General features: G+C 68.8%; 65 protein-coding genes (1 of these 65 only partly in view). 42 read left to right on the forward strand and 23 right to left on the reverse strand.

The genetic code is table 11. The annotated features are described in order from the left end of the window. The first annotated feature begins 105 nt into the window (after positions 1 to 105). From rpsJ to rplQ, 27 genes are all read left to right on the forward strand, one after another. A complete protein-coding gene (rpsJ, locus tag E4O86_RS02670; RefSeq protein ID WP_092497415.1) occupies positions 106 to 414 on the forward strand; it encodes a 30S ribosomal protein S10 in 309 nt (102 codons plus the stop codon). Positions 415 to 442: 28 nt separating this feature from the next. Further along, positions 443 to 1183 (forward strand): 50S ribosomal protein L3, encoded by a 741-nt coding sequence (gene rplC, locus E4O86_RS02675; protein ID WP_161138977.1) that lies wholly within the window; start codon positions 443 to 445, stop codon positions 1181 to 1183. Beyond that, positions 1183 to 1803, forward strand: a complete 621-nt coding sequence (rplD, locus tag E4O86_RS02680; protein WP_161138978.1) for a 50S ribosomal protein L4 — start codon at positions 1183 to 1185, stop codon at positions 1801 to 1803. Before rplC ends, rplD begins: the two co-directional genes overlap by 1 nt. After that, positions 1800 to 2093, forward strand: coding sequence for a 50S ribosomal protein L23 (locus E4O86_RS02685; protein ID WP_161138979.1), 294 nt, complete (start codon positions 1800 to 1802; stop codon positions 2091 to 2093). The genes rplD and E4O86_RS02685 overlap by 4 nt, the downstream gene beginning before the upstream one ends. Before the next feature lie 31 nt (positions 2094 to 2124). Further along, positions 2125 to 2961, forward strand: a complete 837-nt coding sequence (rplB, locus tag E4O86_RS02690; RefSeq protein WP_161138980.1) for a 50S ribosomal protein L2 — start codon at positions 2125 to 2127, stop codon at positions 2959 to 2961. A gap of 24 nt (positions 2962 to 2985) precedes the next feature. Then, a complete protein-coding gene (gene rpsS, locus E4O86_RS02695; protein WP_161138981.1) occupies positions 2986 to 3264 on the forward strand; it encodes a 30S ribosomal protein S19 in 279 nt (92 codons plus the stop codon). Between the two features lie 2 nt (positions 3265 to 3266). Further along, entirely contained in the window at positions 3267 to 3647 is a 381-nt protein-coding gene (gene rplV, locus E4O86_RS02700; RefSeq protein WP_161138982.1) for a 50S ribosomal protein L22, read from the forward strand. Positions 3648 to 3658: 11 nt separating this feature from the next. Further along, on the forward strand, positions 3659 to 4360 hold the full coding sequence (rpsC, locus tag E4O86_RS02705) for a 30S ribosomal protein S3 (RefSeq protein ID WP_161138983.1): 702 nt from the start codon (positions 3659 to 3661) through the stop codon (positions 4358 to 4360). Between the two features lie 29 nt (positions 4361 to 4389). Then, complete coding sequence (rplP, locus tag E4O86_RS02710; protein WP_161138984.1) at positions 4390 to 4803, forward strand: 50S ribosomal protein L16; 414 nt, start codon at positions 4390 to 4392, stop codon at positions 4801 to 4803. Positions 4804 to 4814: 11 nt separating this feature from the next. Next, entirely contained in the window at positions 4815 to 5018 is a 204-nt protein-coding gene (gene rpmC / locus E4O86_RS02715) for a 50S ribosomal protein L29 (RefSeq protein ID WP_161138985.1), read from the forward strand. 9 nt (positions 5019 to 5027) lie between these two features. Further along, the gene (rpsQ, locus tag E4O86_RS02720; RefSeq protein WP_161138986.1) at positions 5028 to 5270 is read left to right on the forward strand and encodes a 30S ribosomal protein S17; all 243 of its coding nucleotides are present in this window, start codon (positions 5028 to 5030) and stop codon (positions 5268 to 5270) included. A 75-nt stretch (positions 5271 to 5345) separates the two neighbouring features. Then, positions 5346 to 5714: a 50S ribosomal protein L14 gene (gene rplN / locus E4O86_RS02725; protein ID WP_161138987.1), complete on the forward strand. Its 369-nt coding sequence runs from the start codon at positions 5346 to 5348 to the stop codon at positions 5712 to 5714. Then, positions 5714 to 6031, forward strand: a complete 318-nt coding sequence (rplX, locus tag E4O86_RS02730) for a 50S ribosomal protein L24 (protein WP_161138988.1) — start codon at positions 5714 to 5716, stop codon at positions 6029 to 6031. The genes rplN and rplX overlap by 1 nt, the downstream gene beginning before the upstream one ends. After that, the gene (gene rplE / locus E4O86_RS02735) at positions 6024 to 6596 is read left to right on the forward strand and encodes a 50S ribosomal protein L5 (protein WP_161138989.1); all 573 of its coding nucleotides are present in this window, start codon (positions 6024 to 6026) and stop codon (positions 6594 to 6596) included. Before rplX ends, rplE begins: the two co-directional genes overlap by 8 nt. Before the next feature lie 26 nt (positions 6597 to 6622). Continuing rightward, positions 6623 to 6928 carry a 30S ribosomal protein S14 gene (gene rpsN / locus E4O86_RS02740; protein ID WP_161138990.1) on the forward strand — a complete coding sequence of 102 codons (306 nt, stop codon included), beginning with the start codon at positions 6623 to 6625 and terminating at the stop codon, positions 6926 to 6928. Positions 6929 to 6940: 12 nt separating this feature from the next. Continuing rightward, on the forward strand, positions 6941 to 7339 hold the full coding sequence (gene rpsH / locus E4O86_RS02745) for a 30S ribosomal protein S8 (protein ID WP_161138991.1): 399 nt from the start codon (positions 6941 to 6943) through the stop codon (positions 7337 to 7339). A 28-nt stretch (positions 7340 to 7367) separates the two neighbouring features. Continuing rightward, a complete protein-coding gene (gene rplF, locus E4O86_RS02750; protein ID WP_161138992.1) occupies positions 7368 to 7901 on the forward strand; it encodes a 50S ribosomal protein L6 in 534 nt (177 codons plus the stop codon). A gap of 10 nt (positions 7902 to 7911) precedes the next feature. Further along, positions 7912 to 8274, forward strand: coding sequence for a 50S ribosomal protein L18 (gene rplR, locus E4O86_RS02755; protein ID WP_161138993.1), 363 nt, complete (start codon positions 7912 to 7914; stop codon positions 8272 to 8274). A 37-nt stretch (positions 8275 to 8311) separates the two neighbouring features. Then, entirely contained in the window at positions 8312 to 8884 is a 573-nt protein-coding gene (gene rpsE, locus E4O86_RS02760) for a 30S ribosomal protein S5 (protein WP_161138994.1), read from the forward strand. A 1-nt stretch (position 8885) separates the two neighbouring features. Further along, positions 8886 to 9080, forward strand: a complete 195-nt coding sequence (rpmD, locus tag E4O86_RS02765) for a 50S ribosomal protein L30 (RefSeq protein ID WP_161138995.1) — start codon at positions 8886 to 8888, stop codon at positions 9078 to 9080. 28 nt (positions 9081 to 9108) lie between these two features. After that, entirely contained in the window at positions 9109 to 9600 is a 492-nt protein-coding gene (gene rplO / locus E4O86_RS02770; protein ID WP_161138996.1) for a 50S ribosomal protein L15, read from the forward strand. 20 nt (positions 9601 to 9620) lie between these two features. Beyond that, positions 9621 to 10955, forward strand: a complete 1335-nt coding sequence (gene secY / locus E4O86_RS02775) for a preprotein translocase subunit SecY (protein ID WP_161138997.1) — start codon at positions 9621 to 9623, stop codon at positions 10953 to 10955. Further along, complete coding sequence (locus E4O86_RS02780; RefSeq protein ID WP_161138998.1) at positions 10952 to 11638, forward strand: adenylate kinase; 687 nt, start codon at positions 10952 to 10954, stop codon at positions 11636 to 11638. The genes secY and E4O86_RS02780 overlap by 4 nt, the downstream gene beginning before the upstream one ends. Before the next feature lie 153 nt (positions 11639 to 11791). Beyond that, entirely contained in the window at positions 11792 to 12160 is a 369-nt protein-coding gene (rpsM, locus tag E4O86_RS02785; protein ID WP_161138999.1) for a 30S ribosomal protein S13, read from the forward strand. A 24-nt stretch (positions 12161 to 12184) separates the two neighbouring features. Next, a complete protein-coding gene (gene rpsK, locus E4O86_RS02790; protein ID WP_161139000.1) occupies positions 12185 to 12574 on the forward strand; it encodes a 30S ribosomal protein S11 in 390 nt (129 codons plus the stop codon). A gap of 36 nt (positions 12575 to 12610) precedes the next feature. Beyond that, the gene (locus tag E4O86_RS02795) at positions 12611 to 13645 is read left to right on the forward strand and encodes a DNA-directed RNA polymerase subunit alpha (protein WP_343039081.1); all 1035 of its coding nucleotides are present in this window, start codon (positions 12611 to 12613) and stop codon (positions 13643 to 13645) included. Between the two features lie 46 nt (positions 13646 to 13691). Then, positions 13692 to 14120, forward strand: a complete 429-nt coding sequence (rplQ, locus tag E4O86_RS02800; protein ID WP_161139002.1) for a 50S ribosomal protein L17 — start codon at positions 13692 to 13694, stop codon at positions 14118 to 14120. A 197-nt stretch (positions 14121 to 14317) separates the two neighbouring features. Here rplQ and ndk read toward each other — a convergent pair whose 3' ends face one another. Together ndk and panC are read right to left on the reverse strand one after the other, a co-directional pair. After that, positions 14318 to 14740 carry a nucleoside-diphosphate kinase gene (gene ndk / locus E4O86_RS02805; RefSeq protein ID WP_161139003.1) on the reverse strand — a complete coding sequence of 141 codons (423 nt, stop codon included), beginning with the start codon at positions 14738 to 14740 and terminating at the stop codon, positions 14318 to 14320. A 95-nt stretch (positions 14741 to 14835) separates the two neighbouring features. Next, entirely contained in the window at positions 14836 to 15693 is an 858-nt protein-coding gene (panC, locus tag E4O86_RS02810) for a pantoate--beta-alanine ligase (RefSeq protein WP_161139004.1), read from the reverse strand. Positions 15694 to 15773: 80 nt separating this feature from the next. Here panC and E4O86_RS23120 point away from each other — a divergent pair, with 80 nt between their 5' ends. Next, positions 15774 to 16490: a VWA domain-containing protein gene (locus E4O86_RS23120; protein ID WP_205520652.1), complete on the forward strand. Its 717-nt coding sequence runs from the start codon at positions 15774 to 15776 to the stop codon at positions 16488 to 16490. Next, positions 16487 to 17179, forward strand: coding sequence for a DnaJ domain-containing protein (locus E4O86_RS23125; RefSeq protein WP_343039075.1), 693 nt, complete (start codon positions 16487 to 16489; stop codon positions 17177 to 17179). Before E4O86_RS23120 ends, E4O86_RS23125 begins: the two co-directional genes overlap by 4 nt. A 5-nt stretch (positions 17180 to 17184) precedes the next feature. Here the strand turns inward: E4O86_RS23125 and E4O86_RS02820 are convergent, their stop codons facing one another. After that, positions 17185 to 18669, reverse strand: coding sequence for an SPOR domain-containing protein (locus E4O86_RS02820; RefSeq protein ID WP_205520653.1), 1485 nt, complete (start codon positions 18667 to 18669; stop codon positions 17185 to 17187). Between the two features lie 240 nt (positions 18670 to 18909). Here E4O86_RS02820 and E4O86_RS02825 point away from each other — a divergent pair, with 240 nt between their 5' ends. From E4O86_RS02825 to E4O86_RS02855, 7 genes are all read left to right on the forward strand, one after another. Then, positions 18910 to 19236, forward strand: a complete 327-nt coding sequence (locus E4O86_RS02825) for a phasin family protein (RefSeq protein ID WP_161139006.1) — start codon at positions 18910 to 18912, stop codon at positions 19234 to 19236. A gap of 174 nt (positions 19237 to 19410) precedes the next feature. Continuing rightward, positions 19411 to 19746: an ATP-dependent Clp protease adapter ClpS gene (gene clpS, locus E4O86_RS02830; RefSeq protein ID WP_161139007.1), complete on the forward strand. Its 336-nt coding sequence runs from the start codon at positions 19411 to 19413 to the stop codon at positions 19744 to 19746. 18 nt (positions 19747 to 19764) lie between these two features. Continuing rightward, a complete protein-coding gene (clpA, locus tag E4O86_RS02835) occupies positions 19765 to 22158 on the forward strand; it encodes an ATP-dependent Clp protease ATP-binding subunit ClpA (protein ID WP_161139008.1) in 2394 nt (797 codons plus the stop codon). Positions 22159 to 22242: 84 nt separating this feature from the next. Continuing rightward, on the forward strand, positions 22243 to 22971 hold the full coding sequence (locus E4O86_RS02840; protein ID WP_161139009.1) for an AzlC family ABC transporter permease: 729 nt from the start codon (positions 22243 to 22245) through the stop codon (positions 22969 to 22971). After that, a complete protein-coding gene (locus E4O86_RS02845) occupies positions 22968 to 23318 on the forward strand; it encodes an AzlD domain-containing protein (protein ID WP_161139010.1) in 351 nt (116 codons plus the stop codon). The genes E4O86_RS02840 and E4O86_RS02845 overlap by 4 nt, the downstream gene beginning before the upstream one ends. A gap of 102 nt (positions 23319 to 23420) precedes the next feature. Continuing rightward, on the forward strand, positions 23421 to 24815 hold the full coding sequence (locus E4O86_RS02850) for a sulfatase-like hydrolase/transferase (RefSeq protein WP_161139011.1): 1395 nt from the start codon (positions 23421 to 23423) through the stop codon (positions 24813 to 24815). A gap of 17 nt (positions 24816 to 24832) precedes the next feature. Continuing rightward, on the forward strand, positions 24833 to 26143 hold the full coding sequence (locus tag E4O86_RS02855; protein ID WP_205520654.1) for a glycosyltransferase family 87 protein: 1311 nt from the start codon (positions 24833 to 24835) through the stop codon (positions 26141 to 26143). On the opposite strand, the gene E4O86_RS02860 is transcribed toward E4O86_RS02855, so the two are convergent. The 4 genes from E4O86_RS02860 to E4O86_RS02875 are packed head-to-tail and all read right to left on the reverse strand — an operon-like array spanning position 26115 to position 29065. Further along, complete coding sequence (locus E4O86_RS02860) at positions 26115 to 26555, reverse strand: HIT family protein (protein WP_161139013.1); 441 nt, start codon at positions 26553 to 26555, stop codon at positions 26115 to 26117. The two genes, E4O86_RS02855 and E4O86_RS02860, sit on opposite strands and share 29 nt — an antisense overlap. Before the next feature lie 32 nt (positions 26556 to 26587). Beyond that, positions 26588 to 27829 carry a GNAT family N-acetyltransferase gene (locus tag E4O86_RS02865; protein WP_161139014.1) on the reverse strand — a complete coding sequence of 414 codons (1242 nt, stop codon included), beginning with the start codon at positions 27827 to 27829 and terminating at the stop codon, positions 26588 to 26590. 55 nt (positions 27830 to 27884) lie between these two features. Beyond that, on the reverse strand, positions 27885 to 28601 hold the full coding sequence (locus E4O86_RS02870; protein ID WP_161139015.1) for a glycerophosphodiester phosphodiesterase family protein: 717 nt from the start codon (positions 28599 to 28601) through the stop codon (positions 27885 to 27887). Beyond that, positions 28598 to 29065, reverse strand: a complete 468-nt coding sequence (locus E4O86_RS02875) for a RidA family protein (protein ID WP_161139016.1) — start codon at positions 29063 to 29065, stop codon at positions 28598 to 28600. Before E4O86_RS02875 ends, E4O86_RS02870 begins: the two co-directional genes overlap by 4 nt. 135 nt (positions 29066 to 29200) lie before the next feature. Here E4O86_RS02875 and E4O86_RS02880 point away from each other — a divergent pair, with 135 nt between their 5' ends. Then, positions 29201 to 30037 carry a cell envelope integrity EipB family protein gene (locus E4O86_RS02880; RefSeq protein ID WP_161139017.1) on the forward strand — a complete coding sequence of 279 codons (837 nt, stop codon included), beginning with the start codon at positions 29201 to 29203 and terminating at the stop codon, positions 30035 to 30037. On the opposite strand, the gene E4O86_RS02885 is transcribed toward E4O86_RS02880, so the two are convergent. Next, entirely contained in the window at positions 30038 to 31342 is a 1305-nt protein-coding gene (locus E4O86_RS02885) for a DNA polymerase IV (RefSeq protein ID WP_161139018.1), read from the reverse strand. 39 nt (positions 31343 to 31381) lie between these two features. Then, positions 31382 to 31675, reverse strand: coding sequence for a DUF3572 domain-containing protein (locus E4O86_RS02890; protein WP_246206146.1), 294 nt, complete (start codon positions 31673 to 31675; stop codon positions 31382 to 31384). Between the two features lie 87 nt (positions 31676 to 31762). Between E4O86_RS02890 and E4O86_RS02895 the strand changes: the two genes are divergently transcribed. Together E4O86_RS02895 and E4O86_RS02900 are read left to right on the forward strand one after the other, a co-directional pair. Further along, entirely contained in the window at positions 31763 to 32134 is a 372-nt protein-coding gene (locus tag E4O86_RS02895) for a response regulator (protein WP_161139019.1), read from the forward strand. Positions 32135 to 32148: 14 nt separating this feature from the next. Continuing rightward, positions 32149 to 33513 carry a PleD family two-component system response regulator gene (locus E4O86_RS02900; protein ID WP_161139020.1) on the forward strand — a complete coding sequence of 455 codons (1365 nt, stop codon included), beginning with the start codon at positions 32149 to 32151 and terminating at the stop codon, positions 33511 to 33513. A 321-nt stretch (positions 33514 to 33834) separates the two neighbouring features. On the opposite strand, the gene rpmG is transcribed toward E4O86_RS02900, so the two are convergent. The 6 genes from rpmG to topA all read right to left on the reverse strand — a co-directional run bounded on the left by rpmG (position 33835) and on the right by topA (position 41335). Continuing rightward, positions 33835 to 34002, reverse strand: coding sequence for a 50S ribosomal protein L33 (gene rpmG / locus E4O86_RS02905; protein WP_161139021.1), 168 nt, complete (start codon positions 34000 to 34002; stop codon positions 33835 to 33837). Between the two features lie 63 nt (positions 34003 to 34065). Beyond that, positions 34066 to 35250 carry an MFS transporter gene (locus tag E4O86_RS02910; protein WP_161139022.1) on the reverse strand — a complete coding sequence of 395 codons (1185 nt, stop codon included), beginning with the start codon at positions 35248 to 35250 and terminating at the stop codon, positions 34066 to 34068. Continuing rightward, on the reverse strand, positions 35241 to 35975 hold the full coding sequence (locus E4O86_RS02915; protein WP_343039076.1) for an NUDIX hydrolase: 735 nt from the start codon (positions 35973 to 35975) through the stop codon (positions 35241 to 35243). The genes E4O86_RS02910 and E4O86_RS02915 overlap by 10 nt, the downstream gene beginning before the upstream one ends. Continuing rightward, a complete protein-coding gene (locus E4O86_RS02920; RefSeq protein ID WP_425500107.1) occupies positions 35972 to 36406 on the reverse strand; it encodes a DUF983 domain-containing protein in 435 nt (144 codons plus the stop codon). The genes E4O86_RS02915 and E4O86_RS02920 overlap by 4 nt, the downstream gene beginning before the upstream one ends. Beyond that, complete coding sequence (gene rnr / locus E4O86_RS02925; protein WP_246206148.1) at positions 36403 to 38691, reverse strand: ribonuclease R; 2289 nt, start codon at positions 38689 to 38691, stop codon at positions 36403 to 36405. Before rnr ends, E4O86_RS02920 begins: the two co-directional genes overlap by 4 nt. 10 nt (positions 38692 to 38701) lie before the next feature. Further along, positions 38702 to 41335: a type I DNA topoisomerase gene (gene topA / locus E4O86_RS02930; protein WP_161139024.1), complete on the reverse strand. Its 2634-nt coding sequence runs from the start codon at positions 41333 to 41335 to the stop codon at positions 38702 to 38704. A gap of 72 nt (positions 41336 to 41407) precedes the next feature. On the opposite strand from topA, the gene E4O86_RS02935 reads away from it, so the two are divergent. Beyond that, entirely contained in the window at positions 41408 to 41722 is a 315-nt protein-coding gene (locus E4O86_RS02935; protein ID WP_205520655.1) for a hypothetical protein, read from the forward strand. A 15-nt stretch (positions 41723 to 41737) separates the two neighbouring features. On the opposite strand, the gene dprA is transcribed toward E4O86_RS02935, so the two are convergent. Genes dprA through E4O86_RS02955 form a run of 4 tightly spaced genes read right to left on the reverse strand, consistent with a single transcriptional unit; the run spans position 41738 to position 45722 of the window. After that, positions 41738 to 42871 carry a DNA-processing protein DprA gene (gene dprA, locus E4O86_RS02940; RefSeq protein WP_161139026.1) on the reverse strand — a complete coding sequence of 378 codons (1134 nt, stop codon included), beginning with the start codon at positions 42869 to 42871 and terminating at the stop codon, positions 41738 to 41740. Next, positions 42868 to 43473 (reverse strand): glycerol-3-phosphate 1-O-acyltransferase PlsY, encoded by a 606-nt coding sequence (gene plsY / locus E4O86_RS02945; RefSeq protein ID WP_161139027.1) that lies wholly within the window; start codon positions 43471 to 43473, stop codon positions 42868 to 42870. Before plsY ends, dprA begins: the two co-directional genes overlap by 4 nt. Next, positions 43466 to 44794, reverse strand: a complete 1329-nt coding sequence (locus E4O86_RS02950) for a dihydroorotase (RefSeq protein WP_161139028.1) — start codon at positions 44792 to 44794, stop codon at positions 43466 to 43468. The genes plsY and E4O86_RS02950 overlap by 8 nt, the downstream gene beginning before the upstream one ends. Next, on the reverse strand, positions 44787 to 45722 hold the full coding sequence (locus E4O86_RS02955; RefSeq protein WP_161139029.1) for an aspartate carbamoyltransferase catalytic subunit: 936 nt from the start codon (positions 45720 to 45722) through the stop codon (positions 44787 to 44789). Before E4O86_RS02955 ends, E4O86_RS02950 begins: the two co-directional genes overlap by 8 nt. 85 nt (positions 45723 to 45807) lie before the next feature. Between E4O86_RS02955 and E4O86_RS02960 the strand changes: the two genes are divergently transcribed. Continuing rightward, the gene (locus E4O86_RS02960; protein ID WP_161139030.1) at positions 45808 to 47451 is read left to right on the forward strand and encodes an acyl-CoA dehydrogenase family protein; all 1644 of its coding nucleotides are present in this window, start codon (positions 45808 to 45810) and stop codon (positions 47449 to 47451) included. Here the strand turns inward: E4O86_RS02960 and E4O86_RS02965 are convergent, their stop codons facing one another. Both E4O86_RS02965 and ruvX read right to left on the reverse strand, forming a co-directional pair. Next, complete coding sequence (locus E4O86_RS02965) at positions 47452 to 48378, reverse strand: AEC family transporter (RefSeq protein ID WP_161139031.1); 927 nt, start codon at positions 48376 to 48378, stop codon at positions 47452 to 47454. Beyond that, complete coding sequence (gene ruvX / locus E4O86_RS02970) at positions 48375 to 48863, reverse strand: Holliday junction resolvase RuvX (RefSeq protein ID WP_161139032.1); 489 nt, start codon at positions 48861 to 48863, stop codon at positions 48375 to 48377. The genes E4O86_RS02965 and ruvX overlap by 4 nt, the downstream gene beginning before the upstream one ends. A 66-nt stretch (positions 48864 to 48929) precedes the next feature. On the opposite strand from ruvX, the gene parC reads away from it, so the two are divergent. Further along, entirely contained in the window at positions 48930 to 51200 is a 2271-nt protein-coding gene (gene parC / locus E4O86_RS02975; protein ID WP_161139033.1) for a DNA topoisomerase IV subunit A, read from the forward strand. Positions 51201 to 51287: 87 nt separating this feature from the next. On the opposite strand, the gene E4O86_RS02980 is transcribed toward parC, so the two are convergent. Continuing rightward, positions 51288 to 53075: an SLC13 family permease gene (locus E4O86_RS02980; RefSeq protein ID WP_161139034.1), complete on the reverse strand. Its 1788-nt coding sequence runs from the start codon at positions 53073 to 53075 to the stop codon at positions 51288 to 51290. A gap of 16 nt (positions 53076 to 53091) precedes the next feature. Beyond that, a protein-coding gene (locus E4O86_RS02985; RefSeq protein WP_205520656.1) for a CBS domain-containing protein crosses the window boundary here: on the reverse strand, positions 53092 to 53358 show its 3' portion. It continues 201 nt past the right edge of the window; the window shows 267 of its 468 coding nt (coding positions 202-468); its start codon lies beyond the right edge, outside the window — the gene reads right to left on this strand; the stop codon is at positions 53092 to 53094.

Raw genomic sequence — 53358 nt, forward strand, 5'->3', positions numbered from 1 at the left:
GGGCGGCCGCACCGTCGGCGCCGGCATCGTCGCTTCCATCATCGAGTAACCCGACAAAGGGCAGGGCGCGCACCCCGCGCGCCCGTCCTTGCCAGAGGCATTGCAATGAACGGACAGAATATCCGGATCCGGCTCAAGGCGTTCGATCACCGGGTGCTCGACACGTCGACGGCGGAGATCGTCTCTACCGCCAAGCGGACGGGCGCGCAGGTGCGCGGGCCGATCCCGCTGCCGACCCGGATTGAGAAGTTCACGGTGAACCGCTCGCCGCACGTCGACAAGAAGAGCCGCGAGCAGTTCGAGATCCGCACCCATAAGCGGCTGCTCGACATCATAGATCCCACGCCGCAGACGGTCGACGCGCTGATGAAGCTCGACCTCGCCGCCGGTGTCGATGTCGAGATCAAGCTGTAGGGCACAGTCCCTGACGAGGTAGAAGACCATGCGTTCAGGCGTGATCGCACAGAAGCTGGGCATGACCCGCGTCTACACCGAAGCCGGCGAGCAGGTGCCCGTCACGGTGCTTCGCGTCGACGGCTGCCAGGTCGTGGCCCAGCGCACGCAGGATAAGGACGGCTACACCGCGCTGCAGCTCGGCGTCGGCCGGGCCAAGGCGAAGAACACCACCAAGGCCATGCGGGGGCATTTCGCGAAGGCCGAGGTGGAGCCGAAGCGCAAGATGGCGGAGTTCCGGGTGAGCCCGGAGAACCTCGTCGAGATCGGCGCGGAGATCACGGCCGAGCATTTCGTGCCGGGGCAGTTCGTGGACGTCACGGGCACGTCGATCGGCAAGGGCTTCGCCGGCGTCATGAAGCGTCACAATTTCGGCGGCCTCCGCGCGACGCACGGCGTCTCGATCTCGCACCGCTCGCATGGTTCGACCGGCCAGCGCCAGGACCCGGGCAAGGTGTTCAAGGGCAAGAAGATGGCCGGCCACATGGGCGACGTGCGCGTGACGACGCAGAACCTGCAGGTCGTCCGCACGGATGCCGAGCAGGGCCTGATCCTCGTCCGCGGTGCCGTTCCGGGCGCCAAGGGCGGCTGGCTGCTTGTCCGCGACGCCGTGAAGATGAAGGCCCCCGAGGGCGTCCCGCTGCCCGCCGCGATCCGCGCCCGCAGCGACGCCGCGGCCGGCGCCGCGCCGAACGAGGCGGCGGCCGGCGAGGCCGGAGGAGAAGCCTGATGGAGTTCGAAGTCAAAACGCTCGACGGGCAGTCCGCCGGCAGCATCACGGTTTCGGAGGCGCTGTTCGGCCTCGAGCCGCGCGCCGACATCCTGCAGCGCATGGTGCGCTACCAGCTCGCCAAGCGGCAGCAGGGCACGCACAAGTCGAAGGGCCGCTCCGAGGTCAAGGCGACCTCGAAGAAGGTCTACCGGCAGAAGGGCACCGGCAGCGCGCGGCACGGCAACAAGGCCGCGCCGCAGTTCCGGGGCGGCGGCAAGGCGTTCGGCCCGGTCGCGCGGAGCCATGCGATCGACCTGCCGAAGAAGGTGCGGGCGCTCGCGCTGAAGCATGCGCTGTCGGCGAAGGCGAGGGCGGACGCGATCATCGTGGTCGACGACCTCACGAGTGCGGACGGCAAGACGAAGGCGCTCGCCGCGCGCTTCGGCGGCCTCGGCATCGCCAACGCGCTCGTGATCGGCGGCAGCGAGATCGACGCGGGCTTCGGCCGCGCGGCGCGCAACATCCCGCAGCTCGACGTGCTGCCGGTCCAGGGCATCAACGTCTACGACATTCTGCGCCGTGACCGGCTGGTGCTGAGCCGGGCCGCCATCGAGGCGCTCGAGGAGCGGTTCAAATGACCGATCTCAGGCATTACGACACGATCGTTGCCCCGGTGATCACCGAGAAGTCGACCATGGCCTCCGAGCAGAACAAGGTCGTCTTCAAGGTCGCCGGCAAGGCGACCAAGCCGGAGATCAAGGCCGCCGTCGAGGCGCTCTTCGGCGTCAAGGTGGAGAAGGTGAACACGCTGGTGCGCAAGGGCAAGACCAAGCGCTTCCGCGGCGTCGCCGGCCGCCAGAAGGATTTCAAGAAGGCGATCGTGACCCTTCAGGAGGGGCATTCGATCGACGTGACGACCGGGCTCTGACCGGAACGGACAAGGAATCGGGACTGAACCGATGGCACTGAAGAACTTCAATCCGACGACGCCGGGCCAGCGCCAGCTGGTGCTGGTGGACCGGTCCGGCCTCTGGAAGGGCAAGCCCGTCAAGGGGCTCACCGAAGGGCTGACGAAATCCGGCGGGCGGAACAATTTCGGCCGCGTGACGGCGCGCCGGCGCGGCGGCGGTCACAAGCGGACCTACCGCCTGGTCGATTTCAAGCGCACGAAGTTCGACGTGCCCGCCGTGGTGGAGCGGCTCGAATACGATCCCAACCGGTCGGCGTTCATCGCGCTCGTCCGGTACGAGGACGGCGAGCTCTCCTACATCCTGGCGCCGCAGCGGCTCGCCGAGGGCGACACGGTGGTGTCGGGCCTGAGCGTTGACGTGAAGCCCGGCAACGCCATGCCGCTGCGGGCGATCCCGGTCGGCACGATCGTCCACAATGTCGAGCTGAAGCCCGGCAAGGGCGGGCAGATCGCGCGTTCGGCCGGCGCCTATGCGCAGCTCGTCGGCCGCGACCAGGGCTATGCCGTGGTCCGGCTCAATTCGGGCGAGCAGAGGCTCGTGCACGGCGCCTGCATGGCCACGGTCGGGGCGGTGTCCAATCCCGACCATTCCAATGCGAGCCTCGGCAAGGCGGGCCGCTCGCGCTGGATGGGCAAGCGGCCGAGCGTGCGCGGCGTGGCCATGAACCCGATCGACCACCCGCATGGCGGCGGCGAGGGCCGCACCTCGGGCGGCCGGCATCCGGTCACGCCGTGGGGCAAGCCGACCAAGGGCAAGAAGACCCGCAGCAACAAGGCAACCGACAAGTTCATCCTGCGCTCGCGCCACGCCCGCAAGGGCCGCTGAGCCGCATCCGGTTAGGAGACAAGAGTGGCACGTTCAGTCTGGAAGGGTCCGTTCTTCGACGGCTACCTCCTGAAGAAGGCGGAGAAGGTGCGCGAGTCCGGCCGCAACGAGGTCATCAGGATCTGGAGCCGGCGCTCGACCATCCTGCCGCAGTTCGTGGGGCTGACCTTCGGCGTCTATAACGGGCAGAAGCACGTTCCGGTCTCCGTGACCGAGGACATGATCGGCCACAAGTTCGGCGAGTTCTCGCCGACGCGCACCTATTACGGGCACGCGGCCGACAAGAAGGCGAGAAGGAAGTAGCCATGGGCAAGCCGAAGCGTGAGCGGACGCTGAAGGACAACGAGGCGCAGGCGGTGGCGCGCATGATGCGCGTCAGCCCGCAGAAGCTGAACCTCGTCGCCGAGCTCATCCGCGGCAAGAAGGTGTCGACGGCGCTCGCCGATCTCGAGTTCTCGCGCAAGCGGATCGCCGTTCAGGTGAAGAAGACGCTCGAGAGCGCGGTTGCGAACGCCGAGAACAACCACGATCTCGACGTGGACAGCCTGATCGTGGCCGAGGCCCATGTCGGCAAGGCGCTGGTGATGAAGCGGTTCCGTCCGCGCGCCCGCGGCCGCGTCGGCCGGATCATGAAGCCCTTCTCGAACCTCACCGTCGTGGTTCGCGAAGTCGAAGAAACCGCCTGAGGACGAGAGAGATGGGACAGAAGGTCAATCCGATCGGGCTTCGCCTCGGCGTCAACAAGGTCTGGGATTCGCGCTGGTTCGCGGACGATGCCGAGTACGGCAAGCTGCTGCACGAGGACATCCGCATCCGCCAGGCGCTGATGCAGGACCTGAAGCAGGCGGCGGTCTCCAAGATCGTGATCGAGCGTCCGCACAAGAAGTGCCGGGTGACCATCCATACGGCCCGTCCGGGGATTGTCATCGGCAAGAAGGGTGCCGATATCGAGAAGCTCCGCCGCAAGGTGGCGCGCCTGACGAAGTCGGAGGTCCACCTCAACATCGTCGAGGTGCGCAAGCCCGAGATCGACGCCAACCTGGTCGCGCAGTCGATCGCCCAGCAGCTCGAGCGCCGCGTGGCGTTCCGCCGGGCGATGAAGCGCGCGGTGCAGTCGGCCATGCGGCTCGGCGCGCAGGGCATCCGCATCAATTGCGGCGGCCGTCTCGGCGGCGCCGAGATCGCGCGGACGGAATGGTACCGCGAGGGGCGCGTGCCGCTGCACACGCTCCGCGCCGACATCGACTTCGGTACGGCCACGGCGCACACCGCCTACGGCACGATCGGCATCAAGGTGTGGATCTTCAAGGGCGAGATCCTCGAGCACGACCCGATGGCTTCCGAGCGGCGGCAGTCGGAGGGCGGCGGCGAGGGCCAGCGCCGGAGCCATGCGGCCTAGGTCGCGGCGACGAGTAAGAGAGAAGAACAATGCTGCAACCGAAGCGCACGAAGTTCCGCAAGGCGTTCAAGGGCCGCATCCACGGCACCGCGAAGGGCGGCACGCTGCTCAATTTCGGCTCGTTCGGGCTGAAGGCGCTGGAGCCGGAGCGGGTGACCGCGCGCCAGATCGAGGCTGCGCGGCGCGCCATCACGCGCCACATGAAGCGCGCCGGCCGCGTCTGGATCCGCGTGTTCCCGGACGTCCCGGTTTCCGCCAAGCCGACCGAGGTCCGCATGGGCAAGGGCAAGGGCTCGCCGGAATATTGGGCGGCTCGGGTTCATCCCGGCCGGATCATGTTTGAGATCGACGGCGTGGGCGAGGACGTTGCGCGCGAGGCGCTGCGTCTCGGCGCCGCGAAGCTTCCCATCCGCACCCGGGTCGTCACCCGGATCGCCGAGTAACGGAGCGGACGATGAAGGCCAGCGACTTCCGCACGAAGAGCATGGACGAGCTTGGCGACGAGCTCGCCCGGCTCAAGAAGGAACAGTTCAACCTCCGCTTCCAGCGGGCGACGGGCCAGCTGGAGAAGACGGCGCGCATCCGCGAGGTGCGCCGGGATATCGCGCGGATCAAGACGATCGTCGCCCAGAAGCGCACGGCCGAAGCGAGAGCATAGGAGAGAGCGATGCCGAAGAGATTGCTGCAGGGCATCGTGGTCAGCGACAAGACCGACAAGACCGTCGTGGTCAAGGTCGAGCGGCGCTTCACCCATCCGGTCCTGAAGAAGACGGTCCGGCGGACGAAGAACTACCACGCTCACGATCCGGAGAACCAGTACAAGACTGGCGACACGGTGGTGATCGAGGAGAGCCGGCCGATCTCCAGGACCAAGTCCTGGGTGGTGGTCGGACACGATTTCCCGGCCTGACGACCGGTACGAACAAGAAGCTGAAGCATACGGCAGGCAGCGGCCTGTGCGTGCAGGAAAGAAGGACGTCGCGCCATGATCCAGATGCAGACGAACCTGGACGTCGCTGACAATTCCGGGGCCCGGCGGGTCCAGTGCATCAAGGTGCTCGGCGGCTCCAAGCGGAAGTACGCCCAGGTGGGCGACGTCATCGTCGTCTCCGTGAAGGAGGCGATCCCGCGCGGCCGCGTGAAGAAGGGCGACGTGATGAAGGCGGTGGTCGTGCGCACCGCCAAGGACATCCGCCGCGCCGACGGCAGCGTGATCCGCTTCGACCGCAATGCGGCGGTCCTGATCGACAACAAGAAGGAGCCGGTCGGGACGCGCATCTTCGGACCGGTCCCGCGCGAGCTGCGTGCGAAGAACCACATGAAGATCATCTCGCTTGCGCCGGAGGTGCTGTGATGGCGGCGAAGATCCGCAAGGGCGACCGGGTGGTCGTCATCACCGGGCGCGACAAGGGCCGTTCGGGTGAGGTCATCCAGGTGATGCCGAAGGAGAGCCGCGCGCTCGTCCGCGGCGTCAACGTGGTGACCCGGCATGAGCGCCAGAGCGCCGGCCAGGAGGGCGGGCTCGTGCGCAAGGAGGCGCCGATCCATCTCTCCAACATCGCGCTGGTCGACCGGGAGAGCGGCAAGCCGACCAGGGTCGGCTTCAAGATTTTGGAAGACGGACGCAAGGTGCGCGTCGCCAAGCGTTCGGGAGAGACGATCGATGGCTGAGACGACCACGCAGGCGCAGGCCGAGAGCCCGCGGCTGAAGACCTTCTATCGCGACGAGGTCGCCCCGAAGCTCATGAAGGACTTCGGCTATGCGAACCCGATGATGGTGCCGCGGCTCGACAAGATCGTGCTCAACATGGGCGTCGGCGAGGCCGTCGGCGATTCCAAGAAGGTGCAGTCGGCGGCAGAGGATCTCGCGATGATCGCGGGCCAGAAGCCGGTGATCACCCGGGCGCGGAAGTCGATCGCGACGTTCAAGTTGCGCGCGGGCATGGCGATCGGCGCCAAGGCCACACTGCGCAAGGACCGCATGTTCGAGTTCCTCGACCGCCTGGTCACCGTCGCGCTGCCGCGCGTGCGCGACTTCCGCGGCCTCAACCCGAAGAGCTTCGACGGCCGGGGCAATTACGCCCTGGGCATCAAGGAGCACATCGTGTTCCCGGAGATCAACTACGACAAGGTCGATCAGATCTGGGGCATGGACATCATTGTCTGCACCACGGCGCGGACGGACGAGGAGGCGCGCGCCCTTCTCAAGGCGATGAACTTCCCGTTCCGGCAGTGAACCGGGCGGATTGAGAGGTCGATACGATGGCGAAGAAGAGCGCGATCGAGAAGAACAGGCGCCGGGCGCGGATGGCCGAGCAGTATCGTGCGAAGCGCGAGGAGCTGAAGGCCCGCTCGGCGGACGAGAGCCTGAGCGACCAGGAGCGCTTCGCGGCGCGCCTGAAGCTCGCGGAGCTGCCGAGGAATTCCTCGCCGACCCGCATCCGCAACCGGTGCGAGGTGACGGGGCGTCCGCGGGCGTTCTACAGGAAGCTGAAGATGAGCCGGATCGCGCTGCGCGAGCTGGGCGGGGAAGGCAAGATCCCCGGCCTCGTGAAGTCGAGCTGGTAAGGAGATCGGGCGATGATGATCAACGATCCGCTCGGCGACATGCTGACCCGCATCCGCAACGCGCAGCTGCGGGGCCGGACCAGCGTGACGACCCCGGCTTCGTCGCTGCGGGCGCGCGTCCTCAAGGTGCTGCAGGCGGAGGGCTTCATCCGCGGCTACTCGGAGACGACGACGGACGGCGGCAAGGCCGAGTTTCAGATCGAGCTGAAGTACTATGACGGCGAGCCGGTGATCCGGGAAATCCAGCGGGTGTCCAAGCCCGGCCGCCGGGTGTACGCCTCGGTCCGCAACATTCCCCGCGTCGCCGACGGTCTCGGCGTCTCGATCCTGTCGACGCCGAAGGGCGTCATGCCGGATCACGAGGCGCGTGCGCAGAACGTGGGCGGCGAGGTTCTCTGCCGCGTCTTCTGAGCGCGGACAATCGAACGGGTATGAAGAGATGTCTCGAATTGGCAAGAAGCCGGTCGCCGTGCCGAGCGGCGTACAGGCGAGCGTCGAGGGCCAGACCGTCCGGGCCAAGGGGCCGAAGGGCGAGCTCGCGGTCGTGCTGGCGGACAGGGTGACCGTGGCGCAGGCCGACGGCGGCATCAAGGTCGATCCGCGCGACGAGAGCAAGGAGGCGCGCTCGCAGTGGGGGATGTCGCGCACGCTGGTGCAGAACATCGTCACCGGCGTCTCCAGGGGCTTCGAGAAGCGGCTCGAGATCAACGGCGTCGGCTACCGCGCCCAGGTGCAGGGCAAGTCGCTGAGCCTCGCGCTCGGCTACAGCCATGACGTCAACTACCCGATCCCGGAGGGCATCCAGATCCAGTGCCCGAAGCCGACGGAGATCGTGGTAAGCGGCATCGACAGGCAGCGCGTCGGCCAGGTGGCCGCCGAGATCCGGGCGTACCGCCCGCCGGAGCCCTACAAGGGCAAGGGCGTGAAGTACGCCGACGAGTTCATCTTCCGCAAGGAAGGCAAGAAGAAGTAACGGGGTCGCTATGGCTACGAAGAATTCGAGCACGCTGCGCCGGAAGGGCCGCGTCCGCAAGGCGATCAGGAAGGCTGCGAACGGCCGGGCCCGGCTCTCGGTCTTCCGCTCGTCGAAGCACATCTACGCGCAGGTCATCGACGACGTGCGCGGGCATACCGTGGCGGCCGCCTCGAGCCTGGAGAAGGACCTCGCCGGCGGCCTCGGGACGGGGGCGGACACGGCGGCGGCGACCGCCGTCGGCAAGCTCATCGCCGAACGGGCGAAGGCGGCCGGGGTGGACGAGGTCGTGTTCGACCGCGGCAGCTATATCTATCACGGGCGCGTCAAGGCTCTGGCCGATGCCGCGCGCGAGGGCGGCCTGCAGTTCTGAGCGCGGCACGCCGACAGACAGAGGACGGATTGGATTCATGGCGCAACGGGAACGGCAGGGACGCGACCGGGATCGCGGCGACGAGCGCGACAGCGAGTTCGTCGATAAGCTGGTACACATCAACCGCGTCGCCAAGGTGGTGAAGGGCGGCCGGCGCTTCGGCTTCGCTGCTCTCGTCGTCGTCGGCGACCAGCGCGGCCGGGTGGGCTTCGGCCATGGTAAGGCGCGCGAGGTGCCGGAGGCGATCCGCAAGGCGACCGAGGCGGCCAAGCGCGCGATGATCCGCGTGCCGCTGCGCGAGGGGCGCACGCTCCATCACGACGTCGCCGGGCGCCACGGCGCGGGCCGGGTCGTGGTCCGGGCGGCGCCGGCGGGCACCGGCATCATCGCCGGCGGTCCGATGCGCGCCGTCTTCGAGACGCTCGGCATCCAGGACGTCGTGGCGAAGTCGCTCGGAACCTCGAACCCCTACAACATGGTGCGGGCGACCTTCGACGCGCTGAAGCACGAGGACAGCCCGCGCTCGGTCGCGGCGCGCCGCGGCCTCAAGGTGTCGAGCCTGCAGGCGCGCCGTCGCGATGCCGACCAGGCCGCCGTGACGGAGGCCTGACATGGCGAACGCGGGAAAGACCATCGTGGTCGAGCAGACCGGCAGCCCGATCCGCCGTCCGGCGGTGCAGCGGCAGACGCTGATCGGCCTCGGCCTCAACAAGATCCGGCGTCGCGCGACGCTCGAGGACACGCCGGAAGTGCGCGGCATGATCGCGTCCGTCAGCCACCTCGTCCGTGTCGTGGACGAGGCCTGACCGGCTCAAGAGCCAGGGAATCACCCCAATGAAGCTGAACGAACTGATCGACAACGAAGGTGCTTCGAAGACCCGCAAGCGGGTCGGGCGCGGCATCGGTTCGGGCAAGGGCAAGACCGCGGGTCGCGGCGTCAAGGGCCAGAAGTCGCGCACGGGCGTGGCGATCAAGGGCTTCGAGGGCGGCCAGATGCCGCTCCATCGGCGTCTGCCGAAGCGCGGCTTCAACAACGTGTCGGCGCGCGACTATGCCGAGGTCACGCTCGGACGCCTGCAGGCGGCCATCGACGACGGCCGGCTCGATCCGGCCGGCACGATCGACGGCGCGGTGCTGGAGCAGGCGGGCGTCATCCGGCGCATCAAGGACGGCGTGCGCATTCTCGGCGGCGGCGAGCTCACCGCCAGGGTGGCGCTCGATGTCGCCGGCGCCTCCCGCTCGGCCGTCGAGGCGATCGAGAAGGCGGGCGGCACGATCACGGTGGCGAAGAAGCCCGAGGGTGCGGACGCTGGCGCGTCCGCCTGACGGGCGCGATCGGAGTATCCATGGCTTCTGCAGCCGAGCAGCTCGCTTCCAACCTGAACTTCGGCGCCTTCGCGAAGGCGACCGAGCTCAAGAAGCGAATCTGGTTCACGTTGGGCGCGCTCCTCGTGTACCGGCTCGGAACGTACATCCCGCTGCCGGGCATCAATGTCGAGGCCCTGCAGCAGGCGTTCCAGCAGCAGTCCCAGGGCATCCTGGGCATGTTCAACATGTTTGCCGGCGGCGCGGTCGGGCGGATGGCGATCTTTGCGCTCGGCATCATGCCCTACATCTCCGCCTCCATCATCGTGCAGCTCATGACGGCGGTGATCCCGTCGCTCGAGCAGCTGAAGAAGGAGGGCGAGCAGGGCCGCAAGGTGATCAACCAGTACACGCGGTATCTGACCGTCGTGCTGGCGGCCGTGCAGTCCTACGGCATCGCCGTGGGGCTCGAGGGCTCGCAGAGCGCGATCGTGGCCGATCCCGGCTGGTTCTTCCGCTTCACGGCGGTGGTGACGCTCACGGGCGGCACGATGTTCCTGATGTGGCTCGGCGAGCAGATCACCTCGCGCGGCATCGGCAACGGCATCTCGCTCATCATCTTCTCGGGCATCGTCGCAGGGATTCCGCAGGCGATCGCCGGGACGCTGGAGCTCGGGCGCCAGGGCGCGCTCTCCACCGCCCTCATCCTCGCTGTGCTGGTGCTCGGCGTCGCGGTGATCGCATTCATCGTGTTCATGGAGCGGGCGCAGCGGCGGCTCCTCATCCAGTATCCGAAGCGACAGGTCGGGAACCGGATGTTCCAGGGCGATTCCTCGCACCTGCCCCTGAAGCTCAACACGTCCGGGGTCATCCCGCCGATCTTCGCGTCCTCGCTGCTCCTGCTGCCGATCACGATCGCGAACTTCACGGCGGGCCAGGGCCCCGCCTGGCTGACCACGGTCACGGCGCTGCTCGGGCATGGCCAGCCGCTCTACATGCTGTTCTATGCGGCGCTGATCGTCTTCTTCGCGTTCTTCTACACCGCGGTCGTCTTCAATCCGAAGGACACGGCGGACCAGCTGAAGAAGCACGGCGGCTTCATTCCCGGGATCCGGCCCGGTCAGAGGACGGCGGAATATATCGACTACGTCCTGACGCGGATCACGGTGATCGGTGCGATCTATCTGGTGCTCGTCTGTCTGCTTCCCGAGTTCCTGATCGCGCAGGCGCGGCTGCCCTTCTATTTCGGCGGCACCTCGCTCCTGATCGTGGTCAGCGTGACGATGGATACCGTTGCACAGGTGCAGGGCCATCTGCTCGCCCATCAGTATGAAGGACTGGTCAAGAAGGCGAAGCTCAGGGGCCGTCGGCGATGAGGTTGATAGTGCTCGGTCCACCAGGGGCCGGGAAGGGCACGCAGGCGCAGCGGCTCGTGGACAGGCATGGCCTGGTGCAGCTCTCGACCGGCGACATGCTGCGGGCCGCGGTCGCGTCCGGCACGCCGGTCGGGCGCGAGGCGAAGGCGATCATGGAGGCGGGACGGCTCGTTCCCGATTCGGTGGTGGTCGGCATCATCGCGGAGCGGCTCGAAAAGCCGGACGTGAGGAACGGGTTCATCCTGGACGGGTTCCCGCGCACCCTCGCGCAGGCGGATGCGCTGGAGGCGCTTCTCGCCGGCAAGGGCACGCCGCTCGACGCGGTGATCCTGCTCGAGGTGCAGGACGAGGTTCTCGTGGATCGGGTCGCAGGGCGCTACAGCTGCGCCAATTGCGGCGAAGGATACCACGACGCGTTCAAGCGGCCCGCGCAGGAAGGCGTCTGCGACAAGTGCGGCTCGACCGAGTTCAAGCGCAGGCCGGACGACAATCCGGACACGATGCGGCAGCGGCTTCAGGCCTACTACAAGGAAACGGCGCCGCTGATCGGCTACTATTACGCCAAGGGCAAGCTGAAGGTCGTCGACGGAATGGCGGCGATCGACGACGTGACCCGGCAGATCGAGTCCGTGCTGGACGCTCTGGAGGACCGATCTGAAGTATTGAGTGCGCGAGGCGGTTGACGGGCAGCTGCCGAGACATTAAGTGGCACCAATCCTGAAGAGTATGGGATCGGTGCCGGAGCCCGAGGGTATCCGGGGCCGGTTCTTTGCGTTTCCGGCCCAAAGCGGTAGGCAGGGCGCTCCGGAGCGGGGCGCGGCAGAGGAGCTTGAGACGTGGCACGTATCGCTGGCGTCAACATACCGACGAACAAGCGCGTTCTGATCGCGCTGCAGTACATTCACGGCATCGGCGCGGCCAAGGCCCGCGAGATCATCGAGAAGGTGAGCATTCCGGAGAGCCGCCGCGTCAACGAGCTGTCGGACGCCGAGGTGCTCCAGATCCGCGAGACGATCGACCGCGACTACATCGTGGAAGGCGATCTTCGGCGCGAGACGGCGATGAACATCAAGCGGCTCATGGATCTCGGCTGCTACCGGGGACTGCGCCATCGCCGCGGCCTGCCGGTGCGCGGCCAGCGGACCCATACCAACGCCCGCACCCGCAAGGGACCGGCGAAGCCGATCGCCGGAAAGAAGAAGTAAGGCGCGAGCCGGGATCAAGGACCGATGGCGAAAGACACCACCCGCATCAAGAAGCGCGAGCGGAAGAACATCACTTCCGGCATCGCGCACGTGAACTCCACGTTCAACAACACGATGGTGACCATCACCGACGTGCAGGGCAACACGATCGCCTGGTCGTCCGCGGGCGCGATGGGCTTCAAGGGATCGCGGAAATCGACCCCCTATGCCGCCCAGATGGCGGCGGAGACGGCTGCCCGCAAGGCGCAGGACCACGGCATGCGGACGCTGGAGGTCGAGGTCTCCGGTCCCGGGTCCGGGCGCGAATCGGCGCTGCGGGCGCTGCAGGCCGCAGGCTTCACCATCACCACGATTCGGGACGTCACCCCGATCCCGCACAATGGCTGCCGGCCGCCGAAGCGGCGCCGCGTCTAGGGCGGGTACACGACGGCCGCCTCCGGCGGCCGCATCATTCGAGAGGTAAAGCTCGTGATCCAGAAGAACTGGCAAGACCTCATCAAGCCGGAAAAGCTCGAGATGAGGCACGGCTCGGACCGGCGCCGGATCGCGACGGTTGTCGCCGAGCCGCTCGAGCGCGGCTTCGGCCTGACGCTCGGCAATGCGCTGCGGCGGGTGCTCCTGTCCTCGCTTCAGGGCGCGGCTGTCACCAGCGTGCAGATCGACGGCGTGCTGCATGAGTTCTCGTCGATCGCCGGCGTGCGCGAGGACGTGACGGACATCGTCCTCAACATCAAGGAAATCGCCATCAAGATGAGCGGCGAGGGCCCGAAGCGCATGACGCTGCGCAAGCAGGGGCCCGGCCAGGTCACCGCGGGCGACATCAACACGATCGGCGATATCGAGGTCCTCAATCCCGAGCTCGTGCTCTGCACGCTCGACGAGGGCGCGGACATCCGCATGGAGCTTACGGCCGACATCGGCAAGGGCTACGTGCCCGCCGACCGCAACCGGCCGGAGGATGCGCCGATCGGGCTCATTCCGGTCGACAGCCTCTATTCGCCCGTGAAGAAGGTCTCCTACCGGGTCGAGAACACCCGCGAGGGACAGGTGCTCGACTACGACAAGCTCACGCTGACGGTCGAGACCGACGGTTCGGTGAAGCCGGAGGACGCGATCGCCTATGCGGCGCGGATCCTCCAGGACCAGCTCTCGATCTTCGTCTCCTTCGAGGAGCCGAAGAAGGAGGTCGTCGAGGAGGCGACCCCGGAGCTCGCGTTCAATCCGGCGCTCCTCAAGAAGGTGGACGAGCTCGAGCTCTCCGTCCGCTCGGCGAACTGCCTGAAGAACGACAACATCGTCTATATCGGCGATCTCATCCAGAAGACCGAGGCGGAGATGCTCCGGACGCCGAATTTCGGGCGGAAGTCGCTGAACGAGATCAAGGAAGTGCTTGCCTCGATGGGCCTTCATCTCGGCATGGAAGTGCCGAACTGGCCGCCCGAGAACATCGACGAGCTCGCCAAGCGCTTCGAGGACCAGTACTAGCACACCGCCCACGGCGTGAGCCGCCGGCAGAACAAGGAGTAGGGCCATGCGCCACGGGAAATCCGGTCGCAAGCTGAACCGCACCTCGAGCCACCGCCAGGCGATGTTCGCCAACATGGCGGCCTCGCTGATCGAGCACGAGCAGATCGTCACCACGCTTCCGAAGGCGAAGGAGCTGCGGCCGATCGTCGAGAAGCTGGTCACGCTCGCCAAGCGCGGTGACCTTCATGCCCGTCGTCTCGCCGTGTCCAGGATCCGTGACGAGAAGATGGTCAGGAAGCTGTTCGAGACGCTCGGGCCGCGCTACGCCGAGCGGAATGGCGGCTATACCCGGGTGCTGAAGGCCGGGTTCCGGTACGGGGACAACGCGCCGGTCGCCGTCATCGAGTTCGTCGACCGCGACGAATCCGCCAAGGGCGCGGGCGACCGTGCCCGCCGCGAGGCGGAGGAGCAGGCCGAGGAAGTGGCCGCCTGACGGCCGTTCCCGGCAGGGCGTGAGCCCGCGAGAATTAAAAGCCCCGCCGGTCGCCGGCGGGGCTTTTTCGTATGACGTTCGGCACGTGGGGCTCCGGCGGTCGCCGCCGCGGCATCGCCGCAACGAAAAAGGCCCCTGCGACGGCAGGGGCCTCCGGTCCGGCACGCCGGGCGCGGGCTGCCCGCCCGCATCGGCCGTCAGCCGACGATCTCGTCTTCCGTGAAGAAGAAGGCGATCTCCTGCCGGGCCGTGTCGGGCCCGTCGGAGCCATGCACGGAATTCTCGCCGATCGAGCGCGCGAATTCCTTGCGGATGGTTCCCGGCGCGGCGTCCTTCGGGTTGGTGGCGCCCATGACCTCGCGGTTCCTGGCGATGGCGTTCTCGCCCTCGAGAACCTGCACCACGACCGGTCCGGCCGTCATCGTCTCCACGAGCTCGCCGAAGAAGGGGCGCTCCTTGTGGACCGCATAGAAGCCTTCGGCCTGCTCGCGGGTCATCCGGATGCGCTTCTGGGCGATCACGCGCAGGCCCGCACTCTCGAGCTTGTCGATGATCTTGCCGGTGAGATTCCGCTCGGTCGCGTCCGGCTTGATGATGGAGAACGTGCGCTCGATGGCCATGAAGGGGGTCCTGTGTCGGAAGGGAATGCCTATCGCGCGGTGCTATACCCGGAGGCCCGGCGCGGAGCAACCTGAGCCGCCGGGATGGGTCCTGCTCAGGCCGGATTTGCGACGGGAATGTTGTCGATGAGTCGGGTGCGGCCGAGGCGGGCCGCGGCGAGCATGCGCAGCGGCTCCGTCCTCCAGTCGTCCACCGGCGCAAGGGACGCGGCGTTGCGGACCTCGAGATAGTCCGGGTCGAAGCCGGCCGATCGGATGGCGGCAACGGCTTCGGCAAGCGCATCCGTCGGCGGCCCGCCGGCCGCGATGCGCTGCGCGGCCTCGGACATCGATCGATGGAGGAGCGGCGCCCGGGCGCGCTCGTCCGGCGACAGATAGGCGTTGCGGGAGGAGAGGGCGAGCCCGTCCGCCTCGCGGACCGTAGGCCGTCCGATGATCTCCGTCGGCAGCCCGAGATCAGCCGCCATGCAGCGGACCACGAGGAGCTGCTGGTAGTCCTTCTCCCCGAAATAGGCCTGGTCCGGCATGCCGGCGACGAGGAGCTTGGCGACGACCGTCGCGACGCCGGCGAAGAAATGGGGCCGGAACGCGCTCTCCAGGCCCTCCGACGGGCCGGCGACGCTGATGGTGGTGGCGAAGCCCGGCGGATACATCTCCTCCGTCGAGGGGGCGAAGAGCACGTCGACGCCGAGCGCCTCGAGCTTCGCGCGGTCGGCGTCCTCGGTGCGGGGATAGGCGGCGAAGTCCTCGTTCGGCGCGAACTGGGTCGGGTTCACGAAGAGGGTCACGACGACGCGGTCGCAGGCGCGGCGCGCCGACTCGACAAGCGCGACGTGGCCGGCATGAAGCGCGCCCATGGTCGGCACCATGGCGATGGTCGAGGCGCCCGCGCGGCGCCACGCATCCACCCTCTGCCGCAGCTCGCCCCGCGTCCGTACCACGTTGAGGTTCATCGCATTCTCCAGACGGCTGCTGGCTAGTTCACGCCGCCCGCTTGCGCAAGACCCCGGGAACGTCCCATCTATCATCCGTGATGAGCGACGAGCGCAGCGTGGCGCCGGGACGGGGCGGCGTTCCCGGCAAGGCCGCTTCCGATGCCGAACTGGAAGCCTTCCTGAAGAAGGCGGCGGAGCTCGCGCCCGCCGGCGCCGCCGCGCGCGGCCGCCTGGTGTTCGCCCTCGACGCGACCATGAGCCGCCAGCCGACCTGGGATCTCGCCTGCGCCCTCCAGGCCGGCATGTTCGATGCCGCCGGTTCCGTGGGCGGCCTCAGCGTCCAGCTCGTCTACTTCCGCGGCTGCGGGGAATGCCGGGCCTCGTCCTGGGTCGCGGATACGCGTGCCCTGCGCGATCTGATGGTGCAGATCGATTGCCGCGGCGGCCACACTCAGATCGGCAAGGTCCTCGCCCATGTCCGGCGCGAGGCGGCGAAGCGGCCCGTCGCGGCGCTCGCTTATGTCGGCGACGCCATCGAGGAGGATGTCGACCGCCTCGCGGCGTCGGCCGGCGAACTCGGGCTCCTCGGCGTGCGCGCCTTCATGTTCCAGGAAGGGCGCGATCCCGCGGCCGAGCGCGCCTTCAAGGAGATCGCGAGACTCACCAACGGCGCGCATATGCGCTTCGACGCGGCCGCCGCCGGCCGGCTCGCGGCCCTTCTTGCCGCCGTCGCCACCTATGCGGCCGGCGGACTGCCGGCTCTGCGTTCGTCGCAAGGGGAGGGCGCGCGCCTCCTGCTCGCGCACCTGAAGTGATCCGGTACCTGCTGATCGCCCTCGTGGCCGCGGGCCTGCTCGCGCTCGCGGTGCGACATTTCCTTGCGGCCAATCCCGCGGACCTTGCCCGGCAGCTGAGGCGGCTTGCCGGGCTCGGCCTCGTGGCGGGCGCGCTCGGGCTCGTGGTCCTCAGGCAGCCGGCGCTCGCGCTTCCGGTCGGGATGGCCGGGCTCGCGCTCCTGAGACGTCGCGGGTGGTCCGGCGGCACCACGCCTGGCGGACGCTCCGGCGTCAAATCGGCGCGCCTCGACATGACGCTCGACCACGACAGCGGCGAGATGGACGGCACCGTGCTGGCGGGGCGGTACGAGGGCAGGAGGCTTTCGGAGCTCACCCTGGACGAGCTGCTCGCATTTGCCGGAGAGCTCGCCGGTGATCCGCAGTCGCTACGGCTCCTGGAAGCTTATCTCGACCGCGCGCACCCCGCCTGGCGAGAGCACGTCGAGGCGGACGAAGCGGCGGGGGCTCGCGCGCCGCCGGGCACGGGCGAGATGAGCGCGCATGAAGCCCATCAGGTCCTTGGGCTTGAGCCGGGCGCCGGCGAAGCCGAGATCCGGGATGCCCACCGCCGCCTCATGAAGCAGGTGCATCCGGACCGCGGCGGGAGCGCCGCGCTCGCCGCCAAGGTCAATGAGGCCAAGGACCGGCTGCTGCGGGAACATCGCTGACCCCGTCAGTTCGGCACGGCCAGGCAGGTGATGGACTGGCGCTTGAGCTGCCGGCAGGCGGCGCGCGCCTCGTCCTTGCCTTCGAAGCCGGCGAACCTGACGCGGTAGAGCGTGGTTCCGCCGGCATTCACCGGCATCGTGAAGGGCTCGCGGTCGCGCACGATCGCGCGGGCGGAACCGCTCACCTTCTCGAGCAGTGCGTCGGCATCCTCCCGGCTCGGCACGGCTGCGATCTGGATCTGCCAGCCCGCCCTGGAGGAGGGCGCAAGCGAGGCCGCTTCCGCGGCGGTGCGCGGCCGCGGCTGCATGTGCGCGGCCTTCGACTGGGCGAGTTCGGCAAGGCGGGCGATGGGATCGTCATGGCTGCTGCTGACGGCCGGCGCATAGGCGAGCTGCGCCACCTCCTGGGCGGCCATGATCCGGGCCGCGATCTGGTCGCCGCCGATCCCGTCCGGCCGCGCATTCGGAACGGCCGACGCGACCGCGACCACGGCGTCGCCCATTGCCTCGTCCGCGGCCGGCCGGCCGATCTCGGCGGAAGCGAGGAGCGCCGGGGGCTCGTAGCCCGGCCGGATGCGCGGCAGCGGCGTGCCCGAAATGGCGCCGGTATCGGCGATGAGGAGCGGGGCCGTCCGCTTGCCGCGGCTCGCATCCGGCAGGTAGTCCGCGATCAGCTGCTTCATGTGGGCATTGCGGCTCGCGCTCGTCGCGCCGCCGAGAACGACCGCGACGATGCGCCGGTCACCCCGCTTCACGGAGGTGACGAGGTTGAAGCCGGAGGCGCGGGTATAGCCGGTCTTGATGCCCTCCACGCCGTCCACGGTCCCGAGCAGGTGATTGGTGTTGCGGTAGGTGGCGCGGCCCCAGGTGAAGGTCCGGGTCGAGAAGAAGGCGAAGTAGCGCGGAAAGCGGTCCTGGAGCGCGCGTCCGAGCCGCGCCATGTCGCGCGCCGTGGTCTTCTGCGTCGGATCGGGCAGGCCGTTCGGGTTGTTGAAGGTGGTTCTGCTCATGCCGATCGCGCGCGCGGTGCGGTTCATGCGGCGCGCGAAGGCCTCGACGGAGCCCTCGATGTTCTCGGCGACGACCACGGCGATGTCGTTCGCCGACTTCACGCAGAGCGCCTTGATGGCGTCCTCGACCCGGATCGTCCGGCCCGCCGGGATGCCAAGCTTCGAAGGCGGCATGCTCGCGGCGTATTTCGAGACGGTGAACTGCGTGTCGAGCGTGACGCGTCCCGCGCTCATCTCCTCGAAGAGGATATAGAGGGTCATCATCTTGGTGAGCGAGGCGGGATATCTCGGCTCGTCGGCGTAGCGCTCGTAGAGCGTCTCTCCGCTCTTCGCGTCGACCACCAAGGCTGCGTAGCGTTCGGCGGCCGAAGCCGGCGCGGCGACCGAAAGCAGGCTCAGGACGACGGCGAGAGCGAATGCGATCGAGGGCAGGCGGCGGATACAGGAAGAGGACTGCGACTGGAACACAAAGAACCCCACTCGGTCGGGCTTGGCTCGGGCGTTCGGGACGGACAGGCCCCGGATCGATTGCAGCTGCGAAGGCTAGGGCGATCGTCGTTACCGATCCGTAAAGCGTCGCGGTTAACGCGACCGATCGCCCGTAATGCTGCACTGCAAAAATCTTGCTTGCATTTTTGTGCGGCGCACATATATCCGGAGATGTCGGCGGGACTGGGGCTCGCTTTCCATCGCGACGGCACGAGAAGAGGGACGCAAACGATGCTCAACGGATTTGACGATTTTCAGAAGGTCGGAAAAGAAGGCATGACCAAGGCGCTCGAGAGCTTCGGCGCCGCGTCGAAGGGCTTTCAGACGATCGCGGTCGAGGCCGCCGACTATTCGAAGAAGGCCTACGAGGATGGCGCCGGCCATCTGGAGCGCCTTCTCGGCGCGCGCACGCTCGACGGCGCGTTCGAGGCGCAGTCGGAATACCTGAAGGCCTCCTACGAGGCGGCCGTCGCCCAGGCGACCCGGATGAGCGAGCTCTATCTCGGCGTCGCCAAGGACGTCATGAAGCCGTTCGAAGGCTATTTCGCGGCGAAGTGAAACGCGTCCGCAGCGGTCCTTCTCGGGCGCCCGGCTCATCGCCGGGCGCCCTTTTTCTTGCCCGCGCGCCAATTCGAGCCGGGGGGATTCCCCTCGAACCCGAACCCTGACATTCTGTGGCGGCGCACCTACATATCGCGGGCATGAGGCGCTTCATCGCGATGGCGGAGTGGGATGGCAAAGGACGTCCGTAAGGATCAGGACGGAAGGACGGGAAGCGGGACGGCCGTCGTCACCAAGACGCAAACCAAGGCCAAGCGGCCCAATCTCTATCGCGTTCTCCTGCTCAACGACGACTACACGCCCATGGAGTTCGTCGTGCATGTGCTGATACGGTTCTTTCAGAAGAGCCAGGACGAGGCGACGCGGATCATGCTCCACGTCCACAATCACGGCGTCGGCGAGTGCGGCATCTACACCTACGAGATCGCCGAGACCAAAGTGACGCAGGTGATGGATTTCGCCCGCAAGCATCAGCATCCGCTTCAATGCGTTATGGAAAAGAAATAACCCGAGAGGTCAGAGGCCGTGCCTTCCTTTTCCCGCTCCCTGGAACTGGCACTCCACCGCGCGCTCAGCTACGCCAACGAGCGTGACCAGGAATTCGCCACGCTGGAGCATCTTCTCCTCGCCCTCACGGAGGACAAGGACGCAGCCGCCGTCCTGCGCGCCTGCAACGTGGACCTGGAGCGTCTGAGGACCGACGTCGCCGAATATATCGATTCCGAGCTCGGCAACCTGGTCGTGGAGAACGGCGAGGACGCCAAGCCGACCGCCGGCTTCCAGCGCGTCATCCAGCGTGCCGTCATCCATGTGCAATCGTCCGGCCGCGAGGAGGTGACCGGCGCCAACGTGCTCGTCGCGATATTTGCCGAGCGCGAGAGCCATGCTGCATACTTCCTGCAAGAGCAGGACATGACCCGCTACGATGCGGTAAATTACATCTCGCACGGAATCGCCAAGCGACCGGGGGCCGAAGAGGCGAGAGCGCCAAGAGGCGCCCGCGAGGAGGGGCAGGAGCCGGAAGAGAGCGAAGGCAACTCGGGCAAGGAGAGTGCCCTGGACGCGTGGTGCATCAACCTCAACCAGAAGGCCCGGGCCGGCAAGATCGACCCGCTGATCGGCCGTGAACTCGAGTTGCGGCGGACGATCCAGGTCCTCTGCCGCCGCTCCAAGAACAACCCGCTCTATGTGGGGGACCCGGGCGTCGGCAAGACCGCGATCGCCGAGGGTCTCGCCAAGAAGATCGTCGAGGGCGATGTGCCCGACGTGCTGCGCGGCTGCACGATCTTCGCGCTCGACATGGGCGCGCTCCTTGCCGGCACCCGCTACCGCGGCGATTTCGAAGAGCGGCTGAAGCAGGTGATCAAGGAGATCGAGGCCCACGAGGGCGCGATCATGTTCATCGACGAGATCCACACGGTGATCGGCGCCGGTGCGACCTCGGGCGGGGCCATGGACGCGTCGAACCTCCTGAAGCCGGCGCTCGCCTCCGGTTCGCTGCGTTGCATCGGCTCGACGACGTACAAGGAGTACCGCCAGTTCTTCGAGAAGGATCGGGCGCTCGTCCGGCGCTTCCAGAAGATCGACGTGAACGAGCCGTCGATTCCCGACACGGTCGACATCCTGCAGGGGCTGAAGCCCTATTTCGAGGACCACCACAAGGTCCGCTACACCAACGAGGCGATCCGGACGGCCGTCGAGCTCGCGGCCCGCTACATTCACGACCGCAAGCTGCCGGACAAGGCGATCGACGTGATCGACGAGACCGGCGCTTCCCAGAAGCTCCTGCCGGAGAGCCGCCGCAAGAAGACGATCGGCGTGCGGGACATCGAGGCGACCGTGGCGACGATGGCGCGAATCCCGCCCAAGGCGATGTCGAAGGACGATGCCGAGGTGCTCGCCCATCTCGACCGCAACCTGAAGCGGGTCGTGTTCGGCCAGGACAAGGCGATCGAGGCGCTCGCCTCGGCGATCAAGCTGTCGCGTGCGGGCCTCCGGGAGCCGGAGAAGCCGATCGGCAACTACCTGTTCTCCGGCCCGACCGGCGTCGGGAAGACCGAGGTCGCGCGCCAGCTCGCGAGCCTTCTCGGGGTCCGGCTCCTGCGCTTCGACATGTCGGAGTACATGGAGCGGCACACGGTTTCCCGGCTCATCGGCGCGCCGCCGGGCTATGTCGGCTTCGACCAGGGCGGTCTGCTGACCGACGGGGTCGACCAGACGCCCCATTGCGTCCTCCTCCTCGACGAGATCGAGAAGGCGCATCCGGACCTCTTCAACATCCTCCTGCAGATCATGGATCACGGGAAGCTGACCGACCACAACGGCAAGCAGGTCGACTTCCGCAACGTGGTCCTGATCATGACCACCAATGCCGGTGCCGCCGACCTCGCCCGGCCGGCGATCGGCTTCGGCCGCAGCAAGCGGGAAGGGGACGACGAGGAGGCCATCAACCGCCTGTTCTCGCCCGAGTTCCGCAACCGGCTCGACGCGGTCATTCCGTTCGGCTCGCTGCCGCCGGAAGTGGTGCACGAGGTCGTGCAGAAATTCGTGCTCCAGCTCGAGGCGCAGCTGGCCGATCGCGGCGTGACCTTCGAGCTCGACCCGGCGGCGATCGCCTATCTGGCGGAACGGGGCTACGACGAGCGGATGGGCGCGCGGCCGCTCGCCCGTCTCATCCAGGAGGAGATCAAGAAGCCGCTCGCCGAGGAGGTCCTGTTCGGGAAGCTCCAGAAGGGCGGCATCGTGAAGGTGGCCGTGGAGACGAAGGCCGACGGCAGCCTCGGCCTGAAGCTCGAGGCGATTCCGGACGAGGGCGCCAAGCCGCGGCCCAGGCCGACCGGCACGGCCAAACGCGGCCCGGAGGCGCCTCCGTCCTCGCGCGGCGGCGGCTCGGTTCCTCGCGTGCCGCTGAAGGCCTGAGCCCGATCCGATCCCCGGGGGCCGCGCGGCTGCCATGCTGCGCGGCCCTTCTTTCTGCTTCGAGACCGGGCTAGAGGCTGGCGGATGTCCTCCGATCGAAGTGCCGAACTGTCGGCTCGAGGCTGGTTCCTGCGCGGCATGCGCGTGCTCGGCTCCATCCCGGGCCTGATCCTCATGTCGTCCTTCATCGGCTTCGGAGCCCTCTGCCGCGAATCCGGCCTGACGCTGGCCCAGTCCGTGTTCATCACGGCGACCATGTGGGCGCTTCCCGGCCAGGTCATCCTGGTCGGCGCCGTGGCGGCCGGGGCGACGCTCCCTGCCGTAGCGCTTGCCGTCACGCTCTCCTCGATCCGGCTTGCGCCGATGGTCGCCGCCTGGGTGCCGCTGATGGACCGGGAGCGGACGTCGCGGTGGCTGCTCCTCGTCCTTTCCCATTTCGTCGCGGTGACCTCCTGGGTGGTGGCGCTGCTGCGGATGCCGTACATGCCCGCCGCGGCCCGCCTGCCGTTCTTCGCGGGCATGGGGATCACCCTTACGGTCGCGAACACGATCGTGACGGCCGTGAGCTACAGCCTCTCGGCGCAGCTCCCGCTGGTCCTGGCGGGCGCGTTGTTCTTCCTCACGCCCGTCTACTTCCTGATCTCGATGACCGCCGCCTCGAAGCTGGCGGCGGAGCGGATCGCGCTCCTCGCCGGAATGCTGAGCGGCCCGGTCTTCCACTATTACCAGGTGCCGCTCGGCCTCGTCTGGTCCGGCCTCGTCGCCGGTGCGCTCGGCTTTGCCGCCCACCTCCTCCTGCGGCGGGCCGCATGACGTTCGACGGCGTCGATGCGCCCTGGTGGCCCTATCTCTTCATCCTCCTCGGCGGCGCGGTCGCGACGGATATCTGGCGCTGGATCGGCGTGCTCGCGGGCTCGCGGCTCTCCCAGGACTCACTGCTCCTCGTCTGGGTGCGGACGACGGCGACCGGGCTCGTGGCGGGCGTCATCGGCCAATTGCTGCTGTTCCCGTCGGGGGCGCTGGCCGCCGCCCCGATCGGCGTGCGGATCGCCGCCGCGGCGATCGGATGGACCGCCTTCAGGCTCGCACGGAACTCGATCGTCGCGGGCGTGCTGGTCGGCGAGGCGGTGCTCCTCGGCGGATGGCGGCTGCTCTCCTGAGGGCGCGCATTCCGCGCCGGCTGATTCGCCGGGCAGCGGAAGTTAAGTCTCCGTCAAGCCGAAACCACTAAATGTCAGGGCGCCCGAACGGAGGGTGCCCCTTTGAATGCTGTTTCCAAGCGGTTCATGAGCCGGGCCGGCCTGTCGCGGCCGAGCCTTCGCTTTGCCCTGCTCTGGGTGATCGTGCCCAACCTTCTGTTCGTGCCGCTGTCGTTCTTCGCGGCGCCGATCCGCACGCCCGCGATCCTGATGTTCTTCCTCGTCGGGCTGCTCACGAATGCGCTCCCGACGTCCGTTGCGGCGATCGCCGTCGGAGCGGCCATCGCCTTCGACGTGCTCTGGTTCATCGGCAGCGCCTACGGGCTTTCGATCACCATGCTGACGGAATCGCTCTCCTTCGCATGGCGCGTCAACTTCTATGCCTCTCCGATCTTCCTGGCCGCCTTCGTTGGGCTTCTCGCGGAATTTGCCGCGATCGTCTGGCTCCGGCAGCGCTGGAGCGCGGATCTGCGGAACGCGCGGCCCTATGTCGCGCTCGCTTTGGTGGCGCTCGTCGCGTTGCTCGATGCGGACGTGAACCTGCCGCCCACCCGCTCGATCGGCAGCGCCTCGGCCGCGTCGACGCCGCTTCCGGCAACCGAGGTGTCGGGCTTCGCGGACCGCGTCGCCGCGACGCGGAGCGACGCCCTGTTCGTCCTCGTCGAGGGTTACGGCGCGCTCAGGGATCCGGCGCTGCGCGGCCGCGTCGAAGCGGCCTTCGCGGATCCGAGGCTCACGGGCCGCTACGACATCAAGGCGGGCGAAGTGCCCTATCGCGGTTCCACGACAGCGGGCGAGATGCGCGAGCTCTGCGGTCTGTCGGGCGACTATTCGTCCATCCTGTCGGGCGAGGCCGGTCCCGGTTGCCTGCCGGCGCGGCTCGCGAAGAGCGGGTTCGAGACCATCGGGGTGCACGCCTTCACCGGCACCTTCTTCGAACGGACGCAATGGTGGCCGAAGATCGGGCTGCAGCAGAGCGAATTCGCGGAAGAGCTCGTCCGGGATCATCCCGAGCGCGGCTGGCGGGAATGCGGGCCGGTCTTCACCGGCCTCTGCGACAAGCAGATGGCCGATTACGTCCGCGAGCGCCTGGCCGCCCCCCACGACAAGCCGCGCTTCGTCTACTGGCTGACGCTCAACTCCCACCTGCCTGTCGTTCCGAGCGCGCAGGGCTCCGAATTCGGCTGCGGGACGCCGGACGATCCGTTCGCGGACGGCCAGACCTGCGCTCTTGCCAATATCTGGGCGGGCACGTTCCGGGCCCTGGTTGATGCGCTCCTGCGTCTCGACAGGCCGGTCGAGGTGCTCCTCGTGGGCGACCATGCCCCTCCGTCGTGGACCCGGCGCGGACGGAGCCTCTTCGAGCCCGAAGTGGTCCGCTGGGTCGCGCTGAAGCCCAAGCAGCGCCAGGTCGTCTCGTCGCTCTCCGGCGGCGGCGATCTTCCCGACCCGCATTGACGACGGGTTCGGCCGGCATGCGGCGGCACCGCACCGTTCTCGAAGGGCTGCGGAGCGGCGACTGGATCTCGCCCGCACGGATCCGCGGCTATTCGATCCTCCTCCTCGCCATGTTCGCCGTCGCGCTCCTGGCGCTCTGGACGACCGGGCACGGTCTCCTCGACGCCTGGGGCCGCCCGATCGGCACCGACTTCGCGGATCCCTATTCGGCGGGCCGCATGGCGCTCGATGGGCGTGCGGGGGCGATCCACGACTATTCCACGCATTATGCGGAGCAGCGGATCCTCTTCGGGGGTGGCGACGATCAGCCCTTCTACGCGTGGTCCTATCCGCCGATCTTCCTGCTCTTCGCGACGCCGTTCGCGCTGCTGCCCTACATGCCGGCGCTCGTCGCCTGGCTCGCCGCGACCTTCGCGCTCTATTTGGCTGCGATCCGGACGATCCTTCCGCAGCGCCTCGCTTTTCTTGCCGCGAGCGCCTTTCCGGCCGTCTTCGTGACGGTCAGCCACGGCCACAACGCCTTCCTCACGGCGGGCCTTCTCGGGCTCGGCCTTGCGAAGCTCGAACGCAATCCGTGGCTCGCCGGGCTGCTTCTCGGCTGCCTCGCCTACAAGCCGCATCTCGGGCTGGTCCTTCCCCTGGTCCTCGCCGCCGGCGGCCACTGGAAGGCATTCTGCGGCGCCGCCGTCTCGGTGGTCGGCCTCTCCGCGCTGTCCGTCGCCGCGTTCGGGCTCGAACCGTGGTACGCCTTCTTCGCGAGCGGGGACGACACCCGCAGATTCATCCTGGAAGAACTCTCAACCGGCTGGTTCAAGATCCAGAGCGTCTTCTCCGCCGTGCGCGGTCTCGGCGGCCCGCTCGCGCTCGCCTACGGCGCGCAGGCGCTCGTCTCCGCCGCGGTCCTCGGCGCGCTCGCCTGGGTGTGGTTCCTCGGCAGCGGCCGGTACGCTAAGGCGGCCGCCTGCACGGGCGCGCTCCTGGTGACGCCCTACGTCCTCGATTACGACATGGCGGTGCTCGGGCCGGCGCTTGCCTTCCTCGCCGCCCGCGGGCTGGCGCGCGGCTTCCGGCCCTACGAGAAGAGCCTGATGCTGGCGGCCTGGGTCGTACCGCTCCTCGCCCGGCCGGTGGCGCAGCATCTCGACCTGCCGATCGGCCTGATCGTCATGGCGGCGCTCTTCGTATTCTCCGTCAGGGGAGCGTTGACGGAGGAGGCGGCCCGCGCGGCGGAGCCGCATCGCGTGCGACGGGAAGCGGGCGCGGCGACCGGCAGGGGAGAGGCCGGGCGCGCGACAGGGCTCAGCCTAGCCCGGCGAGCGCGCCCTTGATGCGGTCGGCCTGATCAGCGAGCAGCTCCTGGTCGGCCATCTGGCCCGTATGCGGCTTCAGGGCGATGCCCTCGAAGCGCGGGATCACGTGGAAATGGGTGTGGAAGATCACCTGGCCGCCGGCCGATTCGTTGAACTGCTGGATCGTGACGCCGTCGGCATCGAAGGCCTTCTTCACCGCCCGGGCGACCCTCTGGACCGCGAGGACGAGGTTCTCCAGGTCGTGGACGGCGATGTCCAGGACGTTCCGCGACGGCGCCTTCGGAAGCACGAGGACGTGGCCGTCTCCGCGCGGCATGATGTCCATGATGGCGATCGCGTGCGCGTCCTCGTAGACGCGGTAGGACGGCAGCTCCCCTCTCAGGATCTTCGCGAAGACGTTCTGATCGTCGTAGGCGGGGCTCGTCGTCATTCTCTTCCGTCCTCCTGGCGGGCGGCACGCTTTCAGGTCGGCTCGCCTGCGTCAAGGCGCTCCCCGCGCCGGAACGGGGCGTGCTCCGCCAGGATCTCGCCATGCACCGCGACCTCCTGGCGCTCCGATTCGAGATAGTTCGCAACCGCCCGCCGGAGCCCGGCATGGGCGATGTAATGGGCGGAATAGGTGGTGGCCGGCAGGTAGCCGCGCGCGAGCTTGTGGGCGCCCTGCGCGCCCGCCTCCACCCGCTGCAGCCCGTGGGCGAGGGCGTAGTCGATGGCCTGGTAGTAGCAGAGCTCGAAGTGGAGGAAGGGGTGCTCCTCGGTGCATCCCCAGTAGCGGCCGTAGAGCGTGTCCGAGCCGATGAAGTTCAGCGCGCCGGCGACGTAGCGGCCGTTCCGCCGCGCGAGCACCAGGAGGATCCGGTCCGCCATGCGCTCGCCGACGAGCGAGAAGAAGCGGCGGTTGAGATAGGGCCGCCCCCATTTCCGCGAGCCGGTGTCCATGTAGAACGCGAAGAAGGCGTCCCAGTGGGCCTCGGTGATCGCGCTCCCGGTCACCCATTCGACCGTGATGCCGTCGCAGAGCGCCTCGCGCCGCTCCTTCCTGAGCGCCTTGCGCTTGCGCGAGGCGAGCGCAGCGAGGAAGCCTTCGAAGTCGCCGTAGCCCTCGTCGCTCCAGTGGAACTGCTGGTCGATCCGCTGCAGGAAGCCGAGCGAGCCGGCGAGCTTCCATTCCGCTTCCGTCAGGAAGGTGAGATGCGCCGAGGAGAGATCGTTCCGCCGGACGAGCTCGGCCATGGCGGCGGCGAGCTGCGCCTGCCGCGCCGCCTCGTCCTCGCCCGAGCGCACGAGGAAGCGCCGTCCGGGCACCGGTGTGAACGGCACGCTCACCTGCAGCTTCGGATAGTAGCGCCCGCCGGCGCGCTCGAAGGCGTCCGCCCAGCCGTAGTCGAAGACGTATTCGCCCTGGGAATGGGTCTTGACGTAGCACGGCATGACGGCGGCGATCCCGCCCGCTTCGCCTTCGAGGACGAGATGGCGCGGCGTCCAGCCGGTGCGGGGCGAGACGCAGCCGGCTTCCTCGAGCGCCTGCAGGAAGTCCCAGGTGAGGAACGGATTGAAGCGCTGCCGGTCGGGGTCCGCCGGTGCCGCTGCGGTCGAGGATGCCGGCGGGTTGGCGCAGGCGTCCCACGCGGCGCGCGCGACATCCTTCAGCGCGCCCGCCACGCGGATCGTCACCCCTGCATCTGCGCCGCCGCATCCGGTCATCCCGGAAAAGGTAGCCCTGCGCCGGGTATGTGCAATGCGAAAAGCGGCCGCATGGCTATGCCGCGAAGCCCTCGAAGGTGATCTGGTCGGTCCAGCGCTCCGCCCTTTCGCGCTCCGCCGGGCTCCTGACCGTCCAGGAGATGAGCGGCAGCCCGAGCATCCGGCGGGCGAGAAGCGGCGCGGCCGTCGGTAGGTCCTCGAGGGAGTAGGAGACGAAGTGCACGTGCTCGCGCAGGATGGTGGCGAGGTGCGAAAGCGCCTTCCGGTAGTCGCCCTCCGCCGTCAGGCCGCGCGGCAGCAGGGGTGCGGCGCCGCGCAGATCCGCGATCAGGCCGGGATCGAACGACATCACCGCCACGGGACCTTCGTAGTGCTTCAGCCGTTCGGCGACCGCGGCCGCGAAGCCGGCGTCGCGGCCGGGCACGCTCTTGAGTTCCACCAGGAGCGGCACGCGTCCGCCGACGCAGGCGAGGAGCCGGTCGAGGGTCGGGATCGTCTCCTGCGTCCGCAGGATCGTGATTGCCGCGAGTTCGGCCGCGCTGCGGTCGCGGACCGGCCCGCTTTCGCGCGTGAGCCGGTCGAGCGTGTCGTCGTGGAACACGACGGGAACGCCGTCGGCCGCCGGGTGCACGTCGCATTCGATCGCATAGTCGCGGGCGATCGCGGCCCGGAAAGCGGCGATCGTATTCTCGGGCCGGCCGGCGCCGATGTCGTGGAACCCGCGATGGGCGATCGGGCGGCCGGTCAGCCAGCGAAGGCGCGAGCGCCTCATGGCTCGCAGGCGATGATCGCGTCGACCTCGACCGGGGCGTTCATCGGCAGGGAGGCCATGCCGACGGCGGCGCGGGCATGCCGGCCGCGATCGCCGAGAAGGTCGACGAGCAGGTCCGAGGCGCCGTTCGCCACGGCCGGCTGGTCGACGAAATCGGGCGCGGAGGCGACGAAGACGGTCACCCGCACGACCCTGAGGATCCGCTCCAGGTCGCCGGTCGCCGCCTCCGCCTGCGCGAGGATGTTGAGGGCGCAGATTTCGGCGGCCCGTTTGCCGTCCTCGATCGAAACGCTCTCGCCAAGCTTGCCGGTCCGTGTCAGCTTGCCGTCGACGAGCGGAAGCTGGCCGGAGACGAAGAGCAGCCCCTGATGCATGCAGTAGGGCAGGTAGTTCGCCAGCGGCGCGGCGAGCTTCGGGAGAACCAGCCCTCTCTGCGCTAGCCGATCCGCGATCCCTTCGACCATCAGACTTCTCCTTTGACGCAAGGCACAATTATTGGGGAAAAGATGTTTCAGCAATGCCGGCGGGCGTCCTTGCCGGCACGCCGGCCGGATGGCATCCGCCGCGCTTTCGCCGCAGTCCGGACGGAGATGTCGGTCATGAGGTCGATCCGCTTCCAACAGGCCGCCGCCGGTCTGGGTGCCGCGATACTGCTCGGCGCCGCGGCGCCGATGCCGGTGCCGCACCTGACGGACGCGCCGGTGCCGCACCGCGCGATCTACAGGATCGGGCTCGCCCACGCGACCGAATCCTCCGGGATCATCAGTGCCGAAGGGCGCATGGTCTTCGAGATCAACGGCTCGTCCTGCGACGGCTTCACGATGGGCCAGCGGCTGGTCGTGCGTCTCGGCGACAGCGAGGGCGGGGAGAAGCTCCTGGACTTCCGCGTCTCGACCTTCGAGGCCGGGACCGGCGACACGTTCCGGTTCCTGTCGCGGACCTATGTCGACGACGACCTCGTCGAAGACATAGACGGCGTCGCGAAGCGCAACGGACCGGGCATCCAGGTGAAGCTGCAGAGCCCGCCCGGCAAGACGCTGACGCTCGCGGGGCGCACCCTCTTTCCGAGCCAGCACCTGAACGCGATCCTGGCGGCGGCGCGCCGCAACGAGCGCTTCCTGAGCGCCGAGATCTATGAAGGCGGCGGCGCCGACGAGACCTCCGACACCGCGACGGCGGTCATCGGCGCGGCGCACGAGGAGAAAAGCGGGGAGGCGCTGATCGGCGGTCTGCGATCCTGGCCGGTGTCGGTCGCCTATTTCAGCGAGGCCGAGAAGGAGCCGCAGGATGGCGGCGAGGAAACGCCTGCCTACCAGATCAGCTTCAAGCTCTTCGAGAACGGGGTCACCCAGAATCTCGTGATGGATTACGGCGATTACGCGCTCTCCGGCACGATCGAGAAGCTCGAGGCGCTCGAACGTCCGAGATGCGAATGATCATGCCTGGCGGCGCGGCCCCGTTCTGTCGGGCCGGAAGGTGATTCCGAGTTTCAGCGCGTCCTCGCCGAAGCGGGAGCGGAGATCGTCCATGGCCTGCTCGGCGCGCATGCGCTTGGCCGATTGCGGGTCGCCGAGGTCGAGCGCGAACTCGCCGCCCGGCGGGCCGAGCTCCGTCACGCCGATGCCGATGAGGCGGAACCGTGTGCCGTCGAGCTCGGGACCGAGCAGGAGCACCCCCGCGCGGTAGATGACATCGGCGAGGTTGGTGGCGGCCGGCAGGCGCTGCTGACGGGTCCGCTGCCGGAAGTCGGTGGTCTTGAGCTTGAGGACGACGGTGTAGCCGGCAAGCTGCTTGGCCTTCATCCGCGCGGCGACCTTCTCGGCGAGATGGCGCAGGATCGGGACGAGATCCTCGCGCCGGCCGAGATCGGTTTCGAAGGTCGTCTCGGAGGAGATGCTTCTGGCCTGGCTCTCCGGCGTCACGGGCCGCGCGTCCTCGCCCTGCGAGAGGCGGGCGAGGCGAAGGCCCATGGTGCCGTAGCGGCGGGCGAGCGTGGCCGCATCGAGCGCCTGAAGATGGCCGACCGTGCGGATGCCGTCCGCCGCGAGCCTGCGCTGCATGGCCGCACCCACGCCCCAAATGATGGAGACCGGACACGCCGCGAGGAAGCTCCGGGTCTCGGCGCGGCCGAGCACGGAGAAGCCGCGGGGCTTGTCGAGGTCCGAGGCGATCTTGGCCAGGAACTTGTTGTGGCTGAGCCCGACGGAGACGGTGATCCCGATCTCGCTCTCGATCCGTCTCTGAAGGCGCATCAGCGTTTCCGCCGGGCTGGCTTTGTGCAGCGTCTCGGTGCCCCGGAGGTCGAGGAAGGCCTCGTCGATCGAGAGCGGCTCGACGGCGGGCGTCAGCGTCTCCATCAGGGTGCGGACCAGGCGCGCGACGCGCACGTACTTCGCCATGTCCGGGCGAATGACGGTCGCGTCCGGACAGAGCTCGAGCGCCTTGAACATCGGCATGGCCGAGCGGACGCCGTAGGTCCGGGCGACGTAGCAGGCGGTGGAGACGACGCCGCGCCTGCCGCCGCCCACGATCACCGGCCTGTCGACGAGGCTCGGATCGTCGCGCTTCTCGATGGCGGCGTAGAAGGCGTCGCAGTCGACATGGGCGATGGCCAGATCGAGGAGCTCGGGATGGCGCGCCAGGCGGGGGCTGCCGCAGTCCGGACAGCGGCCCGAAGCCGAGGCGGCTGCGGCGAAGCAGCTCCGGCAAAGCGTCGGTACGCCGGTCGAGTCGCGGTTCATGTCGGATTGTCGCGCCGCGCGGGGGCGCCGACAAGCGCTCTAGCCGCGCGGTTCCGGCGGGGCGAGCAGGGCGGCCGCGGCGGCGATCTCCGCGGGATCGGAGCCGGTCCCGCTGGCAAGGGCGACGAGCACTGCCTCGTGCTCCATGACGAAGGCGAGGACGCCGCCGAGGAAGCCCTCGTCCGATGCCGCCGAGCGGATTTCCGCCGGGTCGATCCCGCTCAGCGACAGAAAGCGTTCGAGCAGGCGCGGATCCGACGCTATATATCCGAGCGCCGCGACCGCGATCTCCTCCGCAAGCGCACGGGACATGCGGGGCGGTTTCGAACTCATTCGCATTTTCCTTTCTTTAAGCCAAATCTGCACAACATCCGGCCTGGCGGCACGCTCGGGCTTGCCGCCGTCACGGGAAGGGTTCTGATGCCGAAGACCGTCATGATCGTTGAGGACAACGAGCTCAACATGAAGCTCTTCAACGATCTGCTGCGCGCCAACGGCTACGACACGCTCCCGATGCGGAACGGCTACGAGGCCCTCGACATGCTCAAGCAGCGTCAGCCGGACCTCATCATCATGGACGTGCAGCTGCCGGAAATCTCCGGGCTCGAGGTCACCCGCAAGGTCAAGCAGGACGAGAGCCTGAAGCACATCCCCGTCATCGCGGTCACCGCATTTGCGATGAAGGGGGACGAAGAGCGGATCAGGCAGGGCGGCTGCGAGGGCTATCTGTCGAAGCCCATCTCCGTCGCGACCTTCATCCAGGCGGTGAAATCCTACGTGGGCGATGCCTGAGGTCGGAGAGCCACGTGACCGCCCGCATCCTCGTCGTCGATGACGTCCAGGCGAACGTCAAGCTGCTGGAGGCGCGCCTCCAGAGCGAGTATTTCGAGGTCCGCACGGCGCTGAACGGCTACGATGCGCTCGAGATCGCCAAGCGCGAGCGCGTCGACCTCGTGCTCCTCGACGTGATGATGCCCGGCCTCACCGGCTTCGACGTCTGCAGGGCGCTCAAGACCGCTCCGGAGACCGCGCATCTGCCGGTCGTCATGGTCACGGCCCTCGACGACACCCAGGACCGGGTGAGGGGGCTCGAATGCGGCGCCGACGACTTCCTCACGAAGCCCGTCAGCGAGATCGCGCTCATCACGCGGGTGCGCAGCCTCGTCCGCCTCAAGATGATGTCCGACGAGCTCAACCTGCGCGCCGCGGCGATGCAGTCGGTCGGGATCAATTCGGCGCAGATCTTCTCGGAGGCCGAATCGGGCAGGGCCCGGATCCTCGTGATCGATGACCGCCCCTCGTCGCTGCGGCGGATCGAGCAGGGGCTCTGCGCGGCCCACGACCTCGAGATCACCGCCGATCCGCTGGACGCGCTCGAACGGGCGTCCGCCCGCGATTTCGACCTCCTGCTCGTCAGCCTCTCGCTCGGAGCCGCCGACGGCCTCAGGATCTGTTCGCAGGTCAAGGCGATCGACCGCTCGCGGCAGACGCCGGTGCTGCTGATCACGGACCCGGACGAGACGAGCCGGCTGCTGCGCGGGCTCGAGCTCGGGGTCAACGACTACATCATCCGGCCGGTCGATCTCAACGAGCTGCGCGCCCGCGTCCGCACGCAGCTCCGGCGCAAGCGCTACCAGGACCGGCTTCGCGACATGGTGTCGAACGCGGTCGAGCTCGCCATCACCGATCCGCTGACGGGGCTCCACAACCGCCGCTACCTCGAGAGCCATCTGAAGACGCTCGCCGATCGCGCCCGCGAAGGCGGGATGATGTCGCTGCTGATCTTCGACATCGATTATTTCAAGGGGATCAACGACAGCTACGGCCACGATGTCGGCGACGACGTGCTGCGCGAGTTTGCCCAGAGGCTGAGGCGGGGCGTGCGCGGCATCGATCTCATCGCCCGCTTCGGCGGGGAGGAATTCGTCGTCGTCATGCCCGATACCGATTCCGTCACGGCGATCGGGATCGCCGACCGGCTGCGGCGCGACGTCGAACAGCTCGCCTTCGCCGCGCGCGGCGGGATATCGCTGCCGGTGACGGTGAGCATCGGGGTGGCCGAGTTCCACGGCGGGACCGAAAGCGTGGACTCGCTGGTGCGGCGGGCGGATCAGGCGCTCTATGCGGCAAAACGGCAGGGACGAAATCGCGTCGTCGCAGATGCCGCTTAACATTCGCCCAAAAACCGCTAAAATTCGAACAAATTTACCATCTTCAACTTATGCGGTGGAATTAGTCCGGAAAAGGCGCTCCTATCGTTAAGCGAAGCTGAAGACACGCTTTTTTCGGCTTTGGATACCCCATGGATTTGCTCAGGTCCGCCGCATCTCCTGGGTCCGTGGGGTCGGCCGGCCGGCCGTGGTGATTGGCCTCCTCGTACAGCCACGGTTCGGCCGGCCTCTTTTTTGCCGAGGCCGATGTGCCGTTCCCGCAGGGGCACAAACAGAAAAAGGCGCCCGTCGGCGCCTTCCGAAAACGCCGGTCGGTCGCGGCTACTTGATCTTCGCTTCCTTGAACAGCACGTGCTTCTTGGCCTTCGGGTCGTACTTCCGCATCGAGAGCTTCTCGGTCATGGTGCGGGAGTTCTTCTTCGTGACGTAGAAGTACCCGGTGCCTTCCTCGCTGACGAGGCGAATCTTGATCGTTGTGGCCTTGGCCATCGGACAGTCCTTGACGGTGGAAACGCTGGATTGCCCGTCAGATGAAGCGTGACGGGCGGGAAGTCAAGGTCTCTGCCAGAGGCGGAACGCGACGAGCACGGCATAGAGCAGGAAGACCGTGCCGAGCACGAGCGGGAAGCCCGCCACCGGCGCCCGCGCGAGGCCGTCTCCTATGATCACGGGCCCTACGAACATGCCGAGCGCATAGCAGAAGATGAAGGCCGCGTTCGCGCTTGCGAGCGCGCCGCCGCGGAACCGGCCGGCGAGATGCGACAGCCCGACCGTGTAGATGCCGGCGGTCGAGCCGCCCCACAGGAAGAGGACGAGCATCAGGAGGGAAGGCGAGCCGGAGACGGCCCAGGCGAGCACCATCCCGACGCATCCGACGACACCGAGCACGAACAGCACGAGGCGGCGGTCGACGCGGTCGGCGAGCATGCCGATCGGAACCTGGAAGATGACGTTGCCGAGCGTCATCGCGGAGGCGAGGAGCGGCACGATGTGCTCGCTGAAGCCGAGCTTCGCGCCCCAGACCGGCAGGAAGGCGAAGCCGCCGCCTTCGCCCATCGCGAAGACGAACGCGCCGATCGTGGCGACGGGGACCGCGAGGATGAAGGAGACGAAGCGCGCGCGCGGCACCTCGTGAAAATCCGGCGAGTGCCGGCGCGCGAGGAGCACCGGGACGCTCGCGCCGACCAGGATCAGGGCGCCGACCAGGTAGGGGACGACCGATCCGATGCCGAGCACCGCGATGATGGCGGGACCGACCGCGAATCCGATCGAGAGCATGCTCGCATAGATGCCGATCACCATGCCGCGCCGGTTCTCCGGCGTCGCCGCGTTGATCCAGTATTCCGAGAGGGTGAAGCAGAGCGAGGTGGCGATCCCGTAGGCGTAGGCGACCGGGAAGAGCAGCCGCACGTCGCCGATGAAATGGGTCACGGCGACGAGGCTCGCCATGACGAGGGTGGCGACGGCGATGGTCGGCGCCGTGCCGAACCGGGCCGCGATCCGCGCCGCGAAGGGCGCGATTGTCAGCGAGGCGAGTGCGATCACGGAGATGAGCATGCCGACCGTGCGCTCCGACACGCCGCGGCCGGTGAGCGTGAGCGAGAGGAGCGGCGGGAGCAGGCTCGCCGCCGTCCCGACCGCGACCGTGGTCGCGATCGCCGCCACCGCTCCCGGCGTCAGGCCGGTGCGCTCCCGGAGCGTGGGGCGCCGCGCGATCGCCGTCCTGCTCACAGCCATTCTCGGACACGCCGGCCCCGCCGCATGGAATGGAGCGGCACCGGTCCGTCCGGGCCGAGATCCGGGTCGGCGGCGAGCCGCGCCTCGAGATCGTCGAAGATGAGGCGCGTGATCTCGGCGAGCGGGTGCGCCCGGGCCTCCGCGAAGGTGAGCCAGGCGGGCTCGACGAGCTCGTCCTGCGGCGGCTCGACCGTCGCGGCCACCGCGTCCGCGAAGACGGCGAAGAAGCGCGCGTCGAACCGCCGGATGCGGTTCGGCGGCGTGATCGCGCGCGCCACCAGGGCGAGCCGCCCGAGCGCGGGCACGACGCCCGTCGCGACATAGGGCCGCCAGGCGCCGTTCCTGACCGGGCGCGCCGGGCTGCCGCGCTCGCCGATGACGAGCCCCGCCTCCTCATACGTCTCCCGCAGCGCCGCGAGCGCGATCGCGCGGGCGCGCGCACGGCTCGGCCTCTCGCGCATTTCGAGCAGGAGCTTGGCCTCGACGATCGGATCGAGCTCGCTCGCCGCGGGCGCATGGCGGTCGGCCGCCTCGATCCGCCCGCCCGGAAAGACCAGGTAGCCGGGCATGAAGACGTGCCGGTGCGAGCGTCTTCCCATCAGCACCCGCAGGTCGGCGCCGGATCGATCGAGCACGATCAGGGCACCGGCGTCCTTGGGCCTGAGCGCCCGTTCCCGCTGCGGGGAGGGCTGCCCGCGCTCGGCATTCGTGGTCACGGAGCTCACGGATAGCGCTCCGGCGGCAGGGCGCCGTCCCGGTCCGAATCGGGCTCCGGACCGAAGCCGTGCATGCCGAGCGCCCATTGCAGGCCGACGACGCCGCCCTTGACGGGCCGCATCAGCACGAAGGAGAGCGCGAGCGCGAGCGGCAGCCAGACCGCCATGTGGAGCCAGATCGGCGGGGAGAATCTCATCTCGGTCCAGAGCAGGAGTCCGATCACGATATGCCCGACGATGGTGATGACGATGTAGGGCGGCGCGTCGTCGGCCCTGTGGTGGTGGAGCGGCTCCGCGCAGACCGGACAGAAATCCACGATGCGGGTGAAGCCGGTGAAGATCGCGCCGCGCCCGCAGTTCGGGCACCGCGATGCCAGCCCGCGTCCGATCGCGCGCCAGAGCATGCGCTTGGCCGGCGGGGCCTGGTGCCAGGTCCTCACCGGCTCTTCCGGGCCCGGCGGCCCTCTTTCCCGCCGGCTTCGCGGCCCGAGTGCTCCTTGCCGCGGGTGCGGCGGGCCGGCCGCTTGCCCTTTCGGGTAAGGCCGCGCTCCGCGCCCTCGCGGTCGCCGCCGACCAGCTCGAATCGCAGGCTGCCGGCGAAGGGGAGGGCTTCCGCGAGCCGCACCTCGACGGCATCGCCGAGGCGGAAGACCTCGCCCTCTGTCCGTCCGACGAGCCGGTGCTTGGGCTCGTCATATTCGTAGAAGTCGCGCCCGAGCGTGGAGATCGGGATGAAGCCGTCGGCGCCGCTGTCGTCGAGCTCGACGAAGAGGCCGGCGCGCGTGACGCCGCGAACATGGCCGGCGAAGCGCGCGCCGACCCGGTCGGCAAGCCAGGCCGCGACGACCCGGTCGATCGTATCGCGCTCGGCCGCCATCGCCCGGCGCTCCGCGATCGAGATCTCGCCAGCGATGCGCTCGAGATTCGGAATGTCCGTCGTCCGCAGACCGCCCGGCCCGAGCTCCAGCGCATGGATCAGCGCGCGGTGGACGAGGAGGTCGGCATAGCGGCGGATCGGCGACGTGAAATGGGCGTAGCGCCTGAGATTCAGCCCGAAATGCCCGATATTCTCGATCGCGTATTCCGCCTGGCTCTGCGACCGCAGCACGACCTCGTTGACGAGGAGCTCGTTCGGCGAGTTCTCGAACCGCTCCAGCACCCGGTTGAAGTGGCTCGGACGGAGGTTGCCCGCCTTCGGGAACCGCATGTCGAGCGTGCCCAGGAAGTCGCGCAGCGCCTCCAGCTTCTCGAAGGAGGGCTCGTCGTGGATGCGGTAGACGACCGGGGCCTTCCGTCGCTCGAGCGTCTCCGCCGCGGAGACGTTCGCCTGGATCATGTATTCCTCGATGAGCTTGTGCGCATCGAGCCGCGGCGGCACGTAGATGCGGTCGACCGACCCGTCCGCCGCGAGGACGACCTTCCGCTCCGGCAGGTCGATCGCGAGCGGCTCCCGGTTCTCGCGGCCGCGCTTCAGCGCGGCATAGGCGTCCCAGAGCGGCCTCAGCACCTGGTCGAGGAGGGGTGCCGTCTTTTCCGTCGGTTCCCCGTCGATCGCCGCCTGGGCCTCCTCGTAGGCGAGCTTCGCGGCCGAGCGCATCATGATGCGGTGGAAGCTGTGCTTCGTCTTCCGCCCGTTCGAATCGAAGAGCATCCTGACGGCGATGGCGGGCCGGTCCTCCCCCTCGCGCAGCGAGCAGAGGTCGTTCGAGATGCGCTCCGGCAGCATCGGAACGACCCGGCCGGGGAAATAGACCGAGTTGCCGCGCCGGAGCGCCTCCCGGTCGAGCGGCGAGCCCGGGTGGACGTAGGCCGCCACGTCGGCGATCGCCACGGTGACGATATGTCCGTCCGGATTTTCCGGATCGGGCATAGCGTGCACGGCGTCGTCGTGGTCGCGCGCGTCCCGGGGGTCGATCGTGACGAGGGGCAGGTCGCGCCAGTCCTCCCGGTGCGCCATGCCGACGGGCTCGGCGGCTTCCGCCTGCTCGATGGCGGCATCGGAAAAGACATACGGAATGCCGTGCTCTTCGAGCGCGATCAGGCTGATCGCCCTCTCGCTCCGCACGCTCCCGACCCGCTCGACGATCCGCGCCACCGGGATGCCGTAGCGCGATCCGGGCTGCACCTCGACGCGCACCAGCTCCCCGTCCTCGGCATCCCGGGTCGCGCCGGGCGGCACACGGTACTCGCTGCCCTTGCGGTCGATCGGGACGATCCGGTGCTCCTCGCCCTCGATCCGCAGGACGCCGAGGGTGGTGCGCGGCCCGCGGCCGAGCACCTTGATCACCTTCCCGGTAAAGCCTTCCGCCTCGGCGTCGGCAACGATCCGGGCGAGGACGCGGTCGCCGATGCCGGGCGCCTTCTCGCGGACGCCGCGCCGGCGCGCTTCGGGCCGGATGCGGATGCGCGGCGCCTCGCCTGCCTCCTCGTCCCATTCGACCGGCACGCCGATCAGCTCGCCGAGTTCGTCGACGCCTTCGAGCAGGAGCACCGTGACCGAGGGAAGGTCGCCCGGCCGGTGCAGGCGCGAGCGCTTGCCCTCGATCAGTCCCTCGTCCGCGAGTTCCCGGATCACGCGCTTCAGGCCGATCTTCGCGCTCCCGGTCAGGTTGAACGCGCGCGCGATCTCGCGCTTGCCGGCCTTTCCGGGATGCTCGCCGATGAAGGCCAGGATCTCCTCGCGGGTCGGCAGTTCGGCTCGCGGCGTCTTGGAGCTCTTGGCCAATGTCCCGCCTTCAGGCCTTCGCCTTGCTCTTCGGTTTCGCCGCTTTTGCAGGCGCCGGCTTGGCGCTGCGGGATTTCGTGCGGCCGGCCGCCCCGGCCGCCGGCTTTCGGGCCGGTTTCTTGCCGCCGCCCTTGCTCTCCTTCTCGGCGATGAGCGCGAGCGCCTGTTCGAGCGTGATCGCCTCGGGGTCCGTTCCCTTCGGCAGCGTCGCGTTCACCTTGCCGTGGCTGACATAGGGGCCGTAGCGTCCGCTCCGGACGGTGACCGGACCGCCGTCCGGATGCTCGCCCAGCTCCTTCAACGCAGCCGGCGCGGAGCGGTTTCGTCCGCCGCGGGCCTGCTTCTCGGCGAGCAGCGAGACGGCGCGGTTCGCCCCGACGGTGAAGACCTCGTCGATGCTGTCGAGATTGGCGTAGGTGCCGGCATGCTCCACGAACGGGCCGTAGCGTCCGAGCCCGGCCGAGATCGGCTTGCCGGTCTCGGGGTGAAGCCCCACCTCGCGCGGCAGCGAGAGGAGCATCAGCGCCTTCTCGAGCGTGAGCTCGTCCGGCGACCAGCCCTTGGGCAGGCTCGACCGCTTCGGCTTCTCGTTCTCTCCGAGCTGCACGTACGGGCCGAAACGCCCGCTCTTCAGGAAGACGTGCAGGCCGCTCACCGGATCCTCGCCGAGATCGACGGTGCCGTTCGCGGCCAGCGCGCCCTCCGCGCCGCCGGGTTCTCCGTTGCCGTCCCCGAGCTGGCGCGTATAGCGGCATTCCGGGTAGTTGGAACAGCCGATGAAGGCGCCGAACTTGCCGAGCTTCAGGGAAAGCCGCCCGGAGCCGCAGACCGGGCAGGCGCGGGGGTCGCCGCCGTCCTCGCGCGGCGGAAACACGTGCTCGCCGAGGAGTTCGTTCAGCGCCTCGAGAACGTCCGAGACCCGCAGCTCGCGCGTCTCCTCGACCGCGGCCTGGAAGTCGCGCCAGAAATCCCGGAGCACGTCCTTCCAGGAGAGCTCGCCGGCGGATATGCGGTCGAGCTGTTCCTCGAGATCGGCGGTGAAGTCGTACTCGACGTAGCGCCGGAAGAACGCCTCCAGGAACGAGGTGACCAGCCGGCCCTTGTCCTCCGGCACGAGCCGCTTCTTGTCGAGCCGGACATAATCGCGGTCGCGGAGCACCGTCATCGTCTGCGCGTAGGTCGACGGCCGGCCGATGCCGAGCTCCTCCATCTTCTTGATGAGCGAGGCTTCGGTGTAGCGCGGCGGCGGCTCCGTGAAATGCTGCTCCGCCTCGATCCGGTCCCGCGACATGGTCTCGCCGGCCGCCAGTCTCGGCAGGCGTCCGCCTTCCTCGTCCTCCTCGTCGTCGCGCCCCTCCTGGTAGAGCGTGAGGAAGCCGTCGAAGCGGATGACGCTGCCGGTCGCGCGCACGGTGCCGCGTCCGTGCGGATCCCGCGCGTCGATGTCGATCGTGGTGCGCTCGATCTCGGCCGATTCCATCTGGCTCGCCATCATGCGCTTCCAGATGAGCTCGTAGAGCCGGGCCTGATCGCGGTCGAGAAAGCGCTCCACGTCGGCGGGCAGGCGCTGGAGGTCGGTCGGCCGGATCGCCTCGTGCGCCTCCTGCGCGTTCTTGGCCTTGGCGTGGTAGCGGCGGGGTGCCGCCGGAAGATAGCGCTCGCCGTACTCGCTGCCGATCAGCCGGCGCGTGGCGGCGAGCGCCTCGGGCGCCACGTCGACGCCGTCGGTCCGCATATAGGTGATGAGCCCGACGGGTTCGCCGCGGATCTCCACGCCCTCGTAGAGGCGCTGCGCGATCTGCATGGTCCGGCTGGCATCGAAGCCGAGCTTCCGCTGCGCCTCCTGCTGCAGCGTGGACGTGGTGAAGGGCGGCTGCGGATGCCGCTTGTGCGGCTTCGATTCGACGCTGGCGACCGTGAACTGCGCCGCTTCGAGGCGCGCCTTGATCCGGTTCGCCTCGCCGCCTTCGCCGATCGAGAGACGGTTCAGCTTGCGCCCGTCGATCTCGACGAGGCGCGCGGTGACGGGCTCTCTCTGTGCCGACTTCAGAAAGGCGGTGATCGACCAGTATTCCTGCGGCTTGAAGCGCTCGATCTCCGCCTCGCGGTCGCAGACGAGGCGGAGCGCCACCGACTGGACGCGGCCGGCGGAGCGGGCGCCCGGGAGCTTCCGCCAGAGCACGGGCGAGAGCGTGAACCCGACGAGATAATCGAGCGCGCGGCGTGCCAGATAGGCGTCGACGAGCGGTTCGTCGATCGTTCGCGGATTCTTCATCGCGTCCTGGACGGCCTGCTTGGTGATCGCATTGAACACCACCCGCGACACGGGCTTGTCGCGCAGGACCTTCTTCGACTGCAGAACCTGCAGCACGTGCCAGGAGATCGCCTCGCCCTCGCGGTCCGGGTCGGTGGCGAGGATCAGGCGGTCGGCGGATTTCACGGCGTCCGCGATGTCGGAGAGACGCTTCCGCGACTTCGCGTCGACGTCCCAGCTCATCTCGAAGTCCTCGTCCGGGCGGACCGAGCCGTCCTTCGAGGGCAGATCGCGCACGTGGCCGTAGGAGGCGAGGACCTGGTAGCCCGGCCCGAGATACTTGTTGATCGTCTTCGCCTTCGCCGGCGACTCGACGATGACCACGTCCATTCAGCGCTCCGCTCGTGTGCCGGCTCCAACCGGTCGAGCCGGTCAATTGGATTGCCGGACGAGCCGGGTCAAGTGCGGGCCGATCCGGCCGTATGCAACTATCAGGAGCATTGCTGTCTTACTATCGCTCTGGTAGTTGATTTCGCCGGGCGCGACGATAAGCTGGCTCAGAGTATGGAAGGGGGCGGCATGCCGGCGCAGACACGTCCGGACGAAAGCATCGGGACGGCGCGGGGTGCGGCGGAACATATCGCGGCGGCCGCCGGCCGCCTGCGCGACCTCGCGGATGCGCACAAGCTGGCGTTCCTCGCCTATCTCATCGATATGGCCGCGGTGGAAGCGCGCAGGATCGCGAACGAGCCGCCCGATCGGCCCGGGCCGGGTTGACCTTCGTTCCGGCCGTCAGCGCAGCGATACGCGATTGCCCGGATGCCGCTCGATGCGTCCGGCGAGATCGAGTTCGAGCAGGATGACGCTGACGGTCCTGGCCGAGACGCCCGTGAAGCGGACGATGTCGTCCACCGCGACCGGGGTCGGACCGAGCGCTTCCACGACACGCGCGCGCTCGTCCTCCGCGGGCTCCTGCGAATCGTCGCCGGTGGCCGGCGCCCTCAGCGCCGCGATCTGCGGCGGGATCGAAATGTCGCGGCCGAGCATCGGCGAGACGGCGTCGATGGCGTCGGCGGCCTCCGTGACCAGCCGGGCGCCCTGCTTGATCAGCCGGTTCGCGCCGGCAGCGCGCGGGTCGAGCGGCGAGCCCGGCACCGCCATCACTTCCCGGTTCTGCTCGAGCGCCAGCCGGGCGGTGATGAGCGAACCCGACCGCTCGGCCGCCTCCACGACGATCGTGCCGAGCGTCATGCCGGCGATCACGCGGTTCCGGCGCGGGAAGTCGCGTGCGCGCGGCTCCCATCCGATCGGCATCTCGCTCACCACCGCCCCGTTCGCGGCAAGCACGCTCTCGAGCAGGCGCTCGTGCTCGCGCGGATAGAGGACGTCCACGCCGCCGGCGAAGACGGCCACCGTTCCCGCGGAAAGCGCCGCCTCATGGGCCGCGGCGTCGATCCCCCGCGCAAATCCGGAAACGATCACGAAGCCTGCGCGTCCGAGATCGCGGGCGAGGATCGCGGCCATCTTCCGGCCCGCGACAGATGCGTTCCGCGCGCCGACCAGCGCCACCGAGGGCCGCACGAGCACGGCCGCGTCACCCCGCAGCGCGAGGAGAGGCGGCGGCGCGTCGGCGTGCCGGAGCCAGGGCGGGTAGTCGGGCTCTCCCATCCCCACAAACCGCGCTCCGAGCCGCTCGGCGGCGGCGATCTCCTCCTCCGCCTCCGCGGCGGACGCTACCTTGAGGCCCGTCCTGCCGCCGCGCCGCGAAAGCTCCGGCAGGCCCCCGAGCGCCGCCTGCGCCGATCCGAAATGGTTGATGAGGGAGCGGAAGGTGGCCGGCCCGACATTCTCGCTCCGGATCAGCCGGAGCCAGGCGACCCGCTGCGCGTCCGTGAGACGGACGCCGGCGGCCGCCCCGGCGTTCATTTCGAGCCGATCCGGCCTTCCCGGCCGGTTGCGAGCCGGACGATATTGGCCCGATGCCGCATCCACAGGAGGGCGGCGAGAAGGACGAAGAACAGCGCGAGGCGGTCCTGCCCCGCGAAGTGGAGGATGACCGGGGCGAGCGCGGTCGCCACCAGTGCGGAAAGCGAGGAATAGCGCGTCGCGGCGGCGGTCGCGATCCAGATCAGGCCGGTCGCGAGGAGGGTCGGCCAGTGCAGCCCGAGCAGGATGCCGAGATAGGTCGCCACGCCCTTGCCGCCCTTGAACCGCAGCCAGACCGGGAAGCAATGGCCCAGGAACGCCCCGAGGCCGGCCGCCATCGCGGCGTCCTGGCTCCACGCGCCGGCGGCGAGCACGGCCGCCGTACCCTTCAGGGCGTCGCCGAGGAGCGTGAGCGCTGCGAGCCCCTTGCGGCCGGTGCGCAGCACGTTGGTGGCGCCGATATTCCCCGATCCGATCGCGCGGACGTCGCCGAGGCCCGCCATGCGCGTGAGGAGCAGGCCGAAGGGGATCGAGCCGAGCAGATAGCCGAGCGCGAGCGCGCCGGCGAGGACGGCCCAGGCCGCGCCGTCCGCCTCAGGCACCGGCGCCTCCGCGTCGTTCGTCGAGGTCGAATACCAGGCGGCCGCCGAGAACGGTGCGGATCACCTGGCCGGTCAGGCGCGCGCCTTCGAACGCCGTGTTCCGCGCCTTCGAGTTGAGCGCCTCCTCGGCGACGACCCAGGGTCGGTCGAGGTCGATGATCGCGAGATCCGCGGGCGCCCCGGGCGCGAGCGTTCCGGCGTCGAGCCCCAGAAGCCTGGCCGGGCGCGTGCTCATCGCGTCGACGAGGCGCGCCAGGCCGACATCGCCGTCGTGAACGAGGCGAAGGCCCACCGCGAGGAGCGTCTCCAGCCCGACCGCGCCGGGTGCGGCTTCGGCGAAGGGGCGGCGCTTGCCTTCCACGTCCTGCGGGTCATGCGCCGAGCAGACCACGTCGAGCGTGCCGTCCGCGAGCGCCTCGACCATGGCGCGGCGATCGTCCTCGCTGCGAAGCGGCGGCGACATCTTGAAGAAGGTGCGGTAGGCGCCGATGTCGTTCTCGTTGAGCGCGAGATGCGCGATCGCGGCGCCGGCCGTGACGGCGAGGCCCGCCTCCTTGGCGCGCCGGACGGACCAGAGCGACTGGGCGCAGGAGAGCTGGGCGGCGTGGTAGCGCGCACCCGTGAGCCGGGCGAGCTTGAGGTCGCGGTCGAGCACGATCGTCTCCGCCTCGCGCGGGATTCCGGGCAAGCCGAGACGTGTCGCTGTCTCCCCCTCGTTCATGACACCCGCGGCGGCGAGATCCGAGTCCTCGGTATGATGCACCACAAGGGCGTCGAAGTCGCGCGCATAGGTGAGGGCGTTCCGCATCACCTGCGCGCTTCTCAGCGATCGCCGCCCTTCGGTGAAGGCGACGGCGCCGGCCTCCTTGAGAAGCCCGAATTCGGAGAGCTCCTCGCCTTTCAGCCCCTGTGTGAGCGCCGCCATCGGATGGACGTGCACATGCGCCGTGTCGCGGGCGCGGCGCAGCAGGAAATCCACCAGCGCCGGGTCGTCGATGACCGGATCGGTATCCGGCATGGTGATCAAGGTCGTGACGCCGCCGGCAGCGGCGGCGCGGCTTGCCGTCGCCAGCGTCTCGCGATGTTCGCCGCCGGGCTCGCCGACGAACACGCGCATGTCGACGAGGCCCGGAACGACCGTCCGGCCGGCTCCGTCGATCCGGATCGCGCCCTCCGGGATCCCCTGGTTGAGCGCCTCAGGACCGGCGGCAGCGATGCGGCCTCCGAGGGCGACGACGCTGCCCACGGCGTCGAGGCCGCGCGAGGGGTCGACGATCCGGGCGGCTTCGACGACGAGGGGCGGCGGGAGCGTGTCAGGCATTCGGCAGGTTTCGGCTGAGCGCTTCGAGGACCGCCATGCGGACGGCGACACCCATTTCGACCTGCTCGCGGATGACGCTCTGGACGCCGTCGGCGATCATCGGGTCGATCTCGACGCCCCGGTTCATCGGGCCCGGATGCATGACAATGGCGTCCGGCCTGGCGCGGGACAGCTTCTCCTGGTCGAGGCCGAAGAAGCGGAAATATTCCCGCACGCTTGGCACATAGGCCGCATGCATGCGCTCGCGCTGGAGCCGCAGCATCATCACCACGTCGGCGTCCGCGAGCCCCTCCTTCATGGTCGTGAAGGCCGTCACGCCGAGCCGTTCGACCGCGCGCGGCAGCAAAGTGGACGGCGCGACGACGCGGATCTTGGCGCCCATCGCCCCGAGGAGCAGGATGTTCGAGCGTGCGACGCGCGAATGGAGGACGTCGCCGCAGATGGCGACGGTGAGACCCTGGAGCCGGCCCTTGTGGCGGCGGATCGTGAGCGCGTCGAGGAGCGCCTGGGTCGGATGCTCGTGCGCCCCGTCGCCGGCATTGATCACGGAGCATTCGACCTTCTGGGCGAGCAGCGCCACGGCCCCCGCCGCATGATGGCGCACCACGAGGAGATCCGGCCGCATCGCGTTGAGCGTCATGGCGGTGTCGATCAGCGTCTCGCCCTTCGACACCGAGGAGGCCGCGACCGCCATGTTCATCACGTCCGCCCCGAGCCGCTTGCCGGCGAGCTCGAACGAGGACTGGGTGCGGGTCGAGGCCTCGAAGAAGAGGTTGATCTGCGTCCGGCCGCGGAGCGTCGCCTTCTTCTTCTCGATCTGCCTGCTGACGTCGATCGCCGATTCGGCGAGGTCGAGCAGGTGAGTGATCTCCTGCTGGGAGAGCCCCTCGATGCCGAGGAGGTGCTTGTGCGCGAAACCGGACGTCATCAAAGCGTCGCCTATAGGCTCAAGGCGGCCTTGCAGCAACAGCATCGGCCACGTGCTACGCTCTTCCCACAGGGGAAGGGATTCGATGGTCGAGACAGCCGCGACTCACCGCGTGTTCAACCAGTCGCCCGTCTATGGCGGCATCAATCTGTTCGATGCCGACCCGCTCATCAACAGCGCGACGGCTGGCTTCCCGGACGCCGTGCGGCACGACCTGTTCGAGATTGGCGCGGTGTGGGGATCCCTCGAGATGCGCGAGTTCGCGCGGCTCGCCAACAGCCATGTCCCGGAGCTGCAGCGCTACGACGCGAAGGGCAACCGGGCCGACCAGGTCCTGTTCCACCCGGCCTATCATGCCCTGATGAGGCGCTCGATCGCGAGCGGCCTCCATGCCTCGGCCTGGGAGACCGGCGATACCGAAGCGGGGTTGCGCCATCGCGCCAGGGCCGCCCGCCTCTACATGACCGCGCAGGCCGAATGCGGCCACATCTGCCCGATGACGATGACGAATGCGTCTCTCGCCGCGCTGCGTCACGCGCCGGAGCTCTTTCCGGTGTGGGCGCCCCGCATTCTCTCGCGCACCTACGACCGCGCCTTCCGCGCTCCGGAGGAGAAGCGGGGCGTCACGATCGGCATGGCCATGACGGAGAAGCAGGGCGGGACGGACCTGCGGGCCAACACGACGCGGGCGGAGCGTGCGAGCGACGGCCTCTATGTGCTCACCGGCCACAAATGGTTCATGTCGGCGCCCATGTCCGACGCCTTCCTGGTTCTCGCGCAGGCGCGCGGCGGCCTCACCTGCTTCCTGATGCCCCGCATCCTGCCGGACGGGACCGTCAACGCGATCCGCCTCGAGCGGCTCAAGGACAAGCTCGGCAACCGCTCGAACGGGTCGGCGGAGGTCGAATTGCCGGGCGCGCGCGCCTGGCGGATCGGCGAGGAGGGACGGGGCATCCCGATTATACTCGACATGGTGACGCTGACCCGCGTCGACTGCGCCACCGCCTCGGCGGGGATGATGCGCGCCGGCTTCGCCGAGGCCGCCCATCACGCCCGCTACCGTGCCGTGTCCGGCCGCGCGCTCGTCGATCAGCCGCTCATGCTTCGCGTGCTTTCCGACATGGCGCTCGATCTCGCCGCCGCGCTCGCGCTCTCGATGCGCCTCTGCGAAGCCTTCGACATGGCCCCGGACAGTCCGGCCGAGGCCGCCTATGCGCGGCTGATGACGCCGGCGGTCAAGTATTTCGTCTGCAAGGCCGCGCCGGCCTTCCTGTACGAGGCGATGGAGTGCCTCGGCGGCAATGGCTACGTCGAGGAGAGCGCGCTTCCGCGGCTCTATCGCGAGGCGCCGGTCAACGCGATCTGGGAAGGCTCGGGCAATGTGATGGCGCTCGACGTGCTGCGGGCGATCCGCAGGGACGACCAGACGCTCGAGGCGGTCCTCGAGACGCTCGGCGACGAGCTCGGTACGGGCTCGAAGGCCGCTCTCGGCGTGCTTTCGGCTGCCGCCCGGGTCGCGACCGAGGACGAGGGCTCCGCACGGATCCTGACCGAGCAGCTTGCGCTCACGGCCGCGGCCGCAGCCCTGAGGCGCGACTTTCCGCCGGCCTTCGCGGACGCCTTCATCGAGACCCGGCTCGGCAGGCCCTGGCGCGCGACCTACGGCATGATCGACGGCCGCTTCGACAGCCGTGCGCTCATCGACTACGTGGCGCCCGACGTAGGCTGATCAGGCGAGGACCGCCATCGCCATCGGCAGGGTGACGGCGCACAGCACGGTCTGGAGCGTGATGATCTCCGCCATCAGCCTGGCGTCGCCGCCCATGCGGCGGGCGAGGAGATAGGCCCCGCTGGCGGTCGGCACCGCGGTCGCGACGATCGCAACGCCGAGGGCGGTCCCGCCGACGTCGAAGAGCCGGCAATAGAGCGCGGCGAGAAGCGGCATGCCCGCAAGTCTGAGGACGGACGACATTGTGAGGGCCGGACCCGGCCGCCGGAGCGAGGAGAGGTCGAGGCCCGCGCCGACGGCGAGGATGCCGGCCGCGAGCGCGGCCTCGCCCATCATCCGGAGCGCCGCCGAGACCGCCACCGGCAGTTCCAGCCCGACCAGGTTGATCGCGACCCCCAGAGCGGAGGACCAGATGTAGGGGTTGAGGGCGAGGTCGCGCGCGAAGCGGCGGGCCGAGAGGGGCGCGCCGGACGCATAGGCGGAGAGCGCGGACACGTTGATGAAGTTGAGGAGCGGGATCATCGCCACGATGGCGACGGCCGTGAGCGCCACGCCCTCGGGCCCGTAGAGGCTCGCGGCCATCGCGAGCGCGATGAAGGTGTTCCAGCGCGTCGCGCCCTGGAGCACGGACGTGAACCGCGGCCCGTCGAGCCTCAGCGGCCCGGAGAACCAGCGCTTCAGGCCGAAGCAGAGCGCGGTCATGGTCAGCACCGAGGCGGCGAGCGAGGCTCCGAGCGTCGCGAAGGGCAGCGCGCCGAAATCGGCCTCGGCGAGGTTGAGCACGACGATGCTCGGGAAGAAGACATGGTAGGTCACCGCCTCGAAGCCGATCCAGCCCGCCGGAGTCACGATTTCGCTCCGCGCGAGCACCCAGCCGACCGCGGTGACGATGAGGATCGGCAGCAGCGCCTGGAGCGCGGCGATCATGTCTGGCGCAGGCGCGCCAGCCGGTCGAGCGCGCCCTGCAGGATGAAGCTTGCGGCCGCGGCGTCGATCCGCTCCGCCCGCTTCCGGCGCGAGAGGTCCGCCTCGATCATGGCGCGTTCCGCGGCCGCCGTCGAAAGCCGCTCGTCCCAGAGCACCATCGGAAGATCGGTCTTCTCCGCGAGGCTGCGGACGAAGGCGCGGGTCGCCTGCGCGCGCGGTCCTTCCGTGCCGTTCATGTTGATCGGCAGCCCGATGACGAGGGCGCCGACATTCTCTTTGGCGCAGATCGCGAGCAGTTCCTCGGCATCCTTGGTGAACTTGGTGCGGCGTATGGTGTGGAAGGCCGTGGCGATCCGGAGGCCGAGGTCGGAGAGGGCGAGCCCGATCGTCTTCGTCCCGAGATCGAGACCGAGGAGGCGCCTTCCCGGCGCCAGCATGGCGGGAAGGCGCTCGATCGCGATGGCGGGTCCGGGGGAGGGCGGCATCGCCGGCCTCTAGCACGAGCGGCTTGCGGTTGTCGCGCCGGAGCGCGGCGCGTAAACCGGTGAACCATGGGACAGAAGCCGAATCTGCCGGGCGACGGCCCGGGGCCGGACGGGACGATCCTCCCGGTCAATCTGCGCGAGGCGCTCGAGGAGCGGTATCTCGCCTACGCGCTCTCCACCATCATGAACCGCGCGCTGCCGGACGTCCGCGACGGGCTGAAGCCGGTCCATCGCCGCATCGTCTACGCGATGCGCGAAATGCGGCTCAATCCCGACGGCGGCTACAAGAAATGCGCCAAGGTGGTCGGCGAGGTGATGGGCAACTTCCACCCGCACGGCGACCAGGCGATCTACGACGCGCTCGTCCGCCTGGCGCAGGATTTTGCCGTCCGCTATCCGCTCGTCGACGGGCAGGGCAATTTCGGCAACATCGACGGCGATAATGCTGCGGCCATGCGCTACACCGAGGCGCGCATGACCGTCGTCGCCGACCTTCTCCTCGAGGGCATCGACGAGGACGCGGTCGATTTCCGCGCCACCTATGACGGCGAGGGCAGGGAGCCGGTCGTCCTGCCGGGGGCGTTTCCCAATCTCCTCGCCAACGGCTCGGCCGGGATCGCCGTCGGCATGGCGACCAACATCCCGCCGCACAACGTGGCGGAGCTTTGCACGGCCGCGCTCCACCTCATCAAGCATCCGAACGCGAGCGACGCGACGCTCTGCGAGCTGGTGCCGGGCCCGGATTTCCCGACCGGCGGCATCATCGTCTCCGCGCGCTCGGAGATCGCGGAGGCCTACCGGACCGGCCGCGGCTCGTTCCGGATCCGCGCCCGCTGGACGAAGGAGGAGGGGAGCCGGGGCGCCTACGAGGTGGTCGTCACGGAGATTCCCTACCAGGTCCCGAAGAGCCGCCTGATCGAGCAGATCGCGAACCTCATCGAGGCGCGCAAGCTGCCGCTCGTCGGCAACATCCGCGACGAGAGTGCGCAGGATGTGCGGATCGTCATCGAGCCGAAGAGCCGGGCGGTCGACCCCGGCCTGATGATGGAATCGCTCTTCAGGCTGACGGATCTCGAGGCGCGGTTCTCGATGAACGTCAACGTGCTCTCGCATGGCCAGGTGCCGAAGGTCATGCCGCTCGGCCAGGTGCTGCGGGAATGGCTCGCCCACCGGAAGGTCGTGCTCGTCCGGCGCTCGCATTTCCGGCTGGGCAAGATCGCGCACCGGCTCGAGGTGCTCGGCGGCTATCTCGTCGCCTATCTCAACCTCGACGAGGTGATACGGATCATCCGGGAGGAGGACGATCCGAAGGCGTTCATGATCGCGAAGTTCGGGCTCACCGACGTGCAGGTGGAGGCGATCCTCAACATGAGGCTTCGCGCGCTCCGGAAGCTCGAGGAGATCGAGATCCGCACCGAGCACGACCGGCTCGTCGAGGAGCAGGCGGATCTCCGCGATCTCGTCGGATCAGACGAGCGCCAGTGGAAGTGCGTCGGCTACGAGATTTCCGAGGTCCGGAAGGCGTTCGGCCCGGAAACGCCGCTCGGCAGGCGGCGGACCGGCTTTGCCGACGCGCCGGCGATCGATCTGGACGACATCCAGCAGGCGATGATCGAGCGGGAGCCGATCACCATCGTCCTCTCCGAGCGGGGCTGGATCCGCGCCCTCAAGGGCCACATCCAGGACCTTGCCGGCCTCACCTTCAAGGAAGGCGACCACCTGAAGCGCGCCTTCCATGCGCAGACGACCGACAAGATCCTGCTGTTCACGACCGGCGGGCGGTTCTTCACGCTCGATCCATCGAAGTTTCCGGGCGGCCGCAGCCAGGGCGAGCCGGTCCGGCTGATGGTCGACATGGAGAAGGACCAGGACGTGGTCACCGCCTTCGTCCACGATCCGGAGCGCCAGCTCCTCGTCGTCTCCGCCGCGGGCTACGGTTTCCTCGTGCCGGAGAAGGAGGTCGTTGCGAACACCCGAAAGGGCAAGCAGGTGCTCAACGTCACCGCTCCGGACGAGGCGAAGCTCTGCGTCGCGGCGGAGGGTGACCATGTCGCCACGATCGGCACGAACCGGAAGATGCTCGTCTTCCCCCGCTCGCAGGTGATGGAGATGACGCGCGGCAAGGGCGTGCGGCTGCAGCGCTTCAAGGACGGCGAGATCGCGGATGTCCGCACCTTCGCCGGCGCCCAGGGGCTTTCCTGGGTCGACAGCGCGGGCCGGGTCCATACGCGCTCGCTCGCCGAGCTGCTGGACTGGACCGGAGATCGCGCGCAGGCCGGACGCATCGCGCCGCAGGGCTTCCCGAAGTCCAACCGGTTCGGCACGCCGGGGCTGTGACGGGGCGGCAGGCGCGCCGGCTGCCGCGGGACGGATCTTTCCGGCCCGGCGAAGCGGGCACTTCCAGGCGGGCGAACGGGTCGGGCCTCACCGCGGCGCGAGCGGCCAGAAGAACGCGATCAGCGGCACGCCGATGATCACCACCATGATCGAGAGCGGCAGGCCGAGCTTCCAGTAGTCGCCGAAGCGGTAGCCGCCGGCGCCCATCACCAGCGTGTTGCACTGGTGCCCGATCGGGGTGAGGAAATCGCAGCCCGCGCCGATCGCGACGGCCATCAGGAAGGCGTCCGGCCGGTAGCCGAGCTGATGGGCGAGCTGTGCGCCGATCGGCGCCATGACGAGCACCGTGGCCGCGTTGTTGAGGAACGGCGTCACGGCCATCGCCGTGACGAGAATGAGGGCGAGCGCTCCGTGCGGCGGCAGCGCGCCCGCCGCGATCGAGAGCCAGCCGGCGATGAGATCCGTCGCGCCGGTGGTACGCATCGCATCGCTCACCGGGATGAGCGCGCCGATCAGCACGAGGATCGGCCAGTCTATGACCTCGTAGGCTTCCTTGAGCGAAAGCGCGCGCACCAGGAGGATGATCACGGAGGCACCGAAGAAGGCGCTCGCGACCGGCACCAGCCCGAAAGCCACGAGCAGCATGGCGACCGCCAGGATGCTGATCGGCACGTAGCCCTTCCGCGTCTTGCCGAGCCTGATCTCGCGTTCCGCGAGCGGCAGGCAGCGGAGCTCGGCGAGAACGTCGGGCAGCGTCCCGAGGTCGCCCTGCAGCACGATCACGTCGCCGGGGCGGAAGCGCACCGTCCGCAGCCGGCTCGTGATCCGCTCGCCGCTGCGGCTGACGGCGAGAAGGCGGACCTGGTACCGCGCGGTGAGGGCGGTCCCCGCCGGCGAGCGGTCGACCAGCTCCGAATCGCCGGTGACGACCGCTTCGACCACCCCGATATTGTCGGCGTCGCTGTCGAGGAGGTCGGGCTCCTCGTCGGCCGCGGCGAGCCTGAGCTTGGCCTGCGCCACGGCGCGCTCCAGCGCGTCCGGCTCGCCCTGCAGCAGCAGCAGGTCGCCGGCATGGAGCGTCCAGTTGGCGCTCGGCGCATAGCGCCGGAAGCGCTCGCGGATGATCGTCGAGACTTCCACTTCCTTGTCCGCCAGCGTCTCGAGATCGCCGACCGTCTGCCCGACGATGGGAGAATCCTCGGGAACGCGCACCTCGGTGATGTAGCCTTCGAGGTTGATCGCCGAATCGAGCGAGGCTGCGCCCTTCCGGTTGGCCGGCAGCAGGCGGTAGCCGAAGGCGAGGAAGACGAGGCCCGCGACCGAGAGCCCGATGCCGACCGGCGCGAAGTCGAACATGTGGAACGGCTCGCCGAGAATGTCGCCGCGCATCCGCGCGACGATGATGTTGGGCGACGTCCCGACGAGCGTGACGAGCCCGCCGAGAAGCGAGCCGAACGCCATCGGCATCAGCAGGTAGGAGGGCGAGGTGTCCCGCCGCCGGGCGAGCTGGAACGCCACCGGCATCAGCATCGCCAGGGCGCCGATGTTCTTCACGAAGCCGGAAAGGGCCGTCACGGTCCCGGCGAGCACGACCACCATCATGCGCGTCGACGTGAGATAGGGGCTGACCTTTCGAAGGAGATCCTCGATGACGCCCGAGCGCGCGACGGCGGCGCTCACGAGCAAGGCGGAGGCGACGATGATCACGATGTCGTCGCCGAAGCCGGTGAAGGCCTTCTCGGCCGGAACGATGCCGGTGAGAAGACCGGCGAGGAGCGCAAGCAGAGCGACGAGATCGTAGCGGATCCGTCCCCATGCGAAGAGCGCCATCATGCCGAGCACGATGGCGAAGGCGAAGATCTGAGGGAGCGTCATGCTGCGACCGGGGCCGCTAGTCCTCGTCCGCCGGTCGGTCCGGGGCTTCGGCAGCCGGTTCCGCCCGCCGTGCGCCGGCATAGGCGCGGAGCATCTCCGCGCTGCGCGGGGAATCCGGGGCGAGCCGCACCAGATCGCGCAATGTCACGATCCCGACCGGCTTGTCGTCGGGCCCGAGGACCGGGATCCGCCGCACCTGGCGTTCCAGCATCTGGTCGAACACCAATTCGAGCGGGTCCTCCGGCCGGCAGGTGAAGAGCGTCGAGGACATCACCTCCCGCAC

It is taken from the genome of Propylenella binzhouense, from assembly GCF_009866965.1.
Lineage (GTDB): Bacteria > Pseudomonadota > Alphaproteobacteria > Rhizobiales > Afifellaceae > Propylenella > Propylenella binzhouense.

Bases quoted from the DNA above. Each gene is read 5' to 3' on its own strand.
- rpsJ (WP_092497415.1), top strand. From the start codon at position 106: ATGAACGGACAGAATATCCGGATCCGGCTCAAGGCGTTCGATCACCGG.
- rplC (WP_161138977.1), top strand. From the start codon at position 443: ATGCGTTCAGGCGTGATCGCACAGAAGCTGGGCATGACCCGCGTCTAC.
- rplD (WP_161138978.1), top strand. From the start codon at position 1,183: ATGGAGTTCGAAGTCAAAACGCTCGACGGGCAGTCCGCCGGCAGCATC.
- E4O86_RS02685 (WP_161138979.1), top strand. From the start codon at position 1,800: ATGACCGATCTCAGGCATTACGACACGATCGTTGCCCCGGTGATCACC.
- rplB (WP_161138980.1), top strand. From the start codon at position 2,125: ATGGCACTGAAGAACTTCAATCCGACGACGCCGGGCCAGCGCCAGCTG.
- rplV (WP_161138982.1), top strand. From the start codon at position 3,267: ATGGGCAAGCCGAAGCGTGAGCGGACGCTGAAGGACAACGAGGCGCAG.
- rpsC (WP_161138983.1), top strand. From the start codon at position 3,659: ATGGGACAGAAGGTCAATCCGATCGGGCTTCGCCTCGGCGTCAACAAG.
- rplP (WP_161138984.1), top strand. From the start codon at position 4,390: ATGCTGCAACCGAAGCGCACGAAGTTCCGCAAGGCGTTCAAGGGCCGC.
- rpmC (WP_161138985.1), top strand. From the start codon at position 4,815: ATGAAGGCCAGCGACTTCCGCACGAAGAGCATGGACGAGCTTGGCGAC.
- rpsQ (WP_161138986.1), top strand. From the start codon at position 5,028: ATGCCGAAGAGATTGCTGCAGGGCATCGTGGTCAGCGACAAGACCGAC.
- rplN (WP_161138987.1), top strand. From the start codon at position 5,346: ATGATCCAGATGCAGACGAACCTGGACGTCGCTGACAATTCCGGGGCC.
- rplX (WP_161138988.1), top strand. From the start codon at position 5,714: ATGGCGGCGAAGATCCGCAAGGGCGACCGGGTGGTCGTCATCACCGGG.
- rplE (WP_161138989.1), top strand. From the start codon at position 6,024: ATGGCTGAGACGACCACGCAGGCGCAGGCCGAGAGCCCGCGGCTGAAG.
- rpsN (WP_161138990.1), top strand. From the start codon at position 6,623: ATGGCGAAGAAGAGCGCGATCGAGAAGAACAGGCGCCGGGCGCGGATG.
- rpsH (WP_161138991.1), top strand. From the start codon at position 6,941: ATGATGATCAACGATCCGCTCGGCGACATGCTGACCCGCATCCGCAAC.
- rplF (WP_161138992.1), top strand. From the start codon at position 7,368: ATGTCTCGAATTGGCAAGAAGCCGGTCGCCGTGCCGAGCGGCGTACAG.
- rplR (WP_161138993.1), top strand. From the start codon at position 7,912: ATGGCTACGAAGAATTCGAGCACGCTGCGCCGGAAGGGCCGCGTCCGC.
- rpsE (WP_161138994.1), top strand. From the start codon at position 8,312: ATGGCGCAACGGGAACGGCAGGGACGCGACCGGGATCGCGGCGACGAG.
- rpmD (WP_161138995.1), top strand. From the start codon at position 8,886: ATGGCGAACGCGGGAAAGACCATCGTGGTCGAGCAGACCGGCAGCCCG.
- rplO (WP_161138996.1), top strand. From the start codon at position 9,109: ATGAAGCTGAACGAACTGATCGACAACGAAGGTGCTTCGAAGACCCGC.
- secY (WP_161138997.1), top strand. From the start codon at position 9,621: ATGGCTTCTGCAGCCGAGCAGCTCGCTTCCAACCTGAACTTCGGCGCC.
- E4O86_RS02780 (WP_161138998.1), top strand. From the start codon at position 10,952: ATGAGGTTGATAGTGCTCGGTCCACCAGGGGCCGGGAAGGGCACGCAG.
- rpsK (WP_161139000.1), top strand. From the start codon at position 12,185: ATGGCGAAAGACACCACCCGCATCAAGAAGCGCGAGCGGAAGAACATC.
- rplQ (WP_161139002.1), top strand. From the start codon at position 13,692: ATGCGCCACGGGAAATCCGGTCGCAAGCTGAACCGCACCTCGAGCCAC.
- ndk (WP_161139003.1), bottom strand. From the start codon at position 14,740: ATGGCCATCGAGCGCACGTTCTCCATCATCAAGCCGGACGCGACCGAG.
- panC (WP_161139004.1), bottom strand. From the start codon at position 15,693: ATGAACCTCAACGTGGTACGGACGCGGGGCGAGCTGCGGCAGAGGGTG.
- E4O86_RS23120 (WP_205520652.1), top strand. From the start codon at position 15,774: ATGAGCGACGAGCGCAGCGTGGCGCCGGGACGGGGCGGCGTTCCCGGC.
- E4O86_RS02825 (WP_161139006.1), top strand. From the start codon at position 18,910: ATGCTCAACGGATTTGACGATTTTCAGAAGGTCGGAAAAGAAGGCATG.
- clpS (WP_161139007.1), top strand. From the start codon at position 19,411: ATGGCAAAGGACGTCCGTAAGGATCAGGACGGAAGGACGGGAAGCGGG.
- E4O86_RS02840 (WP_161139009.1), top strand. From the start codon at position 22,243: ATGTCCTCCGATCGAAGTGCCGAACTGTCGGCTCGAGGCTGGTTCCTG.
- E4O86_RS02845 (WP_161139010.1), top strand. From the start codon at position 22,968: ATGACGTTCGACGGCGTCGATGCGCCCTGGTGGCCCTATCTCTTCATC.
- E4O86_RS02855 (WP_205520654.1), top strand. From the start codon at position 24,833: ATGCGGCGGCACCGCACCGTTCTCGAAGGGCTGCGGAGCGGCGACTGG.
- E4O86_RS02860 (WP_161139013.1), bottom strand. From the start codon at position 26,555: ATGACGACGAGCCCCGCCTACGACGATCAGAACGTCTTCGCGAAGATC.
- E4O86_RS02865 (WP_161139014.1), bottom strand. From the start codon at position 27,829: ATGACCGGATGCGGCGGCGCAGATGCAGGGGTGACGATCCGCGTGGCG.
- E4O86_RS02870 (WP_161139015.1), bottom strand. From the start codon at position 28,601: ATGAGGCGCTCGCGCCTTCGCTGGCTGACCGGCCGCCCGATCGCCCAT.
- E4O86_RS02875 (WP_161139016.1), bottom strand. From the start codon at position 29,065: ATGGTCGAAGGGATCGCGGATCGGCTAGCGCAGAGAGGGCTGGTTCTC.
- E4O86_RS02880 (WP_161139017.1), top strand. From the start codon at position 29,201: ATGAGGTCGATCCGCTTCCAACAGGCCGCCGCCGGTCTGGGTGCCGCG.
- E4O86_RS02885 (WP_161139018.1), bottom strand. From the start codon at position 31,342: ATGAACCGCGACTCGACCGGCGTACCGACGCTTTGCCGGAGCTGCTTC.
- E4O86_RS02890 (WP_246206146.1), bottom strand. From the start codon at position 31,675: ATGAGTTCGAAACCGCCCCGCATGTCCCGTGCGCTTGCGGAGGAGATC.
- E4O86_RS02895 (WP_161139019.1), top strand. From the start codon at position 31,763: ATGCCGAAGACCGTCATGATCGTTGAGGACAACGAGCTCAACATGAAG.
- rpmG (WP_161139021.1), bottom strand. From the start codon at position 34,002: ATGGCCAAGGCCACAACGATCAAGATTCGCCTCGTCAGCGAGGAAGGC.
- E4O86_RS02910 (WP_161139022.1), bottom strand. From the start codon at position 35,250: ATGGCTGTGAGCAGGACGGCGATCGCGCGGCGCCCCACGCTCCGGGAG.
- topA (WP_161139024.1), bottom strand. From the start codon at position 41,335: ATGGACGTGGTCATCGTCGAGTCGCCGGCGAAGGCGAAGACGATCAAC.
- dprA (WP_161139026.1), bottom strand. From the start codon at position 42,871: ATGAACGCCGGGGCGGCCGCCGGCGTCCGTCTCACGGACGCGCAGCGG.
- E4O86_RS02950 (WP_161139028.1), bottom strand. From the start codon at position 44,794: ATGCCTGACACGCTCCCGCCGCCCCTCGTCGTCGAAGCCGCCCGGATC.
- E4O86_RS02955 (WP_161139029.1), bottom strand. From the start codon at position 45,722: ATGACGTCCGGTTTCGCGCACAAGCACCTCCTCGGCATCGAGGGGCTC.
- E4O86_RS02960 (WP_161139030.1), top strand. From the start codon at position 45,808: ATGGTCGAGACAGCCGCGACTCACCGCGTGTTCAACCAGTCGCCCGTC.
- E4O86_RS02965 (WP_161139031.1), bottom strand. From the start codon at position 48,378: ATGATCGCCGCGCTCCAGGCGCTGCTGCCGATCCTCATCGTCACCGCG.
- ruvX (WP_161139032.1), bottom strand. From the start codon at position 48,863: ATGCCGCCCTCCCCCGGACCCGCCATCGCGATCGAGCGCCTTCCCGCC.
- parC (WP_161139033.1), top strand. From the start codon at position 48,930: ATGGGACAGAAGCCGAATCTGCCGGGCGACGGCCCGGGGCCGGACGGG.
- E4O86_RS02980 (WP_161139034.1), bottom strand. From the start codon at position 53,075: ATGACGCTCCCTCAGATCTTCGCCTTCGCCATCGTGCTCGGCATGATG.